This is a genomic window from Ginsengibacter sp., assembly GCF_057362405.1.
Map to the genome: position 1 here is coordinate 1 of NZ_JBMQQG010000055.1, position 57,671 is coordinate 57,671.

The 57,671-nt window shown below is 38.5% G+C and carries 50 protein-coding genes (1 of these 50 running past the window's edge); 39 read left to right on the forward strand and 11 right to left on the reverse strand.

Annotated elements, in window-relative coordinates; genetic code table 11:
- A partial coding sequence (locus ACO1O5_RS04600) for a Fe-S oxidoreductase (protein WP_486268665.1) occupies positions 1-882 on the reverse strand: 882 nt, incomplete at its 3' end.
- A gap of 87 nt (positions 883-969) precedes the next feature.
- Between ACO1O5_RS04600 and ACO1O5_RS04605 the strand changes: the two genes are divergently transcribed.
- Entirely contained in the window at positions 970-1,467 is a 498-nt protein-coding gene (locus ACO1O5_RS04605) for a phosphoribosyltransferase family protein (protein WP_486268666.1), read from the forward strand.
- Positions 1,468-1,649: 182 nt separating this feature from the next.
- Here the strand turns inward: ACO1O5_RS04605 and ACO1O5_RS04610 are convergent, their stop codons facing one another.
- Positions 1,650-2,666 carry a DUF2279 domain-containing protein gene (locus ACO1O5_RS04610; RefSeq protein WP_486268667.1) on the reverse strand — a complete coding sequence of 339 codons (1,017 nt, stop codon included), beginning with the start codon at positions 2,664-2,666 and terminating at the stop codon, positions 1,650-1,652.
- A gap of 77 nt (positions 2,667-2,743) precedes the next feature.
- Between ACO1O5_RS04610 and ACO1O5_RS04615 the strand changes: the two genes are divergently transcribed.
- Positions 2,744-4,465, forward strand: coding sequence for a phospho-sugar mutase (locus tag ACO1O5_RS04615; RefSeq protein WP_486268668.1), 1,722 nt, complete (start codon positions 2,744-2,746; stop codon positions 4,463-4,465).
- Positions 4,466-4,901: 436 nt separating this feature from the next.
- Here the strand turns inward: ACO1O5_RS04615 and ACO1O5_RS04620 are convergent, their stop codons facing one another.
- Positions 4,902-5,570 carry a hypothetical protein gene (locus ACO1O5_RS04620; RefSeq protein ID WP_486268669.1) on the reverse strand — a complete coding sequence of 223 codons (669 nt, stop codon included), beginning with the start codon at positions 5,568-5,570 and terminating at the stop codon, positions 4,902-4,904.
- A 19-nt stretch (positions 5,571-5,589) separates the two neighbouring features.
- Here ACO1O5_RS04620 and ACO1O5_RS04625 point away from each other — a divergent pair, with 19 nt between their 5' ends.
- Together ACO1O5_RS04625 and hpf are read left to right on the forward strand one after the other, a co-directional pair.
- The gene (locus ACO1O5_RS04625; protein ID WP_486268670.1) at positions 5,590-8,121 is read left to right on the forward strand and encodes a WD40/YVTN/BNR-like repeat-containing protein; all 2,532 of its coding nucleotides are present in this window, start codon (positions 5,590-5,592) and stop codon (positions 8,119-8,121) included.
- An 83-nt stretch (positions 8,122-8,204) separates the two neighbouring features.
- A complete protein-coding gene (gene hpf / locus ACO1O5_RS04630; RefSeq protein WP_486268671.1) occupies positions 8,205-8,495 on the forward strand; it encodes a ribosome hibernation-promoting factor, HPF/YfiA family in 291 nt (96 codons plus the stop codon).
- Between the two features lie 140 nt (positions 8,496-8,635).
- Here the strand turns inward: hpf and ACO1O5_RS04635 are convergent, their stop codons facing one another.
- Together ACO1O5_RS04635 and argS are read right to left on the reverse strand one after the other, a co-directional pair.
- Positions 8,636-9,886 carry a DEAD/DEAH box helicase gene (locus tag ACO1O5_RS04635; protein ID WP_486268672.1) on the reverse strand — a complete coding sequence of 417 codons (1,251 nt, stop codon included), beginning with the start codon at positions 9,884-9,886 and terminating at the stop codon, positions 8,636-8,638.
- Between the two features lie 289 nt (positions 9,887-10,175).
- Positions 10,176-11,966 (reverse strand): arginine--tRNA ligase, encoded by a 1,791-nt coding sequence (gene argS / locus ACO1O5_RS04640; protein WP_486268673.1) that lies wholly within the window; start codon positions 11,964-11,966, stop codon positions 10,176-10,178.
- 352 nt (positions 11,967-12,318) lie between these two features.
- Between argS and ACO1O5_RS04645 the strand changes: the two genes are divergently transcribed.
- Positions 12,319-12,471, forward strand: a complete 153-nt coding sequence (locus ACO1O5_RS04645; RefSeq protein WP_486268674.1) for a hypothetical protein — start codon at positions 12,319-12,321, stop codon at positions 12,469-12,471.
- A 15-nt stretch (positions 12,472-12,486) separates the two neighbouring features.
- On the opposite strand, the gene ACO1O5_RS04650 is transcribed toward ACO1O5_RS04645, so the two are convergent.
- Entirely contained in the window at positions 12,487-12,861 is a 375-nt protein-coding gene (locus tag ACO1O5_RS04650) for a hypothetical protein (RefSeq protein WP_486268675.1), read from the reverse strand.
- Between the two features lie 605 nt (positions 12,862-13,466).
- Here ACO1O5_RS04650 and ACO1O5_RS04655 point away from each other — a divergent pair.
- The gene (locus tag ACO1O5_RS04655; RefSeq protein ID WP_486268676.1) at positions 13,467-14,096 is read left to right on the forward strand and encodes a TMEM175 family protein; all 630 of its coding nucleotides are present in this window, start codon (positions 13,467-13,469) and stop codon (positions 14,094-14,096) included.
- Positions 14,097-14,808: 712 nt separating this feature from the next.
- Complete coding sequence (locus tag ACO1O5_RS04660) at positions 14,809-15,255, forward strand: DUF1569 domain-containing protein (protein WP_486268677.1); 447 nt, start codon at positions 14,809-14,811, stop codon at positions 15,253-15,255.
- A gap of 103 nt (positions 15,256-15,358) precedes the next feature.
- Here ACO1O5_RS04660 and ACO1O5_RS04665 read toward each other — a convergent pair whose 3' ends face one another.
- A complete protein-coding gene (locus tag ACO1O5_RS04665) occupies positions 15,359-15,577 on the reverse strand; it encodes a hypothetical protein (RefSeq protein ID WP_486268678.1) in 219 nt (72 codons plus the stop codon).
- A 308-nt stretch (positions 15,578-15,885) separates the two neighbouring features.
- Between ACO1O5_RS04665 and ACO1O5_RS04670 the strand changes: the two genes are divergently transcribed.
- From ACO1O5_RS04670 to ACO1O5_RS04755, 18 genes are all read left to right on the forward strand, one after another.
- Positions 15,886-17,511 (forward strand): ABC-F family ATP-binding cassette domain-containing protein, encoded by a 1,626-nt coding sequence (locus tag ACO1O5_RS04670; RefSeq protein WP_486268679.1) that lies wholly within the window; start codon positions 15,886-15,888, stop codon positions 17,509-17,511.
- A gap of 134 nt (positions 17,512-17,645) precedes the next feature.
- Positions 17,646-18,104 carry a hypothetical protein gene (locus ACO1O5_RS04675; protein ID WP_486268680.1) on the forward strand — a complete coding sequence of 153 codons (459 nt, stop codon included), beginning with the start codon at positions 17,646-17,648 and terminating at the stop codon, positions 18,102-18,104.
- 78 nt (positions 18,105-18,182) lie between these two features.
- A complete protein-coding gene (locus ACO1O5_RS04680; protein WP_486268681.1) occupies positions 18,183-18,680 on the forward strand; it encodes a GtrA family protein in 498 nt (165 codons plus the stop codon).
- Between the two features lie 226 nt (positions 18,681-18,906).
- Positions 18,907-20,832 carry a molecular chaperone DnaK gene (gene dnaK / locus ACO1O5_RS04685; protein ID WP_486268682.1) on the forward strand — a complete coding sequence of 642 codons (1,926 nt, stop codon included), beginning with the start codon at positions 18,907-18,909 and terminating at the stop codon, positions 20,830-20,832.
- Positions 20,833-20,973: 141 nt separating this feature from the next.
- A complete protein-coding gene (locus ACO1O5_RS04690) occupies positions 20,974-21,459 on the forward strand; it encodes a hypothetical protein (protein ID WP_486268683.1) in 486 nt (161 codons plus the stop codon).
- A gap of 119 nt (positions 21,460-21,578) precedes the next feature.
- A complete protein-coding gene (locus tag ACO1O5_RS04695; RefSeq protein ID WP_486268684.1) occupies positions 21,579-24,278 on the forward strand; it encodes a 4-alpha-glucanotransferase in 2,700 nt (899 codons plus the stop codon).
- A 58-nt stretch (positions 24,279-24,336) separates the two neighbouring features.
- Positions 24,337-24,768: an endonuclease domain-containing protein gene (locus ACO1O5_RS04700; RefSeq protein WP_486268685.1), complete on the forward strand. Its 432-nt coding sequence runs from the start codon at positions 24,337-24,339 to the stop codon at positions 24,766-24,768.
- A gap of 30 nt (positions 24,769-24,798) precedes the next feature.
- A complete protein-coding gene (locus ACO1O5_RS04705) occupies positions 24,799-25,848 on the forward strand; it encodes a dipeptide epimerase (protein WP_486268686.1) in 1,050 nt (349 codons plus the stop codon).
- Positions 25,849-26,094: 246 nt separating this feature from the next.
- The gene (gene hisG / locus ACO1O5_RS04710) at positions 26,095-26,949 is read left to right on the forward strand and encodes an ATP phosphoribosyltransferase (RefSeq protein ID WP_486268687.1); all 855 of its coding nucleotides are present in this window, start codon (positions 26,095-26,097) and stop codon (positions 26,947-26,949) included.
- Between the two features lie 9 nt (positions 26,950-26,958).
- Positions 26,959-28,257, forward strand: coding sequence for a histidinol dehydrogenase (gene hisD / locus ACO1O5_RS04715; RefSeq protein ID WP_486268688.1), 1,299 nt, complete (start codon positions 26,959-26,961; stop codon positions 28,255-28,257).
- Entirely contained in the window at positions 28,244-29,302 is a 1,059-nt protein-coding gene (hisC, locus tag ACO1O5_RS04720; RefSeq protein ID WP_486268689.1) for a histidinol-phosphate transaminase, read from the forward strand. Before hisD ends, hisC begins: the two co-directional genes overlap by 14 nt.
- Positions 29,295-30,437 (forward strand): bifunctional histidinol-phosphatase/imidazoleglycerol-phosphate dehydratase HisB, encoded by a 1,143-nt coding sequence (gene hisB / locus ACO1O5_RS04725; protein ID WP_486268690.1) that lies wholly within the window; start codon positions 29,295-29,297, stop codon positions 30,435-30,437. The genes hisC and hisB overlap by 8 nt, the downstream gene beginning before the upstream one ends.
- Positions 30,434-31,039, forward strand: a complete 606-nt coding sequence (hisH, locus tag ACO1O5_RS04730; protein WP_486268691.1) for an imidazole glycerol phosphate synthase subunit HisH — start codon at positions 30,434-30,436, stop codon at positions 31,037-31,039. Before hisB ends, hisH begins: the two co-directional genes overlap by 4 nt.
- On the forward strand, positions 31,040-31,765 hold the full coding sequence (gene hisA, locus ACO1O5_RS04735; RefSeq protein WP_486268692.1) for a 1-(5-phosphoribosyl)-5-[(5-phosphoribosylamino)methylideneamino]imidazole-4-carboxamide isomerase: 726 nt from the start codon (positions 31,040-31,042) through the stop codon (positions 31,763-31,765). It abuts the gene before it with no gap.
- Positions 31,765-32,523 (forward strand): imidazole glycerol phosphate synthase subunit HisF, encoded by a 759-nt coding sequence (gene hisF, locus ACO1O5_RS04740; protein ID WP_486268693.1) that lies wholly within the window; start codon positions 31,765-31,767, stop codon positions 32,521-32,523. The genes hisA and hisF overlap by 1 nt, the downstream gene beginning before the upstream one ends.
- A complete protein-coding gene (gene hisIE, locus ACO1O5_RS04745; RefSeq protein WP_486268694.1) occupies positions 32,520-33,143 on the forward strand; it encodes a bifunctional phosphoribosyl-AMP cyclohydrolase/phosphoribosyl-ATP diphosphatase HisIE in 624 nt (207 codons plus the stop codon). The genes hisF and hisIE overlap by 4 nt, the downstream gene beginning before the upstream one ends.
- Positions 33,144-33,330: 187 nt before the next feature.
- Positions 33,331-34,926 carry a sulfatase family protein gene (locus ACO1O5_RS04750; protein WP_486268695.1) on the forward strand — a complete coding sequence of 532 codons (1,596 nt, stop codon included), beginning with the start codon at positions 33,331-33,333 and terminating at the stop codon, positions 34,924-34,926.
- A gap of 107 nt (positions 34,927-35,033) precedes the next feature.
- Positions 35,034-35,987, forward strand: a complete 954-nt coding sequence (locus ACO1O5_RS04755) for a formylglycine-generating enzyme family protein (RefSeq protein WP_486268696.1) — start codon at positions 35,034-35,036, stop codon at positions 35,985-35,987.
- 36 nt (positions 35,988-36,023) lie between these two features.
- On the opposite strand, the gene ACO1O5_RS04760 is transcribed toward ACO1O5_RS04755, so the two are convergent.
- Positions 36,024-38,060, reverse strand: a complete 2,037-nt coding sequence (locus tag ACO1O5_RS04760; RefSeq protein ID WP_486268697.1) for a M13 family metallopeptidase — start codon at positions 38,058-38,060, stop codon at positions 36,024-36,026.
- Between the two features lie 164 nt (positions 38,061-38,224).
- On the opposite strand from ACO1O5_RS04760, the gene ACO1O5_RS04765 reads away from it, so the two are divergent.
- The 6 genes from ACO1O5_RS04765 to ACO1O5_RS04790 all read left to right on the forward strand — a co-directional run bounded on the left by ACO1O5_RS04765 (position 38,225) and on the right by ACO1O5_RS04790 (position 45,048).
- The gene (locus ACO1O5_RS04765; protein ID WP_486268698.1) at positions 38,225-38,806 is read left to right on the forward strand and encodes a TrmH family RNA methyltransferase; all 582 of its coding nucleotides are present in this window, start codon (positions 38,225-38,227) and stop codon (positions 38,804-38,806) included.
- A gap of 186 nt (positions 38,807-38,992) precedes the next feature.
- Positions 38,993-39,292: a co-chaperone GroES gene (locus ACO1O5_RS04770; protein WP_150412537.1), complete on the forward strand. Its 300-nt coding sequence runs from the start codon at positions 38,993-38,995 to the stop codon at positions 39,290-39,292.
- A 31-nt stretch (positions 39,293-39,323) separates the two neighbouring features.
- Positions 39,324-40,961: a chaperonin GroEL gene (groL, locus tag ACO1O5_RS04775; RefSeq protein ID WP_486268699.1), complete on the forward strand. Its 1,638-nt coding sequence runs from the start codon at positions 39,324-39,326 to the stop codon at positions 40,959-40,961.
- Positions 40,962-41,357: 396 nt separating this feature from the next.
- Positions 41,358-43,073, forward strand: a complete 1,716-nt coding sequence (locus tag ACO1O5_RS04780; RefSeq protein WP_486268700.1) for a GMC oxidoreductase — start codon at positions 41,358-41,360, stop codon at positions 43,071-43,073.
- Positions 43,074-43,201: 128 nt separating this feature from the next.
- On the forward strand, positions 43,202-43,774 hold the full coding sequence (locus ACO1O5_RS04785; RefSeq protein WP_486268701.1) for a dihydrofolate reductase family protein: 573 nt from the start codon (positions 43,202-43,204) through the stop codon (positions 43,772-43,774).
- Positions 43,775-44,127: 353 nt separating this feature from the next.
- The gene (locus tag ACO1O5_RS04790) at positions 44,128-45,048 is read left to right on the forward strand and encodes an alpha/beta hydrolase (RefSeq protein WP_486268702.1); all 921 of its coding nucleotides are present in this window, start codon (positions 44,128-44,130) and stop codon (positions 45,046-45,048) included.
- A 38-nt stretch (positions 45,049-45,086) separates the two neighbouring features.
- Here ACO1O5_RS04790 and ACO1O5_RS04795 read toward each other — a convergent pair whose 3' ends face one another.
- Both ACO1O5_RS04795 and ACO1O5_RS04800 read right to left on the reverse strand, forming a co-directional pair.
- Positions 45,087-46,202 carry an endonuclease/exonuclease/phosphatase family protein gene (locus tag ACO1O5_RS04795; RefSeq protein WP_486268703.1) on the reverse strand — a complete coding sequence of 372 codons (1,116 nt, stop codon included), beginning with the start codon at positions 46,200-46,202 and terminating at the stop codon, positions 45,087-45,089.
- Between the two features lie 154 nt (positions 46,203-46,356).
- Entirely contained in the window at positions 46,357-48,147 is a 1,791-nt protein-coding gene (locus ACO1O5_RS04800) for a chloride channel protein (protein WP_486268704.1), read from the reverse strand.
- Between the two features lie 355 nt (positions 48,148-48,502).
- On the opposite strand from ACO1O5_RS04800, the gene ACO1O5_RS04805 reads away from it, so the two are divergent.
- The 5 genes from ACO1O5_RS04805 (at position 48,503) to ACO1O5_RS04825 (ending at position 52,985) form a co-directional block, all read left to right on the forward strand.
- Entirely contained in the window at positions 48,503-49,876 is a 1,374-nt protein-coding gene (locus ACO1O5_RS04805; protein ID WP_486268705.1) for a chloride channel protein, read from the forward strand.
- 58 nt (positions 49,877-49,934) lie between these two features.
- Entirely contained in the window at positions 49,935-50,660 is a 726-nt protein-coding gene (locus ACO1O5_RS04810; RefSeq protein ID WP_486268706.1) for a DUF4197 domain-containing protein, read from the forward strand.
- 166 nt (positions 50,661-50,826) lie between these two features.
- Positions 50,827-51,024 carry a 50S ribosomal protein L35 gene (rpmI, locus tag ACO1O5_RS04815; protein ID WP_150416234.1) on the forward strand — a complete coding sequence of 66 codons (198 nt, stop codon included), beginning with the start codon at positions 50,827-50,829 and terminating at the stop codon, positions 51,022-51,024.
- Between the two features lie 100 nt (positions 51,025-51,124).
- Positions 51,125-51,469: a 50S ribosomal protein L20 gene (gene rplT, locus ACO1O5_RS04820; RefSeq protein ID WP_150416233.1), complete on the forward strand. Its 345-nt coding sequence runs from the start codon at positions 51,125-51,127 to the stop codon at positions 51,467-51,469.
- Between the two features lie 118 nt (positions 51,470-51,587).
- Positions 51,588-52,985 carry a type III PLP-dependent enzyme domain-containing protein gene (locus ACO1O5_RS04825; RefSeq protein ID WP_486268707.1) on the forward strand — a complete coding sequence of 466 codons (1,398 nt, stop codon included), beginning with the start codon at positions 51,588-51,590 and terminating at the stop codon, positions 52,983-52,985.
- Positions 52,986-53,039: 54 nt separating this feature from the next.
- Here the strand turns inward: ACO1O5_RS04825 and ACO1O5_RS04830 are convergent, their stop codons facing one another.
- The gene (locus ACO1O5_RS04830) at positions 53,040-53,465 is read right to left on the reverse strand and encodes an Hsp20/alpha crystallin family protein (protein WP_486268708.1); all 426 of its coding nucleotides are present in this window, start codon (positions 53,463-53,465) and stop codon (positions 53,040-53,042) included.
- Between the two features lie 190 nt (positions 53,466-53,655).
- Here ACO1O5_RS04830 and ACO1O5_RS04835 point away from each other — a divergent pair, with 190 nt between their 5' ends.
- The 3 genes from ACO1O5_RS04835 to ACO1O5_RS04845 form a co-directional block, all read left to right on the forward strand.
- Positions 53,656-54,069: a BrxA/BrxB family bacilliredoxin gene (locus ACO1O5_RS04835; RefSeq protein WP_486268709.1), complete on the forward strand. Its 414-nt coding sequence runs from the start codon at positions 53,656-53,658 to the stop codon at positions 54,067-54,069.
- Positions 54,070-54,182: 113 nt separating this feature from the next.
- A complete protein-coding gene (locus tag ACO1O5_RS04840; protein ID WP_486268710.1) occupies positions 54,183-55,514 on the forward strand; it encodes a prolipoprotein diacylglyceryl transferase in 1,332 nt (443 codons plus the stop codon).
- 268 nt (positions 55,515-55,782) lie between these two features.
- On the forward strand, positions 55,783-57,671 hold the 5' portion of the coding sequence (locus ACO1O5_RS04845) for an outer membrane beta-barrel protein (protein ID WP_486268711.1). It continues 577 nt past the right edge of the window; 1,889 of the gene's 2,466 nt are visible here — the first part of the coding sequence; it begins with the start codon at positions 55,783-55,785; its stop codon lies beyond the right edge, outside the window.

Sequence of the window (57,671 nt, forward strand, 5' to 3'; positions counted from 1 at the left end):
ATCGAAAATGTCTTTGGCACCGAACTTCGGCGTTTGCGCCTCAGCGTTAGCAGGCGCCAGTTCGGGTTTAAATATATATTGAACTTCCTTTTCCACGCTTTCCATATTCTCCATTTTACCTTTTGGCTCCAGTGGTTTATAATAAGCATTTGGAAAAGCCAGCAGGATGTGAAAATGTTTGCTGTAAGGCAAATAATTTAGAAATGCAAAAATGCCTGTAATGTGCAGCCACCAGCAGGTTCGCTCAATGCTAATTAAAGAAGAGGATGATAGATTTTGAAAAGAAGACGCGAATAATCCGGATAAAATAAAATTTCCATGATCAGCATAATGCGGGCTTCCTTGCAATTGTAAGGCACGGTCCGCGGAGTTCATCGTAAGGAATAAACTCATTAAAATAATTTCTGTAATTAAAATTACATTAGCATCCGTCCGTGGCCAGCCATCCAGGTCATGTTTAATAAAACGTTTTATTTTCAAAACATTTCTTCTTATTAAAAAAATAACACAAGCCAGTAATACACCAATAGCAAGTATTTCAAAAAAGTCAATTATGAATGTGTAAAAGCTGCCCAATGTATTTGCGAACATGCGATGGGTTCCAAATATACCATCGAGTACAATCTCCAAAACTTCTATATTGATAATGATGAAGCCTGCATAAATTACAAAATGTATTAGGCCAACAAGCGGGTACCGAAACATTTTCTTTTGACCCAGGGCAAGCAACAAAACGTTTTTCCACCGTTCTCTTGAATTGCCGGTTAAATCTTCATCATGTCCTAAATTAATATTGCTGTATATTTCCTTAACTTTTTTAGCAAACAATATAACGGCGGCAAGCGTTAACGGGATAAAAAGAATTTGCTGAATAATTTCCATACTGAAGATATGATGCTAAGGTAACGGATTGAATTGTTTTATTGTTCAAATGCAAAGGACTATTTATTTTCATAAAAAATATTAAATATGGCCACTGATAATTCGATTTTAAGTGCGGAGATTGCCGGGAAAAAGTTACAACGGATGGCATTTGAAATTGTGGAGAAAAACATCGGCGAGAAAGAGATCATTCTTGCCGGAATAAAAGGTAGCGGACTAATTATCGCTAATATCATTAAAGCAACTTTGCAGGAAGTTTTCAAAGGGAAAATTGTGGTGATCGAAATTGATATTGATAAAAAGAATCCAAAAAATATTTCTATTCCGAAAGAAAATGATTTTGATAACGCTGCAATAATTGTAACGGACGATGTGGCGAACACGGGTAAAACGTTGTTATATGCGATTAAGCCGTTTTTAGAATTCAATCCAAAAAAAATTCAGGTGTTGGTATTGGTTGAAAGAAGTTATAAACAATTTCCTGTCGCGCCTGATTATGTGGGTATGTCAGTCTCAACCGCAACCGATGAAAAAATTATTGTGGAAACTAACGGTACTGAAATTTTGGGAGCAAGACTGGTATAGAGAAAAAATGCGATGAGTTTAATTAGTGTCGAGTCAAGTTCATTTGGTCTTAATCAAGGTTCCCACAAAGCCACGGAGAACACTAAGAATATTGCTTTGTGATCTTAGCGTCTCTGTGGGAAAGGGCCATTTTAAAGTTAATACAACACCGGTGTTTATATGTGCGATCGGTGAGAAGCATTTTAGAAAACAAGCCAGTGCCCCTTAAAACTTCCGTTGGAATATTCCAAAGTTGGCGCCGGAAATTTAAATGCATCAAGCACAAAAAATAAAATCTTCAGCCCTTTCTTATTAGTCCTTATTTTCGAAAAATCAACATCGGGGGAAATGTACCACTGCCTGTAACGTTTGATATCATGCCGGTCAAAAGTTACATTGCCGTTAGCATCCAAAGCAACATTACTTCTTGCGCCAAACATACCCTCCGCTCCATAACCAAACGAAAAAGATAACCAGGGCGGAAGATTTGAATCGGGAAAAAACGACTTAATATTTGCGCTTAGCCAATAGCTCTGCGCATTATAATCTTTAATAAATCTTTCAATTTCTGTGCTGCCATAAATTGCATCGGCTCTCTTATTAAGATCCGGCTCGCCATAATTTTTCCTGTGAAAAGAGAATTTAAGTTTTATTCTTTGATCATCCAATGCCAACTCCTGTGCTATAAACATTCCGGAGCCAACAATATTTGCGGCGAAATCGCCGGGACTAAATCCATATTGCGAGGAAAAGCCGTCCAAGACTTCTATGATAGATTGGTAGGCAACGCCACTTAATCCTCCAATCCATATTCTTTCTTTTCTCCGTAAGCCCGCCCAGCGCCATGCTTCCATACTGGCACGACTCTCAGTGTATGCACTATAAGTATGCCCCACTTTATCAACCTGCAGCCATTCTGCATCATCGTTAAAAAAATGAAAACCTGATCTTGGATATTTTGCATACCATTCTGCATTAAGTCCAACGAGTAATGCTCCGTATGCAACTACGTTACTAACGGTAACAAGTCGCACTCTTTTTTTGTTGTAAGGATATATTGTATGTTGCTGAATTGAATCATTGAAATTCTCCAGCTTGTTTAAACTAATGTTAGGTTGGAAATTATATTGCGCAAACGTGCAATTGGCAGAAAGAAAAGAAGTAATAATTAAGCACAATAAAAGCCGTTGTTTCCTGTAGTTTTGCACAATACACATCATACAAAAATACGGTTATTGCTTATTGATAGTTTCCAAATAATCAAAAATGAATATCTTCAAATTGTAAAAAAAAAGAAATGGAACCAAAAACAGAAAGTAAAATTAAAGAGTGGCTAACGGGAGATTATGACGAGGCCACAAAAAATGAAATTCTCCGGCTGCAAAAAGAGGACCCTTCACAATTAGAAGATGCATTTTACAAAGATCTTGAATTTGGCACCGGCGGCCTCAGAGGAATTATGGGTGTTGGCACTAACAGGATGAATACTTATACAGTTGGAATGGCCACACAGGGTTATGCTAATTATTTGAAACAATGTTTTGGCGAAGTAAAAGTTGCAATCGCACACGACAGCCGTAACAACAGCCGGAAGTTCGCCGAAATTACGGCCAACATATTTGCAGCAAATGGTATTAAAGTGTTTTTATTTGAATCACTACGGCCCACGCCGGAGTTGAGTTTTGCTATAAGAACTTTGGGCTGCCAGGGGGGCGTTGTTTGCACAGCATCGCACAACCCCAAAGAATATAACGGCTATAAAGCCTATTGGGACGACGGCGCTCAAATGGTATCTCCCCATGATGAAAACGTAATTGCCGAAGTTGAAAAAATTAAAAGTCTTGATGATGTAAAATGGAAGGGCAACGAGGAAAATATCACCATCATAGGTAAAGATATGGATGATAAATATATTGAAATGGTGAAAGGCCTCAGTGTAAATCATGCGGCGTGTAAGGCGCAGCATGATCTTAAAATTGTTTACACTCCCATTCATGGTTCTGGTATCACGTTGGTGCCGCAGGCCCTGAAGGCATTTGGATTTGATAACGTACATATTGTAGCCGAGCAGGAAAACCCTGATGGCAATTTTCCAACAGTGGGTTATCCCAATCCTGAAGAAAAAGCAACCATGAGTATCGGGCTTAATAAAGCGAAAGAACTCGATGCGGATATATTGCTGGGCACCGACCCGGATGCAGATCGGGTAGGCGCCGGCGTTAGAAATGATAAGGACGAATGGATATTGTTGAATGGAAATCAGACCGCATTGATCGTTTTTAACTATCTTATTGAAGCAAGGAAAAACAGCGGACTTGCCAGGCCCAATGATATGGTGATAAAAACAATTGTTACTACTGACCTTATTGATGTAATTGCGAAACAAAGTAATATCACCTGTTACAATGTGCTTACCGGTTTTAAATGGATTGCTGCCATGATCAAAGAAAAGGAGGGTAAAGAAAATTATGTCGTTGGCGGTGAAGAAAGTTTTGGCCTGATGGTAGGAGACAAGGTTCGTGATAAAGATGCCGTTAGTGCCGTAGCAATGATATGCGAAGTAGCGGCGGTTGAAAAAGGGAAGGGTCAAACACTTTACAACAAATTAATTGAACTATATGTCAGGTACGGGTTTTATAAAGAGGACCTGATTTCCATTACTAAAAAGGGTATGAATGGCTCAAAAGAAATTGCGGATATGATGCAGGGTTATAGAGATAACCCGCCAACCGAAATTGCAGGAAGCCCCGTGGTTGAATTGTATGATTACGACAGCCAGGTAATGAAAAATTTGAAGACCGGAGAAAGTAAAAAAATCGATCTTCCTAAAAGTAATGTATTACAATTTATTACTGAAGACGGGAGTAAAATATCTGCGAGACCTAGCGGAACAGAACCAAAAATCAAATTTTACTTCGGTGTAAATATGTCCTTGAAAAGTGCAAGTGAATTTGACGCGGCCAACCAAAAACTTGAAGCAAAAATTAAGGAGATCATTTCTTCAATGAACCTTCAATAAAAAGCTGGTCGTCCTTTCAGATGAACTAATAAGTTGATTGTGGTTGATGATATTTTATGCAACAACGACTTCTCTTTTTCCAGGATTGTCGACCGTTTACTTATTAATTTTAGCCATTTAATAATTATTTTAGGCCGTTGCTTCTTCATCATAATTTGTAAACTGTTGAAAATAAGTAACTTAAAATTTTTGACATTTTTGGCAGCATTTTTGCTTTACTGGTACGTCAATATTCCTTGAAAGAGCGCGGATTCCAATGGACTTTGTTAAGACTCCCACTTTATTTTACACTATTGTTTTGAAAAACCTCTTCCAAAAAGGGCAGCATATTTTATAACATGCTGCCCTTTTTTCGTGGTAAATGTCCGGAGAATTTCCGCTTTTGAGAAAAGATAATGTCCTTTTAAAAAATTGAGCGTTGCGGCAGCTAAAAGACCTAATTCCCCGTTTGTCCGTCCCTTACTCTTACCTTCTTTTTGCCGCTATTCTTCTTTTCATATTCCAGTACTTCGGCCGGCTTGGCAATTTTTTTTGGCTCTTCCGAAACAACTTCGGTTTTTGGTGGGTTAAGCAAATGACCGCGATCGTATTTTTCGAGTTTTAGCACTCTTCCCGTGGTAGGATCGTAGTAGGTCCAGTCTCCATTTTTTACGCTGTATTGTTCAGCTCTCACAATTTTGTAGCTAATAATTTCATTATTGCCCTGCCCATAAACCGGAATTGTATCATAAGGCTGGTCTGGATTATATGCCCTCCAATTCTCTTCTCTCACCAGGTCGCCCAAAGGTGTATAATATTGGCAAAGGCCATCTTTTCCACCATATTTATAATTTTCAATGGCTATGAGATCGCTTTGCAATGTATATTTTCTCCAAAGGCCTTCTTTCTTATCATTAACAAAAATTCCTTCTTCTTCGTATCCCGGTTCTCCGCGTAATGGGTCTACATGAACTACCCATTTTCCCTGCTTTAACCCTTTGTTGTCGATGGCGTTCAATGTATCGCCATGCACAGATATTTTATAAGATTTGTATTGTGCGTAAGAGGTGGAACAAAAATGAAGAGCAATAAATAAAAATATAAGTTTGCTTGTTTTTAATATCATAGTTATTAAATTTTAAATGATGTTTTTCAATTTCAAATTTACCAAATTAAGCATTGCTTTCAGGCGACTGTCGTTACTGTTCGTATCAATTTTAACCTTTTCAAATATATATGCGCAAGTTCAGCCTACAAAAGCGTCTGAAAGATTGAACGGTTTATCGCAAAGAAAATTATTAGAAAATCAATCAATATTAAAAGATATTAAGTTTAGAAATATTGGCCCGTCCATAATGAGTGGCAGGGTAGTGGATGTAGATGTGAATCCGAATGATCCAACTGAGTTCTATGTGGCTTACGCAACGGGTGGCCTTTGGCATACTACTAATAACGGTCAAAGTTTTGTACCTGTTTTTGATCATGAAGAGGCAATTGGTATCGGGGATATTGCCGTGAACTGGCACGATGGCGAAATATGGGTAGGAACCGGTGAGGCCAATAGCAGCAGGTCTTCCTACTCGGGAATTGGTGTTTATAAAAGTGTTGACACGGGCAAAACCTGGCAATACCTTGGCCTTCCGGAGAGCGAACACATTGGAAAAATAATTCTTGATCCGCGAAATAAGAATACTGCATGGGTGGCTGTTATAGGTCATCTGTATTCAGCAAATAAAGAAAGGGGAGTTTACAAGACAACAGATGGTGGTAAAACATGGAAACAAATATTATATGTGGATGATAATACGGGAGCGATTGATATGGACATCAACCCAAAAAATACCGATGAATTATTTGCGTGTATGTGGCACCGTGAGAGAAGGGCATGGAATTTTGTGGAGAGCGGAAATACCTCTGCTATTTACAAAAGCATCGACGGCGGCGATACCTGGAAAAAAGTGACCGGTGAAAGAACTGGTTTCCCCCAGGACAATGGTACCGGAAGAATAGGTGTTGCTGTATATGCAGCTAACCCGCAAATAATATATGCAACGCTTGACAATCAAAATCACCGGCCTGATACGGCAACCAAAAAAGCAGATACGTCAAAATATATTACAGATGATTTTAAAAATATTACCAGGGAAAAGTTTTTATCATTGAACGATAAAAAACTCGATTCTTTTCTCATCAAAAATGATTTTGATGAGAAATATAATGATTCAACTGTAAAGGAAATGGTTCGCACCGGTAAAATAAAACCAACTGCTATCTATGATTATTTAAATGATGCCAATTCGGAATTGGTTAGCACACCGGTAATTGGATGCGAAGTCTATAGAAGCGATGACGGTGGTATCACTTGGGAAAAGGTAAACACAAAAGGACTTGATTTATACAATACCTATGGATATTATTTTGGTAAGGTTTCTGTTTCACCGGTTAATGATAAAAAAGTAATTATTAATGGATATAGTATCATGCTTAGCAATGACGGGGGTAAAACATTTAAAGTTGTTGATAAATCCAATACACACGGCGACTGGCACGGTGAATGGATCAATCCTTTGCGGGATAGCAACTGGGTTGCCGGTAATGATGGGGGATGCAATATCACCTATGATAACGGGCAACATTGGTTTAAAGCGAATACGCCACCGGTAGCACAATTTTATGCAATTGCTGTTGATGATGCCAAACCTTATAATGTTTATGGCGGCATCCAGGATAATGGTGTGTGGTATGGATCATCTGAGATAAAGGGCGACGAAAGCGCTGATAACGTTGAAGAGGAACAACCGGTTAATGAATGGAAAAACCTGGGCGGAGGAGACGGTATGCAGGTGCAGGTTGATACAAGAGATAATAAAACCGTTTACTTCGGCTCCCAGTTTGGCGAATATGCAAGGAAAGTAATTGATCAACGTGATGTCAAACGCATTCATCCCATGCCCGATATTGATGCTGAGAAGTTGCGCTATAACTGGCAAACTCCTATTTTATTAAGCAGTTTTAACCAGGATATTTTGTATATGGGAACTGATGTGTTTTACCGGAGCATGAATAAAGGAGACAAAATGGTTCCATTGGGTAAAGACCTTACTAACGGTAAAAAAGACGGAGACGTGCCTTACGGAACAATTGTAACGATCAGTGAATCGCCTTTAAGATTTGGGCTGATCTATGTGGGTACTGACGATGGAAATATACAGGTCACGAAGGATGGCGGCTACACCTGGACGTTAGTAAATGGTAAATTGCCCAAAAATTTATATGTGAGCCGTGTTGTTGCATCGTCGTTTAAAGAGGGAAGAGTATATGTAACCTTGAATGCCTATCGCAATGACAACTTTACCCCGTGGCTTTTTCTAAGTGAAGATTACGGGCAAACATGGAATCGAATAGGAAACAATTTGCCTTCGGGGCCTTTAAATGTTGTGAGAGAAGATCCGAAATACGAAGACATTTTATATGTTGGCAGTGACAATGGTTTATATGCATCGTTCAACAAAGGAGAAACATTCATGGCTTTCGGAAACAATCTTCCTTCGGTGCCTGTACACGACATTGCCATCCAAAAAGCAGCCAACGATATTGTGATCGGTACTCACGGTAGAAGTATTTATATCGCTTCGCTTGATGTGGTGCAAACATTATATAAAGATTCTGTAAAATAATTTATTTCCATAGCACGTTTTTTTAAACGGGTTACCTTTGGGCAATCAGTTCAACTTTTTGATTATTATTTTAAATAAAAACCATGAAAATAAACCTGCAGTCCCTGCATTTTAAGGCCAGTGATCAACTGAAAGATTTTGTCGAAGAAAAAGTAGGAAAGCTTTCCCATTTTGATGATTCAATTATCAGTGCCGATGTTACCTTGTTCACGGATGACGGAAATAATACCGATAACAAATTTTGCGAGATCCGATTAAGCGTTCCCGGTTATGATGATTTTGTAAAGAAGAATGGTGAGAGTTATGAAGCGGCAACCTCAGATGCCGTTGATACACTTCAAAAGATTTTGAGACGAAAAAAGGATCGTGCCTGACTTATTTTCTAAATAAAATAACGCCTATATTTCTATAAGGCGTTATTAATATAATTTCAGAAATTAGTATTCTTATTCAATTCTTATCCATCTTCTTTGCCATCCTGAGCTTGTCGAAGGGTGGGGTTGGAGTGAGGCCTTTACCTTCCACGTCCCTGCGACCAGCTTCTTGTTCTTCTGAAGCCACTATGTGAGGCGGGCTTGTTGCGCACCATTGGATTTTTTTGAACCACCGGTGTTTGCACAAACTGCATATTACTTGCATAGGGATGATCATCAACAACCGGTATTTCCAGTTTTATCAGTTTATGGATGTCGCGCAAAAATTCCCTTTCTTCCATGTCGCAAAATGATAATGCCGTTCCGGATGCACCCGCTCTACCGGTACGGCCTATACGATGCACATACGTCTCTGGAATATTGGGTAATTCAAAATTAATTACGTGGCTCAGATCATCTACATCAATACCTCGGGCTGCAATATCAGTGGCCACTAACACCCGTATTTTGCCGGTTTTAAAATCATTTAAAGCATTCTGCCTGGCAGCCTGCGTTTTATTTCCATGAATAACGCCGGAACTGATTCGTGCACGATAGAGATCTTTTCCAATCTTGTCAGCACTATGCTTTGTTCTCGTAAACACCAGGGCACTTTGTATTTTATTATCTTTTAAAAGATGGATCAGTAACTGGCGTTTGTCATTCTTTTCAACAAGATAAATTGCCTGTTCAATCTTTTCTACTGTTGAAGAAACCGGAGTCACTTCAACCCTTACCGGGTTAGTTAATATCGACGCTGAAAGTTTTGATATTTCCGGCGGCATCGTTGCAGAAAAAAACAATGTCTGCCTTTTTACAGGAAGCTTTGCAATTATTTTTTTAACGTCATTAATGAAACCCATGTCAAGCATACGATCTGCTTCATCCAGCACGAACATCTTGATATGCTGAAGATTTACGAATCGTTGCGAAATAAGATCCAGTAATCTTCCTGGTGTGGCAATTAATATATCAACACCCCTGCGTAATTGATTCGTTTGATGATATTGGGAAACGCCTCCAAAGATAACGGTGTGCCTGAGGCCTGTATGTTTTCCATAAGCAGCAAAACTTTCGTCTATCTGTATGGCCAACTCACGCGTGGGCGTAAGTATAAGCGCTTTTATAGTATCATTGGCAACTTCATGATTTTTCTGCAAAAATAAATTTTGCAGTATGGGTATGGCAAATGCTGCCGTTTTACCCGTGCCTGTTTGAGCGCAACCCAACAGGTCTTTTCCCTTGAGCACATCGGGGATGGCTTGTTCCTGTATTGGAGTAGGCGAAGTATAACCTTCTGCTTCGAGCGCCTTTAAAATAGGTGCAATTAAATGCAATTCTTGAAAATTCAATTCTAAAAATTTTAATGTTAATGATAACTTCCGCGAACCTTAATTGATTTATGAAAGCCGGATACGAATATGCTCAAAACCTATGACTTGATGAGCTTTTACCGTTTTGGAAGATTATCCAGTCTGCTAAGTAGGAGTATATAATAAGGCGCAAATATACATCTTATTGGCATATAAACGAAGTTTTCGGGAAGTTGTTGTGTTTAGGAGGCGGAAGGTAGCAGATACAAGGTAACAGCCAGCGGGCCGTTGTTCTTGCTACTTACGACTCAATACTTGCTACCGCTCCCTACATTCTCTCGGGAACTTTAATACCCAACAACTGCAGAGCGCTTTTTATAACGGTTGCCGTCATTACGGCTATGTGTAAACGAAGAATTTTCTTTTCGTCACTCTCTGCATTGGCAACTGAATGCTCCACATAAAATGAATTGAATGTTTTAGCGAGGTGAAACGCATAATTAGCTATAACCGAAGGATTCAATTCTATCGCCGCCTGCTCAACCACGTTCGAATATTTCTCCAGGAAAATTAAAAGTTGCCTTTCAAGTGGAAGCAGTTTTTCCATTGGCGATTGCCCATTGACGATTGCCGCGGACGGTTCCCCAATCTTCCTTAAAATTGATTGAATTCTTGCATACGTATATTGAACAAAGGGCCCTGTAAATCCATGAAAATCGATACTTTCTTCAGGATTAAAAATCATTCTTTTCTTTGGATCAACGCGAAGCAGGTAAAATTTCATAGCGCCCAGGCCAAGTATTTCGTACAGTTCCTTCAATTCATCTTCGGTAAAATCTTTTACTTTTCCAAGTTCTTCTGTATGATGTTTCGCAGTGGCAATCATTTCATCAATTAAATCATCTGCATCAACAACGGTTCCTTCGCGGCTTTTCATTTTACCCGTAGTAAGTTCTACCATTCCATAACTTAGGTGAAGAATATTGTCCGCGAACGGCATGCCCAACTTCCTGCAAATTTCCTTCAACACTTTCATGTGATAAATTTGCTCGTCGCCGATTACATAGATGCTTTCATCTAAATGGTATTGCTCAAACTTTTCTTTTACCAGGCCAATGTCCTGCGTTATATAAACAGAAGTGCCATCGCCCCGTAATAAAAGTTTTTCATCAAGACCTGCATCGCTAAGATCTATCCAAACACTTCCATCTTCTTTTTTATAAAACGAACCATCTTCCAAACCTTTTTGTACAAATTCTTTTCCGAGAATATAAGTTTGACTTTCATAAAAGGTCTGGTCAAAATCGCTGCCTATTCTTTTATACGTTTCATCAAAACCCTTGTAAACCCAACCATTCATTTTGTTCCAAAGTTCAATAACCTGCGGCTTTCCATGTTCCCAATCCAGTAACATCTGTTGGGTCTTTTTCATTATCGGGGCTTCCTTCTCCGCTTCCTTTTCCGGCTTGCCCTCATCTACTAATTCTTTAACTTCCTTTTTATATTCATCATTAAATTTCACATAATAATCTCCCACAAAATGATCGCCCTTTGTGTGTGTTGATTCCGGCGTGGCGCCGTTTGCAAATTCCTCCCACGCAATCATGCTCTTGCAAATATGTATACCGCGATCGTTAACGATGCTTGATTTATACACTTCGTATCCATTTGCTTTTAAAATTTCGGCAACACTCCATCCTAAAAAGTTATTTCTTAAATGCCCAAGATGCAACGGCTTATTGGTGTTGGGCGACGAGTATTCAACCATCACTTTCCTTTTGTTCAACGGTTTTTTGCCAAAACAAACATCGTTGTAATTTTTTGCCAGGAAAGTTTGCAGCGCCTCTTCTGAAATGTTTAGGTTTAGAAATGCTTTTATAACATTATAACCTGAAAATAAACCAGGATTATTTTTTAAAAGATTGTCTCCCAGGTTTTTTGCCAAAACATCCGGAGCCAGCTTTAAATTTTTTACCAAAGCAAAAAGAACAATGGAATAGTCTCCTTCAAATTCCGGCTTGGTTTCGTTTATCTGGAAATCCTTTTCAGAAAAACGTTGCCCGTATAATTCCTGCAGGCTTTTAATTACCGCCGTTTGTATTAAATGTGTAAACGCCATGTTATAAAAATGAAGTGCAAAATTAACTTTTGTTACTCATTGTCCGGGCCATGAATTAAAAGGATTGTCGAATAGGGTAGAACAGACGCAGATAGAAATCGCTATGCGTTTTTTTTGCCGGCCTCATAAAAAAAGACTTGCCGGCATGCAAGGCGGGATTAGAAAATTTGAATGTATGGATGTAAGCTTCCCTGTTTTTCGTACCAATCAAAGGTATAAAAATTCATTAGGTTTTTAGTTTTATAGGGTATGGATTATAATCGTTAATCCAAGGCCGTGTCTCTCTTCCGAGCTTTGAAGCTTAGCAGGACACGGCCGGCGGGGCTGAAGGAAAGTTGCTTATCTTAGTTTAATGGCTTTAAGAACTACCGTAGATGCTATAGAAGGAACTTACCTTATTACTTTTACATTTCAGCATTGGCTTCCTCTCTACACCGCAGTGTCTTGCAACAGCACAAGACATGGAGTAGAGACATGGCGGGGAAATGAAACTTTAACGACATGATTTACGCGAAGATTTTCATTCTCCTCTCAGTTCCGTTTCTATGATGTCATCGTGCAGTTCTACTGCTTTTGTGTAAAGAGTTGAAAGAATTTTTATATTCTCATCATCATAATAACTTATGTCTGCATAAGTGTTTAAAGGCGGCTCGTTGTTTAGTATACACAATTTATCTATGAGGTCAGTAATCTTAATAACTTCCCGTTCTGTAAATAAACACAATACCGCAAGCAGGCTGATTCGGTCTAAATCACCTTCGCCTGAGGGCGGTCCGTCGTATTCGTAATCCATAATTTCTTCATCAAGAAAATTATTATCATGGTATATTTTTTCCAGCAATACGTTCGATTCCTGGGCAAAGCTATGTATACGGAGTACCGCTTTGTCTTTCATCGCAAATAATATTTGGGAACTATATGGGTTGGGACAAATCTATATATAAAAAAGTAATTAGGGGTTTTTTAATCGGATGCCTGTGGGGGACTCTTTATCGTATTTATTAATATTAGTTTGCTCCTTGTCAGTCCAGGTATATAAAAAAGTTGCCTGGTGCAACAACGTAGGAAAGGGTTCGTGGGCAAGCAATCTTGTGTCTGCTTACCGCATATCCCTGGCTAATTTTCAGTGTGATGGTTTTAAATAACATTAATAATCACATTCAGTTTTTCGCAATCTAGTACCTGCTTGTGGCAAAGCCTCATCTTTCGTAATGCTATCAGCAGGCCTGGGCTGATTTTCATTAATCAACTTTTGTATATAACTTCAAACATAGTTTTTAAGACCGGCGGGTATTAAGTGGGCTAACGTTGCTGGCTAAACGATATAAATCCCAGAGCTATTGGATTCCGGCACACCAGCCGTACCGGTGTGCGCCATTGTAACAAAGACACTTAAAACGAAAATATTTTTTATACAAGCATAAAACTAGCAGCATAATTTTCAGTAAAAATTGCGAACAACGCGATTGGCCTTTAATAGCCAAACAATAAAAAATAAAGATGGAAAATCCTAACTACCGACTGGAGGCCTTCTCCGATGCTGTGTTTGCCATAGCACTCACGCTATTGATCATCGAAATTAAAATACCGGCGGTGGAAAGTGTACATACTAACAAAGAATTATGGTATGCATTTGCTCAACACTGGCCATCCTGGCTTGCATTTTTCGTAAGTTTTATTACGATTTTAATTTCATGGGTATCTCATAATCACATTTTTAAATTAATCGGAAAATCGACAAATAAACTTATATATGCAAACGCATTATTACTCTTATCCATTGTTACCATGCCATTTTTTACAGCTGCGTTAGCAGAGTATATTAAAACAGATCAGGCAGGCCCTGCCGTCACTTTATACTGCGGTTTTTCTATTCTCCTTACTATTTCATGGATTGCCACTCAACATGCTACTCTATATCCGGCATCATTATTTAAGCCGTCGGTTGACCTTAAAAAAGTAAAAAGAGTATTTAACTATACAAGATTGGGATTAGTCCTGGATATCATTACTTTTTTATTATCGTTTTGGTTTCCGATTACTGCTTTTGTTATTGTTGCTTTATTGTATGTAGTGTGGTTGGTTATCGGCATAAGTCTTAAAGAGGAAAAAATGATAAATCGAAAGTGACAATATTTTTGAATGAACGCCCCGGTTAATCCAGGCATATAAAAAAGAGCCTGACACCAGTTGTCCAGGCATGTAGAAAAGCTGCCTGGCGCAATGTAGATAAGGTTTTGTGGGCGGGCAATCTTGTGCCTGCATACTGCCGATCCTTGACTTTTATAAAGCTCTGAGCGATAGGCGGGCTGAGTTTTAAGCGGTCTGGAGGAGTTTGACAAATCTAAAAACCATTTGATAAACAAATACAGCCTGGCGAAACGAGCTTTTATAAATTAAATGCCGGGATAATGATTTCGTATTAAATATCGTTTACCAAACACCGTTATGGTGCATGCATAAAATTTCCTTTAGCAGGAAACTCATCACCTGCATTCTTGCAGGATCGGTAATTGGTGCATCTGCTATTCGAATAAGTATTTACGTACTTTGGAGCGTGGGGGACTAAAGGTACCTTTCCATCATTCCCTACTTCGCAGTTGGCGCCGCCGTTGTGTACGCTTTAATTCGGATGGGCAAAGATATTTCACCGGCGGTTGAAAATGCCAATGAATGAACTCGATCTTCCGTTTAACAGTTTTCATCTTCGGATGTATTCCGGTATTTTTTTAGTTACTTTATGAAACCTCCTGCCGGGGAGTTTTATGGAACAGAAGCCTTGTTTAAGAACGACTTGGGAAATTGGTTTTCATTAGGTCAACTTGTTTAAATATTTGTATGTATGAAGACAATATTTGAGAATAGAACAAAAGCTGAATTAATAAAAAGAATTGATTCACTTAAAGAAAATGCTCAATCGCAATGGGGCAAAATGAATGCCTACCAAATGGTAAAACATTGCAGACTTTGGGAAGAAATGATGCAAAGTAAAACTAACCTGAGACGAGCTTTTATTGGAAGAATTTTTGGGAGAGTTGCCTTGAAGTCCGTTTTAGGAAATGAAAATCCATTGAAACGAAGCACGCCGACAATACCCTCACTTATTATAAAAGAACATGCCGGAGATTTTGAAGCCGAAAAGAAACTTTGGATTTCAAATATTGAAAAGTATTCAGGTTTTGATAACGATAATTTTCAGCATGTATTTTTTGGAAAGATGACAAAAGAACAAATCGGGCAAATGGTGTATAAACATATTGACCATCATCTGAGACAATTTAATGCCTGAGGCAAATCAAATGAAATCAACATACCGCTAAAAAAAGACTCACCGCAACGCCGGCACAGTAAGTTACCCTTCTGTTGTTCGCGTCCCGGTCAACCGCAAGTATTTATTCCATCTCAATAAAATCGTGGTAGGTAATATTTAATCTTTCAGCCAGGTCAGCAATAACTTCTTCTATTTTTTCATCCTGGTAAAACCAGGTTTGTTTACATGATAAGGCTTTACCCCAAATCATTCCAACCCAGCGCCCCCCGACATTTTCATAAAAATACAGCACTGTCGCCAGCCTTTCCTGCTCTTCGTTTCTAAGAATAAACTTTCTCAATTATTACAATTTTGTATTACCTGTCTGATGAAACCTGGTTGAAACTGGCTCGTCGAAAAGCAAAAAAAAAGTGAGTCGGGTATAGGCCGAACTCGCTAAATTTTATTAAGTATAACAAGCCCTTGCGAAAATAATAGGTGATATTTTAAAAAAACTGATCAAAGTCATGGCCCGCGATGATTGAAAACATTTTCTATCAATTAGAAGGAGGTAAGCCAGGGAACGGGGGGAAATTAATTTGGTTTCATTATAATCTTTTTCCAAAAAATTAAATTCTTACTTTTGCGCCTTCAAAAAAAAGGAGCAGCATGATAAGTGTAAATAATGTAACACTGGCTTATGGTAAAAGGGTTTTGTTTGATGAAGTGAACCTCAATTTCGTAAAAGGAAATTGTTATGGAATTATTGGCGCCAACGGAGCAGGCAAATCGACGTTAATAAAAATTATAAGTGGTGAAATTGAGCCGAATAAAGGAACAGTAAACATAACTCCGGGCGAACGTATGGCTGTGCTAAGGCAGGACCAATTTGAATTTGACGAGGTTACTGTCTTAAATACCGTCTTGATGGGTCATAAGAAAATGTGGAACGTGATGCAGGAGAAGGATGCCATCTATATGAAGGAAGATTTTAATGAAGAAGACGGGATGAAGGCCGGGCACCTTGAGGCTGAATTCGGTGAAATGGGCGGATACACGGCAGAAAGTGATGCGGCTACATTATTAAATCAATTAGGAGTAGCGGATGAATTGCACCAGATGCTGATGAAAGATATTGGTGCCAACATTAAAGTGAGGGTTTTATTGGCGCAGGCACTTTTTGGAAATCCTGATATCTTATTATTAGATGAACCCACCAATAACCTTGACGTGGAAACTATTTCCTGGCTGGAGAATTTTTTGGCAGATTACGAAAATATAGTCTTAGTAGTAAGTCATGACCGTCACTTTTTAGATGCCGTGTGTACCCACGTGGCAGACGTTGACAAACAAAAAATAAAAATCTACACCGGTAACTATACTTTCTGGTACGAGAGTAGTCAACTGGCGGCACGGCAGGCCACTGATAAGAATAAGAAGATGGAAGAGAAGAAGAAGGATCTGCTTGAATTCATTGCCCGGTTTAGCGCCAACGCATCAAAGAGTAAGCAGGCAACTTCCCGTAAGAAGGCGTTGGACAAACTGGTGTTTGAAGATATTACACCGAGTAATCGAAAATACCCGGGCATTATATTTAAGCCTGAACGGGATCCGGGTAACCAGATTCTGAATGTACAGAAACTCACGAAAAGCATTGATGGCAGAACGCTCTTCAGCAATCTTAATTTTGATATTGTGAAAGGACAGAAGATTGCGTTTTTAAGCAGGGATCCTGTTGCGCTTACTTCTTTCTTTGAAATTATTAATAAAAGGATGACGGCCGATAGCGGAAGGTTTGAATGGGGAACCACGATCACCACAGCCTATCTTCCTAATGATAATACAGAATTTTTTACGGGTAATCTTACTTTAATGGACTGGTTGCGTCAATATGTTCCGGAACATTACACAGACGTAGACGAAGATTTTTTAAGGGGGTTTTTAGGCAAGATGCTTTTTAGCGGCGATGAGATAAAAAAGAAAACCAATGTACTTAGCGGTGGTGAAAAAGTGAGATGTATGATTAGCAGGATGATGTTGCAAAACCCCAATGTGGTCATTTTGGATGAGCCCACCAACCACCTGGATTTGGAAAGCATTACCGCGTTTAATGACGGCATGATTAATTTCCCCGGAATTGTTTTGATGACAACGCATGACCACCAGTTTATGGAAACGGTTGCCAACAGAATTATAGAAATAACTCCCAAAGGCACCATTGACAGGCTTTGCACCTACGACGAATACCTTGCAGATGACCGGATAAAAACCCTTCACCAGGAATTATACAACTGATGAAAAACCTGCGAACTTTTTAAATCTCTTAAAAGTTAAAATCAAACGAACATTGCGATATTTGAAAAATGAATTGTAATTATTAAATATTTTTGTCACATTAAATTCAATCAACAGCATTTTAAATCAACAGTATGAAAAAAACATCCCTATTATTTGCCATTATTTTTATGTCCGCGGCCGGGCTCAAAGCTCAAACTTATGAAACAGCGGTTGGAGCTAAGTTTTACACAGGAAATGGTTCGTTAGGAGGAATCAATATAAGACATTCCACCTCTGAGCATACGGCATTAGAAGGTTCATTACTTTTCTTTAGCGGAGGCCTTGGTATAGAAGGACTATATCAATACCAGGGGCCTATAGAAGGGGCAGAGGGTTTGCAATATTTTGTAGGAGGTGGAGGCATGCTCGGTTTTGGCACCAATCATAATAGTGAAACCTTTTTTGCTTTGCGCCTTACAGGAGGTGTAGATTATAAATTTGCCGATGCACCTCTTTCGGTGAGTCTTGCTTTTGATCCATTTTTCTACCTCGCGCCGGCATCAGGCTCTAATCTTGCTTTGGGCATTGGATTACGTTATGTAATTAAATAATCGTTTTCTTTATAATAAAAAATTCCCGGTCAACTTTTGATTGGGAATTTTTTGCTTTAAATTCATCCTTTCAACTGAATGCAGAAAAAAATAATTTCCCTTATTGACTTTTTTTATCCTCCCTTTAAGGGATTTATGCCTTTGCAAACGTTCCGTTATGCAGCTTGTGGTGGCGGAAATACTTTGCTCGACATCGCTCTTTTTTATATTAGCTTTAATTATATACTTCACCAGAAGATTCTTGATCTTGGCTTTATTGCGCTGAAACCATATAATGCTGCATTAGGCATGGCATTTTGTATTACTTTCCCATTAGGATTTTTATTGAATAAATATATAGTTTTTAATTCGTCGTACCTGCGCAGCCATGTGCAATTATTTCGTTATGTATTAATAGTGGCAGCCAATCTCTTTCTTAATTATGCCATTATTAATGTGTTGGTTCAATACATGCATTTTTATCCGACTATTGCCAAAGTATTTGCAACCGGGATAATTGTTGCGTTCAGCTATCTTTCTCAAAAGCACTTCACTTTCAAGACGAGTAATACAGTAGTTGGGCCGATTGATGAATAAATTTTAATCATTAGTCATTAGAAATTGGTCACTTTAGAATATCCGGTTATTAATGAAAAACTCCTGATTTAAAACAATTCACTATTTGCTCATTGAACATTGACTTATTGACGCTCATAGGTACTTTTCATCTCAAAAGACTCTTCAAAAAAGACCCTGCCATTTTTGCATATTTGTTTCGTTGGCATAAACATTGTCAATATGTTATCAATAAAAAAACAAGATCATGGCAAAAATTATAGGTATTGACTTAGGAACAACTAACAGTTGTGTTGCAGTTATGGAGGGTAATGAGCCCGTTGTAATTGCCAACGATGAAGGTCGTCGCACAACCCCAAGTGTGGTTGCTTTCTTAAAAAACGGGGAACGTAAAGTTGGGGATCCTGCTAAAAGGCAGGCCATTACTAATCCTCATAACACTATCATGAGTGTGAAGCGCTTTATGGGACATAAGTGGGACGAGGTAACTACGGAAGCGGGGCACTGGAGTTATAAAGTTGTGAAAGGTGAAAATAATACAGTTCGTATTGACATAGATGGCAGACATTATACGCCGCAGGAAATTTCCGCAATGATTCTTCAGAAGATGAAAAAAACAGCTGAAGATTATTTGGGTCAGGAAATTACTGAAGCAGTAATTACAGTACCTGCCTATTTTAATGATGCGCAAAGACAGGCTACGAAAGAAGCCGGTGAAATTGCAGGGTTGAAAGTTCGCCGTATTATCAACGAACCAACGGCAGCAGCACTTGCATACGGTTTGGATAAAAAAAGTATTGATCAAAAGATTGCGGTGTTTGACCTTGGCGGTGGTACGTTCGATATTTCAATTCTTGAATTGGGTGATGGTGTTTTTGAAGTAAAGTCTACTAACGGTGATACACATCTTGGTGGAGATGACTTCGATAAGATCATCATGGATTGGCTTGCTGCAGAATTTAAGAAAGATGAGGCAATCGATTTGCATAAAGACCCGATGAGCTGGCAGCGTCTAAAAGAAGCTGCTGAGAAAGCAAAGATTGAATTATCATCTTCAAGTGAAACAGAAATTAACCTTCCGTATATAACAGCAGTTGATGGCGTTCCAAAGCATTTGGTAAAGAAACTTACCCGTGCGCAATTTGAAAAACTTTCTGATGATTTATTTTCAAGGTGTTTGAAACCTTGTGAAGCTGCTATTAAAGATGCAGGATTAAGTGTATCAGATATTAATGAAGTGATATTGGTTGGTGGTTCTACCCGTATTCCTAAAGTACAGGAAATGGTAGAAAAATTCTTTGGAAGAAAACCGAATAAGGGAGTTAACCCCGATGAAGTGGTTGCCATAGGTGCAGCTATACAAGGAGGTGTTTTAACAGGCGAAGTAAAAGATGTTCTGTTATTAGATGTTACTCCACTTTCTTTGGGTATTGAAACAATGGGTGGTGTAATGACAAGGTTGATTGAAAGTAATACTACCATTCCAACCAAGAAGACGGAAACATTTTCAACGGCAAGTGATAACCAGCCAGGTGTACAAATACATGTATTGCAAGGTGAAAGGCCAATGGCTAATCAAAATAAAAGCCTTGGTACATTTAACCTCGATGGTATTCCCCCGGCACCTAGAGGGGTTCCGCAGGTTGAAGTAACTTTTGATATTGATGCTAACGGTATTCTAAACGTTTCTGCAAAAGATAAAGGAACCGGTAAGAGCCACAACATCCGCATTGAAGCTGGCAGCGGCTTAAGTAAAGAAGAAATTGAAAAGATGAAGAATGAAGCTAAAGCCAATGAAGCAACGGATAAGGCAGCGAGGGAAAAAGTAGATAAAATAAACCAGGCCGATAGTTTGATTTTCCAGACGGAAAAACAAATGAAGGAATACGGCGATAAAATTCCGGCTGATAAAAAAGCGCCTATTGAAGCAGCATTGGCTAAATTAAAAGAAGCACATAAATCACAGGATGTAAGTGCGATCGACACAGCGGTAAATGAAATGAACACAGCATGGACTCCCGCCAGTGAAGAAATGTATAAGGCTACACAACAGGCCGGTGCTAACGGTAATGGAAACACTACAGACACACAGCCAAATGAGGGCCAGCAGGAACATGCACATGCCGGGGCAGAAGATAATGTTACCGACGCAGAGTTTGAAGAGGTAAAATAATATTTCTTAAGATATATCATCATGAAAAAAGAGGCCGCAACTTTTGCGACCTCTTTTTTTTGTTTACATCAATTAAAAATTACATTTGCACAATAAGGCCAACCTTAAAAACCATATTCTTAATCTGTAAGTAGAGTGTTCATGAATCAAAAGTTTTTAAATCTTTTTGTCCCGGATATCCTTTCAATTTTTATTTCTTTACAGGATGGCTATGCGCTTTCGTTTGTAAGGCCGGTACCGGAAAACAGGAAACAGGAAATGACTCCCGGCTATTTAAAAGCATCGGTGTTTGTCAATATGTCTACAAGTGATTTTGCTGCAGCCACCGGCACAAAACTCAACTTCTTCCAAAAAATATATTTCAATGCCTTAAAGAGGCATTTACAGCGCGACCTCAAAAAGAATCCAGATCTTTTAATGACCAATTATGTAGACCAAAAGACAGGAAAGTTTAAGCTTGATGCACTATGGTTTGTGATTGGCATTTTTATAGGACCATTGGGCGGACTACTTTCTTATTATTCGCATCAGCAAAAAAATGGCCCTAATAAGAAGGACAAGACGACTTCGGCCTGGATCGGATTTGGAGTATTTATTTTATGGTTTGGCTTCTTAACTTTATTTTAAACGTTTGACTTTACGATAATAATGAAACCAATTTTTGATTTTCTTGTATTGGCGTAATGTGTATATTTTACATTGCAGAATAAACTTATTAAATTGTTTCTCTTTAACACTGATTATTAATGACGATTCATTTCTATTTAAGATATTATACTCATCCCGGACAAACTCTTTTTATTTCGGGCAATAACGATTTCCTGGGGAATGATGAAACTGCCAAGGCGGTAGAAATGTCCTACTATAATAATGATTTCTGGCACGTCGAAATTGAATTCCCGAAAGGTTTCGATGATACTGTTCTTTATAAATACTTTTTAAAAGATAAAGATGGTTCAGAAATTTTTGATGGAGAAGAAAACCGGGCCATCGACTTATCTCTTATTAATGCTCCGGCCATTGCGGTGTACGATATGTGGAATGGTGCCAATAATCTTGGGAACGTTTTCTTTACAAGAGCATTCAATAGAGTGCTACTGGCAAATGTTACCAAAATTAAAACCCCGGCTGTAAAAAAATATACACACGAATTCCGGGTGAAAGCACCTTTGCTGCGGCCTGGCGAAATCATTTGTATGTGCGGTTCAACGGAAAGTTTAAGAAACTGGAGTTCTGAAGATCCTATTTTGCTTGGGCCAAAAAACGATTGGTTTGTAGCCCGCGTATCACTAACTGGTGACGATTGGCCCGCCACTTATAAATATGGAATTTATAACATCGAACATAAAAAAATAGTAAGATTTGAAGACGGCGAAAACAGGCTTGTTCAGAAAAATGACCCAGGGGTTGACAAGGTAATCGTGCATGATGGTTTTGTTAATTGCCCGGTTACCTACTGGAAAGGTGCCGGAGTTGCGATACCGGTTTTTAGTCTCAGGTCTAAGAAAAGCTTTGGCGTGGGAGAATTTACCGATATCCCATTACTGGTAGATTGGGCTAAACAAACAGGCTTGCAATTAATACAGCTGCTTCCTATAAACGATACCACTTCAACACACACTGCCGCCGATTCTTATCCTTATGGCGCTATCTCTGCATTCGCGATACATCCGTTGTATATCAATTTAGAAAAAGTTGCCGGTAAAGAATATGCCAATGTTATAAAGCCTCTCAAGAAAAAGCAAAAGCAATTAAATGAACTAGCGGTTTTTGATTATGAGAAGGTGATGAAATTTAAATGGTCTGCCTTAAAAGAGTTATACCGGGCATCTAAAGATGCCTTTAAAAATGATCTTGACTATTTTGAATTTTTTGAGTTGAACCGCCACTGGCTGGTACCTTATGCAGCCTTTTCTTATTTACGGGATAAAAACAAAACTTCCGATTTTAATGAATGGAAAAACCATAAAACATATAATGAATCTGATATTCAAAAATTAGTTGCGCCATCAAAATCTCATTATGATGGCATCGCATTTTTTTATTTTGTGCAATACCATCTTCATTTACAATTGAAGGCTGCGGTAGATTATGCACATAAAAATAAAATTGTTTTAAAAGGTGATATCCCTATTGGCATCCATCGTTATGGTTGTGATGCCTGGACGAATCCATCGCTATATAATATGAACGAACAATCCGGCGCACCACCGGATGATTTTGCCGTTAAAGGGCAGAACTGGGGATTTCCGACATACAACTGGGACAAAATGCAGGAAGATGGATTTCAATGGTGGCGGCTTCGGTTCGATCAAATGAGCAATTATTTTGATGCTTTTCGTATCGATCATATTCTTGGATTTTTTAGAATATGGAGTATTCCGTTGCACGCGGTTGAAGGTATCATGGGGAGATTTGCTCCCGCAATTCCTGTTGATATTTCAGAATTTCAAAATAACAATATTTGGTTTAATCATGATCGCTATTGCAAACCTTATATAACGGATGAAATTCTTGGTTGGACATTTCATGAAAACGCTGAGTTTGTAAAAGAGAGCTTTTTGGATAATTCCGCTTCAGGTCAATATAATTTGAAGGAAGAATTTAACACGCAAAAAAAAGTTGAGAATTATTTTAATGATAATAAAATCGAAAAAGGAAATATTATTAAGCAGGGACTTTTTGATTTGATAAGTAATATCGTTCTTATTGAAGAAGAAAATTCCAATGGTCAAAAATTTCATTTCAGGTTTGGCATAGCCAATACCACTTCGTTTCAACACCTCGAATATAATACGAGAGAACGCTTACACGAATTATACATCAATTATTTTTACAGGCGACAGGATTGGTTTTGGAAAAAAGAAGCTTTAAAAAAATTACCGCAGTTGAAACGAAGCACCAATATGCTTGTTTGCGGCGAAGACCTGGGGATGGTGCCGGCTTGTGTTCCTGAGTTGATGAAAGACCTGGCTATCTTAAGTCTTGAAATTGAGCGGATGCCAAAGGATTCAGGTAAAGATTTCTTTCACCCAAATGATTCTCCTTATATGGCTGTTGTTACACCTTCAACACACGATATGAGTACCATACGTGGATGGTGGGAAGAGGACCGAAGCAAGACGCAACGGTTTTATAATTACATGTTGGGCCATTATGGCGAAGCGCCTTTTTTCTGTGAGCCCTGGATAAACAAAGAAATTGTTTTGCAAAATCTATATTCTCCGGCTATGTGGAGCATCTTTCTCCTGCAGGATTTAATGGGAATTAATGGAAAAATAAGAAGAGATAATCCGCATGATGAAAGAATTAATATCCCTTCCGATCCCAATCATTACTGGGGTTACCGGATACATCTTAATCTTGAAGATCTGTTGAAAGAAAAAGAGTTTAATGAAGAAATTAAAAAATATGTAAAGGAGAGTGGAAGAACCTCTAACCCCTAAAGGGGAATAAGGTCTTTACCAAAAAGGCCTCGGGATAGTAATAAATATTGAGTAAAAAGTGGAGACAATTTCAAATTCTAAAAATGATGAATCTCTTCGGGGAAGGGGCAAAACCATGTTTTATGAAAGTTCTCCCATAATTTTTGCCAATGCAAAAAAAATGAGAAATGAACCAACTCCGTCGGAGATAATTTTTTGGAGCTTACTTAAGCAACATTTTCCTGAGTTTAGATTTAGAAGGCAGCATCCTATATCAGATTATATTGCGGATTTTTATTGTCATAAATTAAGACTTGTAATAGAAATAGACGGAAGCGTGCATAACTCCCCGGAAGCAAAAAATAATGATAAAGTAAGAGATCAATACATGCAATCACTTAAGTTGAAAGTATTAAGATTTTCAAATGAAGAGGTTTGCAAACAAAGTGAAATAGCAATGAAAAAGCTTAAGCTCGAAATTGAATCAATCATAGTAACCGAAAATCCATAAATTCTCAACGATTGAGAAAAAAATACAACTTTGAATCCGAATAAACGTGTTCCCCTTCAGGGGCTAGGGGTAAAATATAAATCGATAAATCTTCCCTTCCTTTATCCTTTCACTATTTCAAAAGGAACCAAAACACATCAGCCATCTTTATTGGTAGAACTTGAATATTTTGGAATAAAAGGCTATGGTGAAGCACCGGCAATTCCTTATTACAATATTTCAGTTGATAAAATGATTGAAGATATTGAGAACAAACGCGGGCTTATTGAAAAATTTGCGTTTACCCATCCCGATAGATACTGGCACTATTTGCATCATCTCCTTCCGCAAGATCCATTTTTAGTTTGTGCTCTTGATATGGCCGGTTGGGATATTTATGGGAAGATGAATAAAAAGCAGCTTCACGATTTATGGAAATTGGACATTTCAAAAAATCCGCTGACGGATTATACAATCGGCATTGATAGTATTGAAAAAATGGTGATGAAGATGAATGAAAAACCATGGCCGGTTTATAAAATAAAACTCGGTACGGATAACGACGTACAAATAATAAGTGAATTAAGAAAACATACTTCATCTGTTTTTAGAATTGATGCAAATGCTGCGTGGAAGCAGGATGAAGCGTTAGAAAAAATAAAAGCGTTTAAAGATTTGAATGTTGAATTTGTTGAGCAACCGTTGGCTAAAGATGATTGGGAAGGAATGAAATTTTTGTTTGAGCACTCACCGCTACCGTTAATTGCAGATGAGAGTTGTGTATTCGAAAATGATGTTGAAAAATGTCACAATCATTTCCATGGTATCAATATTAAACTCACCAAGTGCAGCGGAATTACGCCCGCACTTCGCATGATTTCCAAAGCCCGTGAACTTGGCCTGAAAGTTATGGTCGGTAGCATGAATGAAAGCTCTGTCGGCACGGCAGCTATTGCTCAATTGCTTCCCCTCATCGATTATGTGGATATGGATGGGCCTCTGTTATTGGCGGAAGATGTGGGCAATGGAGTTGCATTTGATGAAGGAAAAATTCTTTATAGTAACTTCAGTGGTATTGGTGTCGCCATGGCGCCTTTTTGAACATATCGATTAGCGGTGGTACCTGTCCCCTTCCAGCAGGAGAAGGGGTTTGGGATGAGACTCCAAAACTTTTTTTGTTATAATAAAATTTCATCCTTTACTTTGTGCCCTCAATGGCAAAAAAAAATCACATACACCATCATCATTTTTTATCGAAAGGTAAGCTGTGTTGATTGGTATGTAATGAAACATATTTTCAAAAAAAGGCTTACTGCGAAGTGAGCCTTTTTTAATTTAAAAACTGGAATGATGCTAAAAATTGCAATACAAAAATCGGGACGCCTGTATGATCACTCTTTGCAACTTTTAAAAGAATGTGGTATCGAGATTAACAATGGGAACAGGCAACTGAAAGCCGTCGCTTTTAATTTCCCGGTTGAAATTTATTTTCTCCGCGATGATGATATCCCGCAGTATGTATATGACGGTGTTGCCGACGTGGGATTTGTTGGCGAGAATGTCGTCTATGAAAAAGACAAGGAAATTAAAGTTGTGAGCAAATTAGGTTTTGGCCGGTGTCGGTTAAGCATAGCCGTTACAAAAAATATGAACTATACAAGTGTAACTGATCTTCAAAATTTAAAAATTGCAACATCATATACCGTGCTTTTGCAAAAGTTTTTGAATGATAAAAAGGTCAATGCTGAAATTCATGAAATAAGCGGATCTGTTGAAATAGCTCCTGGTATTGGGCTTGCCGATGCTATTTGTGATTTGGTGAGCAGTGGAAGTACTTTGTTTACAAATGGATTAAAGGAAGTGGAAGTTATACTTCAATCTGAAGCAGTCCTGGTTGCCAATAAAAATTTATCTGCAGAGAACGAAGAAATTCTTTCCAAGTTATTGATGCGTATCAAGGCTGTAAAGGCATCAAGGAATAATAAATATATCATGTTGAATGCTCCTAATGACCAATTAGGCAATATAAGTGCTGTGTTGCCCGGTATGAAAAGTCCTACTATTGTTCCCCTTGCAGAAAGCGGCTGGAGCAGTGTGCAGAGTGTGGTTAATGAAAGCGACTTTTGGGACATTATTGAAAAATTAAAATCATTTGGTGCGGAAGGAATACTGGTAGTGCCCATAGAAAAGATGATACTTTAAAGAAAAAAAATGAACACATTAATTATAAACCCTTCTCCATTGCAATGGCCTGATTTAATTAAAAGGCCGGTTATTGATTCTAAGAACCTGGAGGAGACTGTAATATCAATTATAAATACCGTCAGGCAAAATGGAGATGATGCGGTAAAAAATTATTCTACCCAATTTCATGGTTTCGCCCCGGATAATCTTTGGGTGAGTAAGGATGAAATTAAAGAGGCTTCGAAATCTATAAGCAAAGAATTAAAAGAAGCCATTCTGCTCGCAAAAAAGAATATTGAAAAATTTCATGAAAGCCAGGTTGATAAAATTAAAAAAGTTATCACAACTAACGGTGTTACCTGCTGGCGAAAAAGCGTGCCCATCGAAAGTGTAGGGTTATATATTCCCGGAGGAAGCGCTCCTTTATTTTCTACGCTTTTAATGCTCGCGATACCTGCAAAAATTGCCCGGTGTAAGAACATACTAGTTACGACGCCGGTGCAGAGTGATGGAAAAGTAAACGATGCAATTTTATACATTGCTGATATTTTATCAATAAATAAAATTTATAAAAGTGGCGGAGCCCAGGCCATTGCTGCCTTAGCTTACGGAACTCAAACGGTTAAAAAAGTCGACAAGATTTTTGGACCGGGAAATCAATATGTGACCTGCGCAAAAAAATTAGTGAGTGTTGACGGCACCGCTATCGATATGCTTGCAGGGCCGAGTGAACTTGCTGTTTATGCAGATGAAACTTGTGTTCCCGACTACGTTGCCGCTGATCTGCTAAGCCAGGCTGAACATGGCGCCGACAGCCAGGTAATACTGGTAGCTACGAATAAGAAAATTATTGACGATGTGATCACTAAAATTCATGAGCAATTACCGCTACTGCCAAGAAAGGATATTGTAGAACAGAGTTTCCTAAACCGAAAATTTCTTGTCATAGAAAAGGAAGCTGAAGCGTTCGATTTTCTTAATGAATATGCACCGGAGCATTTGATAATAGCGTCGAAGAAAGCTGAAGAGCTTGCTGAATTTGTAACAAATGCGGGCAGCGTTTTTCTTGGCAACCTTTCTCCTGAAAGTGCCGGTGACTATGCTTCAGGTACCAATCACTCACTACCGACTAACGGTACGGCCAGGGCACAAGCCGGTGTATCAGTAGACAGTTTTGTGAAGAAAATTACATTTCAAAAAATTAATAAAAAAGGAATAAAAAATATTGGTGGCGCTATTGAGAGAATGGCTGAAGCTGAAGGGTTGCAGGCGCATAAAAATGCCGTTAGTATTCGTTTGAAAAAAATCAGTAATGAAAAAATTTGATCTTGATAGTCTTGTAAGGGAGAATATAAAAATCCTTCAACCATATTCCTCAGCCCGAACGGAATATTCAGGTAATGCCTCTATTTTTTTGGATGCTAACGAAAACAGTTACGGTTCACCGTTAGAGGAGAATTATAACCGATACCCGGATCCGTTACAGTGGAAATTGAAACAGGATCTTTCTAAGATAAAAGGAATTCCTCCTCAAAATATTTTTATTGGCAATGGCAGTGATGAAGTAATTGATCTTGCATTCCGCATTTTCTGTGAGCCCGGTAAGAGTAATGTTATTACCTGCCCGCCTACCTATGGCATGTATAAAGTCTGCGCTAATATTAATGATGTAAAGGTTAAGCAGGTGATCCTTACACAGGAATTTCAACTTGATGTTGACAGGATTTTAGAATCGATAGATAATAATACCAGGCTGCTTTTTTTATGTTCCCCCAATAACCCAACTGGCAATAATCTAAGCAGGATGGATATCGAATTGCTCATTAATAATTTCCCCGGCATTGTAATTATTGATGAGGCCTATATTAATTATTCAAAGCAAAAGACATTCCTGCAGGAACTAACGGAGTATGAAAATTTAATTGTGATGCAAACTTTATCGAAAGCATGGGGCCTCGCAGCCTTAAGGCTTGGGATAGCTTTTGCTTCAGAGAAAATAATAGATCTTTTTAATAAAGTAAAACCGCCCTATAATATTAATCTTGCGTCGCAACAATTAGGAGTTAAAGCTTTGTCGGGAATAGAACAAGTAAATGAAAATATTAAAATTACAGTTGCTGAAAGAGGTCTTTTAGAAGAACAATTGAGGCAATTCAGTTTTATTCAAAAAATTTATCCTTCAGATGCGAATTTTATTTTAATAAAAACAGATAATGCTGATGAGTTATATCACTACCTAACTGCAGAAAAAATTATCGTGCGAAACCGCAGTAAAGAACCATTGTGTGAGAATTGTATAAGGGTTACCGTGGGAACACCCGATGAAAATAAAATATTAATTGATACATTAAAAAGATACCGGAATGACTAAACGAATATTGTTTATTGATCGGGACGGAACACTGATAAAAGAGGCGCCGCCTACTTACCAGTTAGATGCTTTTGCCAAGCTCGAATTTTATCCTTTCGTGTTTGAATATCTTACCAAAATTGTTGAAGAGATGGATTTCGAGTTGGTGATGGTAACTAACCAGGATGGATTGGGCACACCGTCTTTTCCTGAAGAATCCTTTTGGCCAATTCAAAATTTTGTTGTTAGGACGTTAGAAAATGAAGGCATTATTTTTTCGGATATATGCATTGACAGAACATTTCCTTATGAGAACAAGCCTACACGAAAACCTGGTATTGGCATGTTGACGAAATATTTTGATGCCGATAAATACGATTTGAAAAATTCTTTTGTAATTGGCGACCGGCTAACGGATGTGAAACTGGCGGAAAATTTAGGATGTAAAGCTTTCTGGCTAAATAATCACGATGCATTGGGATCCGGAGAACTTAGCGAGAATGACAAGGAACTTGCTCATGTAATAGCAGTAGAAACGCAAAACTGGAAGGATATTTATGAATATTTAAAGTTGCCGCCGCGAAAGATTACGCACTCAAGAAATACGAATGAAACTAAGATTGAAATAGAACTTAATCTTGATGGAACAGGTAGTTCAAAAATCGAAACGGGGTTAGGATTTTTTAATCATATGTTAGATCAGCTCGCAAAGCATTCCGGGATAAACCTATCGGTAATGTGTAAAGGCGATTTACATATCGATGAGCACCATACCATAGAAGACGTTGCCATTGCATTGGGAGAATCATTTTTATTGGCGCTTGGCAATAAACGTGGAATTGAAAGATATGGATTTTTACTTCCGATGGATGATTGCCTGGCGCAGGTAGCTATTGACTTTGGTGGCAGAAGTTGGTTAGTTTGGGGAGCAGAATTTAAGCGGGAAAAGATAGGCGAAATGCCGACAGAAATGTTTTATCATTTCTTCAAATCCTTCAGCGACGCTGCAAAATGTAATTTGAATATAAAAGCTGAAGGCACCAACGAACATCATAAAATAGAATCTATTTTCAAAGCATTTGCCAAATCGATAAAAATAGCAGTTAGAAGAGATGTAAACAATAATTCGTTGCCCACAACAAAAGGTATATTATGAAAGTGGCCATTGTAAAATATAATGCGGGAAACGTACAAAGTGTGCTATATGCCTTACAACGGTTAGGCTTAAACGCAGTTGTAACGGACGATGCAGAAGAGATCAGGAGCGCCGATAAAGTAATTTTCCCCGGGGTAGGGCATGCAGGTTCAGCAATGGAATATTTGCGAAATAAAAATATGGATCATCTAATTCTGTCTTTAACACAACCCGTCTTGGGAATATGCCTTGGTCTGCAGTTGATGTGTAATGTAAGCGAAGAAGCCAACACCCAATGCCTTGGTATATTCGACGTAAATGTCAAAAAATTTGACAATATGGTTGCAAAGAACGGTGCATCGTTAAAAATTCCGCATATGGGGTGGAACACGATTTATAATCTGCAATCACCGTTGTTTACTGGTGTGAAGGAAAATGCATTTGTATATTTTGTGCACAGTTATTATGCGGAACTTTCTTCCCAAACTATTGCCACGGCTGATTATATAGTGCCTTTTGGTGCGGCTATGCATAAGGATAATTTTTACGGCGTTCAGTTTCACAGCGAAAAATCTGCTGATGTGGGAATACAGATTATTTCAAATTTTTTAAAATCAGCGTAGATGGAATTAATTCCGGCGATAGATATAATGGATGGAAAATGCGTACGGTTGTCAAAAGGCGATTTCACCAAGAAAACTATTTACGGTGACAATCCTTTGGAGATTGCGGAGGGCTTTGAAGCAGCGGGTATAAAGAGACTGCATATTGTTGATCTTGATGGTGCGAATGGAAAAAGCCTGGCTAATATTTCGGTACTCAAAAATATTGCCGGACATACGAATCTCACGATTGATTTTGGCGGCGGGTTAAAAACCACGGAAGCCATAAATGAGGTTTTTGATGCAGGGGCATCGATGGTAAGTTTAGGGAGTGTAATTATCAAATCTCCCCAACTATTTGCTAGGTGGATAGCTGCATTTGGCCCGCATAAATTTTTGCCGGGAGCGGATGTGTTGGAGAAGAAAATCAAGATTCACGGCTGGAAAGAAAACACAGGTGTTGACATTTTTGATTTTATCGAAAACCTGGTTCAATTAAATATTGACAAAATATTTTGCACCGACATTTCTAAAGATGGCATGATGCAGGGACCGTCAGTAGATTTGTATAAAGAAATAATGCAACAATTTCCATCGTTACAACTTATTGCCAGCGGCGGAATATCTTGTTATGAAGATTTGTTTACTTTACGGGATGCAGGCTGCAGTGGTGCTATAATTGGTAAGGCATTTTATGAAGGCAAAATTTCACTGGAACAAATTAAAGATTTTATAAAAAATAAGTGATGCTGGCAAAACGAATTATTCCATGTCTTGATATCGATAACGGCAGAACTGTTAAAGGAATCAATTTTGTCAATATCCAGGATGCAGGCGACCCGGCGGAACTCGCTATGTACTACTCACGGCAAGGGGCAGACGAATTGGTTTTTCTTGATATTACGGCTACTGTTGAAAAAAGAAAAACATTGGTGGAACTTGTAAAAAAGGTGGCTGCTCAAATTAATATTCCATTTACGGTTGGAGGCGGAATCACTTCAGTTGAAAATGCTTTTGAGCTATTGCAAAATGGAGCTGATAAGATTTCAGTGAATTCTGCAGCTTTTAGAAGCCCTGCTTTAATTAAAGAAATGGCTGATGAATTTGGCAGCCAATGCGTGGTATTGGCAATCGATACAAAAAAAGAAGCTAACGGCGAATGGTATGTATATTTAAATGGTGGACGGATTAAGACAGACCTTGCCGCCATTGATTGGGCAAAGCAGGCGGTTGATTTAGGAGCAGGCGAGATTCTTCTAACCTCGATGAACAATGATGGCACTAAGAATGGATTTGCTTCCGACATCACTTCATTATTTGCAAAAGAAATTCCGGTTCCTATTATTGCCTCAGGAGGTGCGGGTAATATGCAACATTTCGCAGACGTATTTAAAAACGATAATGCAGATGCTGCGCTTGCTGCCACGGTGTTTCATTATAAAGAAATTGAAATACCGGTGTTGAAACAATTTTTATCCGATAAAAAAATTAATGTAAGATTATGACCAGAAATTATGCAGACATGGTTAAGCGCCTTGATTTTTCGAAATCCCCGAATGGCATTATGCCGGTAGTAATCCAGGACGCTTCTACCAACGTGGTTTTAATGCTTGGCTACATGAACCAGGAAGCATTGCTCGAAACCATAGAATCGAAGTTGGTAACTTTCTTTAGCAGAAGCAAACAGCGTTTATGGGTAAAGGGCGAGACCAGCAAAAACTTTTTACATTTTGTTGATATGAAAACAGATTGTGATTTTGATACATTGCTTATAAAGGCCAAACCTGATGGCCCCGTTTGCCATACCGGCGCCGAAACCTGTTTTAATGAAGATAATGCCTCTGATGATTTTTTAAAGACACTTGAAAAAATTATTTTAGGAAGAAAAAAATATCCCGTTTCGGGATCATACACATCCACGTTATTTAAGAAAGGATTAAACTCTATTGCACAAAAAGTGGGAGAGGAAGCGGTAGAATTAGTTATTGAAGCAAAGGACAATCATAAAAAATTATTCCTTAACGAGGCAGCCGATTTAATGTTTCACTATCTTGTTTTGCTTCGCGAAAAAAATGTAGAACTGGATGAAGTTTTGGATATCCTGAAAGAAAGACATCAAAAATAAAATACCACGGTTGATCTATGCGCAAGATTTTTGTTGAAAAAATAACGAATTCCAATTCTACTGTGCGTTAACATTTCTCCCATTTTAGAATTTTATCAATAAATTACAACTGGTAATATTCTTACTGGTATTAATATAACGATTTGCTGTAACGGCAATTGATTCCGTTCATTGTAAAATTTAAATCATGGGAAAAAAAGATCATCCTATTTCACGTAAAACTGCATTAAAAAGATTAGGGGGATTAACGTTAGGATTACCTTTTGCTCAATCGGCAATCGGAAATATTTCTTTTGAAAATACGAAACAAATTAAACGATTATTGAGGAAAAATAATTTCAAAGGAAAACCTAATATACTTTGGATTACAACAGAGGGAGTACCCGTAAACGCTTTAGGTTGTTACGGAAGCCAGATAGCACCAACACCAAATATTGACAGGATTGCAAAAGGAGGTATGTTATTTAAGAATTCATTTTGCAATAATGCATTATGTGCGCCCAGCCGGGCAACATTACTAACCGGCAAATTTGATCATCTTAATGGGATGTTATCCAATTATGATTTTGCTTCTAATGGTGAACCCGCCAGCACATTTGATCCTAAGCAGGAAAATGTTGCACGCATATTAAAAGACAATGGTTATAATACTGCTATCGTTGGCAAGTGGCATCTGCCTGCAAATCCCGGTGAAGTGGGTTTCGATAATTTTATTTATAAAGAAGGCGCCGGCGGGCCCTATTATAAATCTACAGGCTATAAGCAAAACGCTTCATTTGGAAGCACTAAAATTGAGGATAAAACTTACGAAGGTTATGGCACTGATATTTTCACGAGTATGGCTATCAACTGGATGAAAGATTTTAAGAGTATGGGAAAGCCCTTCTTTATGGCAATGCAGTTTTTTAATGATCACCGCCCATTTGATCCACCACACAAATACGAACACATTTATGATGATCACCGTTTTGCCGAACCCGGAACATTTTGGGATGATTACAAAACACGTTCTTCAGCGGCAAAAATTGCTCACATGTCTGTAGAAGATATGCCTGATTTCAATGCGCCCGAAGACTTGTCACCAAGGCAACGTAAGCAATGGAATTACCAGACTTATATGCGTCATTTTTTTGGAACGTTGAAATCGCAGGATGATAATGTTGGATTGATACTTGACTTTCTTGATAAGGCCGGGTTGGCCGATAACACCATAGTTGTCTTCACCGGTGATCACGGTTTTTTCTTAGGCGATCATGGATGGTTTGACAAAAGATTTATGTATGAACAGGCATTGAGGGTTCCCTGGATGATCCGTTATCCCGGGGTTATAAAACCGGGCAGTACAACCGACTCATGGGTTCAAAGTATTGATAATGCGCCCACGATACTTGATATGGCGGGCATTTCAGTTCCGGATGATATGCAGGGAAAAAGCCTTGTGCCGATTTTTCAAAACAATACTCCGGGAGATTGGAAGAAATCTATGTACTATCATTATTATGAGTTCCAGGCGCCACATTGGGTACTTCCTCATTATGGTGTTAGAACAGAAAGATATAAATTGATGAGCTTTTATACCATCAACGAATGGGAGATGTATGATTTAGAAAAAGATCCGGACGAGATGGATAATCTTATAGATGAACAATTAGGTTACAAAGTAAGACCAGGATATGAAGATCAATTGAAAGATTTATTGCAGCAACTAACGGAGTTAAAGAAATATTATAAAGATGATACGGGATTGCCCGTCAATTTCAGGGCTAAAAATGCATTTAATTAATTTCCGACGAAGGCACAAAGAACACAAAGAGAAAACTCCGTGATCTTTGTGCCTTTGTGGGATACTCTTCAACGTTAGTTAAATAAAAATTCCAATGCTGATAAAAAATGGAAAAAGAAAACATCAAATCCTGCTGCGCTGCATCGAGAGATAAATCTTCAACAAATATTGAACAGGTAATTGTTGGAAATTCCAATGATGTTTCTCTTGACAATATGATCAAGTTGCCGGGAGGAAAATTTTTGATGGGTACAAATGATAAGGATGGTTTTTCTTCGGATGGGGAAGGTCCCGTTAGGGAAATTACTTTAGATCCTTTTTATATTGATGCAACCACTGTTACCAATAGTCAATTTTCTGAATTTATTAATGCAACCGGTTATATAACGGAGGCAGAACGTTATGGATGGTCATTTGTTTTCTTTGGATTGCTTTCGGAAGAAGTTAAGCGTACTGATTACCAGGTTGCAGCGCAAACGCCGTGGTGGTGTGCAATTCAAGGCGCAACATGGAATCAAGCCGAAGGGACGGGTTCTGATATAAATGTAAGAATGGATCACCCTGTAGTGCATGTTTCATGGAATGATGCGATGGCTTATTGTAATTGGGCGAATAAAAGATTGCCGACAGAAGCAGAGTGGGAGTATGCAGCAAGAGGAGGATTGATTCAAAAAAAATTCCCATGGGGTGATGAATTGATGCAGGACAGTGAGCATCATTGTAATATCTGGCAAGGCACTTTTCCGGATTATAATAGTGTAGAAGATGGTTATCTCGGTACGGCACCTGCTAAAAGTTTTAAGCCAAATAATTTTGGTTTATATAATATGGCTGGTAATATTTGGGAATGGTGTAGTGATTGGTTTAGCAGCGATTTTCATCAATCAGGCCCACGAATAAATCCTAAAGGGCCACCACATGGTGAAGGTAAAGTAATGCGAGGTGGTTCTTTTCTATGTCATCATTCGTACTGCAATCGCTATAGAGTTGCAGCGCGGTCGTCAAACACGATTGATAGTTCAACTTCCAATATAGGCTTTCGTTGCGTTAAAAATGCCTGATTTAGTTATTAATGGCGTTTACTCAAATACGTTATATTACCATATTCTTACTCTCAACGAATCGGGCACGTACATTTTATCCCCAGGCTTAATGCCAAAAGCTGTATAGAATTCATTAATATTTACAAATGGTCCGTTGACCCTGTATTTTGCCGGGGCATGTTCATCTGTCATCAATTGCGTTTTCAGGCTTTCATCTCTGTCTTCAAATAGCCAGCTTAAAGAGTATCCCAGGAAGAATCGTTGCATGGGGGAGAGGCCGGCAATTGTGTCATTTTTTTTATAAGCATCCGTTTTTTTAAATGCCGTAATTCCTATTTCCAAACCGCCGAGGTCAGCAATGTTTTCGCCCTGTGTATTGTTCCCATTAATGTGGGTGCCGGGTAGGGGTTCGAACTCGTTAAACTGCTTAATAATTACAGCGGCCCTTTTTGCAAATTCAATAGAATCATTTTTTGTCCACCAGTTGTGAAGATTCCCTTTTTCATCATACAACTTACCCTGGTCATCGAATCCGTGGGTTATTTCGTGTCCAATATAAGATGCACCGACATATCCCCACATTGCGGCGTCGTCCAGTTCGGCATCATCATAACCCGGAACGATAAACGCAGCAGCGGGAAAAACGATTTCGTTGTTAGCGTCGCTGTAGTAAGCGTTGTAAGTTTGTGGATACATGTCCCACTCATCTCTATCCACCGGCTTTCCTAACTTATTCATTTCGTAATTATGCCACCATTTTCCGGCGTTGATTAGATTTTGTACATAACTGTCTTTACTTATTTCCATTCCTGAAAAATCTTTCCACTTATCCGGGAACCCAATTTTCTTTTTGATAGCAGCAAGTTTTATAAGAGCCTTTTGTTTGGTACTGTCACTCATCCAGGTGAGGTTTTGTATCCTTTCTTTAAAAGCCTCTCTTATTCCTTCTGCCATTTTTATATAACGTTGTTTAGCAGAATCATTGAAGTATTGTTTAACATACAACTGCCCGAGCAATTCTCCCATTACGCCTTCTTCGCTGCTGATCGCTCTTTTCCACCTCGGCTTACGCTGCTGCACGCCACTTAATAATTTATTGAAATTGAAATCTTCAATACCAAATTCATCAGGCAATGCGCCGGCATATTGATCAATTACATTATATTTTAAATATGCCTTTAAAGTAGCAAGAGGCGTCGACTTTAATGTAACGTCAAGTGACCGGAAAAATTCAGGCTGACCAACAATTACTGAATCAATTTTTTTTACCCCTACCGAAACGAGAAATTTGTTCCAATCAACAGCCGGGTATTTTCGCGACAGATCACTAATGGCTACTTTATTATAATTCTTATTTGGATCTCTAAGGTCCTCAAGCTTGCGGGAAGCGCCGGCCAATTTTGTTTCAAATATTATTATAGAAGCGGCATCTTTAGTCGCTTCTATGGAGTTCGTTCCTGCCAGTTCCAGGTCTTTAGCGATATGTTTCACATATTCGTTCCTGATATTTACTGTTGAGGAATCTGTCTTAAAATAATAGTCCCTGTCGGGAAGTCCCAGTCCGCCTTGAGCCAATTTGAAGCTTTCAACATCACTGTTTTTATCATCCCTCGAAACATAATCTTTAAAAACGGTTTCAATTCCAATGTTATTTAAATCTTCAACAACATTTATGAAAGTGCTGAGGTTTGTAACATCATTGATCTTATCAAACCATGGTTGCAGCTTTGCAGTCCCTTCTTTTTCTATTGCCGTGCTGTCCATTGCGGCTTTCCAAAAGTCGCCGATCATTTGTGAAGCGCTTCCCTTTTCGCCGGGATTTTTTGCGACAGAATCGCTGATATTCCTTAGCCTTTCCTGATTTTCTTCGTTTACGACATAAGCAATTCCCCATCCTCTCTCATCGGCAGGAATTGGATTTCTCTTGATCCAGCCGCCATTAGCATATTCAAAAAAATCTTCTGCGGGTTTTACAAGCGTATCGAGGTTCGAAGCGAGCACATCAGGTTTTGTTACAACCGTCTCTTTTTTATTATTACATGAAAAAATGGCAAAATATACTACAGTAAAAAGGAAGATCTTTCTGAGCATTTAAATAAGTTTAATTATAAAAGTAAAACAGTAACGAACGGCAAAAAATAAATTTCTATGGATGGCAATTAAGCCTGGAACAAAACAGTCAAAAATGATTATCTAATGGCAGACAAGTTATGCGAAATTCATTGATTTAATTACCTTTCGGTATTTACTTAAATATGACACCTGAACGATACAAACGCCTCACCACCGTTCTTAGCCATCGCCAACCCGATCTTACGGTCGTTTTGGAGAATGTATTTGATCCCCATAACATTTCTGCGGTTATGCGCACCTGTGATGCTGTGGGAATCCAGGATGTATTTATTTTAAATAACCGCATTCCTCCTCACAAGAAATGGGGTTACAGGAGTTCTTCAACAGCGGCAGAATGGCTGACCATCCACCAGTTTACCGAAGCGGAAGAATGTTTTGAAGAAATTCGAAAACGATATAATAAAATTTATACAACTCATTTAAGTGACGGGGCGGCTGACTTGTATTCTCTCAATCTTACCGAATCGGTGGCGCTTGTTTTTGGCAACGAGACATTCGGTGTTAGTGAAGACATACGCCGATTTTCTGATGGTGACTTTATTATCCCGCAAGTGGGCATTATTAAATCGCTGAATATTTCCGTAGCGTGTGCAGTCACCTTGTACGAGGCGTTCAGGCAGAAAAATGCCAGCGGCCATTATTTATATTCCCGCTTGCCCCAAACTCAGTTAGATGCGATCAATGCTGCCTGGGGAATCAAATAGGCCTTCCCATTCTTAAGCTTCAAATTTCAATATTGGGCCCTCGTTATGAAATTTTGGCTGATTCTTTGCCTTAAGTTCTGCCATGGTTTGTTTCGAATATGACAACAAAACTGATTAAAGGCTTTGGTATGATTATTCGTGTACATTTGCATCCCAACAAAAAAAAATCAATAAAATTTTACTATTATGGCAAAAGACAATTTTGAACTCTTTGATGACAGAGTTCTTGTTAAACCCAACGCAGCTGAAACAAAAACTGCTGGTGGTATTATAATCCCCGATACAGCAAAAGAAAAACCCCAGAAGGGTACTGTTGTTGCTGTTGGCAAAGGAAAATATGCTGAGCAAACAGGTCAGTTGATTCCCCTGCACATTAAAGCCGGCGATACAGTAATGTATGGCAAATACGGTGGAACAGAAATTACGATTGATGGAGCTGACTATTTAATTATGAGAGCTTCTGATATTTTAATGAAAGTGAAGTAAACCCATTTTTTAAACTTTAATCATTAATAAAATGTCAAAACAAATATTTTTTGAAATTGAAGCCCGCAATAAAATGAAGAAGGGCGTAGATACTTTGGCGAATGCCGTCAAAGTAACTCTTGGTCCTAAAGGCCGTAACGTTGTTATTGAAAAGAAATTCGGTGCACCGGTTGTAACCAAAGATGGTGTAACGGTTGCCAAAGAAATTGAACTGGAAGATCCCATTGAAAACATGGGAGCTCAAATGGTAAAAGAAGTTGCTTCCAAAACTGCTGATATTGCAGGCGATGGCACTACTACAGCTACAGTTCTTGCACAATCGATCATCAGTGAAGGTTTGAAGAATGTTGCCGCAGGCGCTAATCCAATGGATTTGAAGCGTGGTATCGACAAAGCTGTTATAGCTGTTGTTGCTCATTTGAAAAAACAATCAGTAGCCGTTGGCGATAACATTAGCAAAATTGAGCAGGTAGCATCTATTTCTGCCAACAATGACGAATCAATTGGTAAATTGATCGCACAGGCTATGACACAAGTTGGTAAAGAAGGCGTTATCACTGTTGAAGAAGCTAAAGGTACTGACACAACTGTTGAAGTTGTTGAAGGTATGCAATTCGACAGGGGATATGTTTCTCCCTATTTTGTAACCAACAGCGAAAAAATGGAAGCTGAATTACAAAATCCTTACATCCTGATTTATGATAAGAAGGTATCTACTATGAAAGATATCCTTCATATTCTTGAAAAAGTGGCACAGGCTGGTCGCCCGCTTTTAATAATTTCTGAAGACCTCGAAGGTGAAGCTTTGGCAACATTGGTTGTAAATAAATTACGTGGTACTTTGAAAGTAGCCGCTGTAAAAGCTCCCGGCTTTGGCGATCGCAGAAAAGAAATGTTACAGGATTTGGCAGTTCTTACAAAAGGAATTGTAATAAGCGAAGAACAAGGTTACAAACTGGAAAATGCTGACCTGACTTATCTTGGTGAAGCAACTTCAGTTACTATCGATAAAGACAACACAACTATCGTTGGCGGTAAAGGTGCCAAGAAAGATATCCAGGCACGTGTTAACCAGATCAAAGCACAGATTGAAACAACAACATCTGACTACGACAAAGAAAAATTACAGGAACGTCTTGCTAAATTAAGCGGTGGTGTTGCTGTATTATATGTTGGCGCAGCTACAGAAGTTGAAATGAAGGAAAAGAAAGATCGTGTTGATGATGCACTTCATGCAACAAGAGCTGCTGTTGAAGAAGGTATTGTACCAGGCGGTGGTGTTGCTTACATTCGTGCTATTGAGAGCCTTAACAAGCTTACAGGTGAAAATGAAGATGAAACTACCGGTATCCAGATTGTGAAACGGGCTGTTGAAGAACCTCTTCGCCAGATCGTTATAAACAGTGGAATTGAAGGCAGCATCGTTGTACAAAAGATTAAAGAAGGCAAAGGTGATTTTGGTTTCAATGCACGTACGGAAGTTTACGAAAAACTTTTGGCAGCAGGCGTAATTGATCCTACAAAAGTTACCCGTATTGCATTAGAAAATGCAGCGTCAATTGCAGGCATGTTATTAACTACCGAATGTGTAATTTCTGACAAACCTGAAAAAGACAAACCAGCAATGCCTCCAATGGGCGGCGGTGGAATGGGTGACATGGGATATTAATTCTATGTACGATGTACAATGTTTGATGTACAATGTAAAAAATACAATCCCTTTGCAGCAATGCAAAGGGATTTTTATTTGGGGCTATCATCGTTGATATCTTTAATCAGCTTTTGATCGGGCTGTTCGCTGCAAGTCCGGCACAAAGCCAGGCTACAAAACCGTCACCAGGCTTTTCGCTACCATCCCGCAGCCAATCAGCAATAAGTCTTTAGTGAGCAATAGAGATTAAACGGTAAAATCTATCAACTAATTAATCCGGAATCAATATTTGGTTTAATAGCGTATTGTTTAGGTAAATTGAATGAGGTAAATTATTGCTAAATGATTGTTGAAGACGTTGGGTTTGTATATTAGCAGAATATTCTTTTTTCGGAGAAAATAAACACTAATAAATTGCCGCCAGATTCACTTTATATTAATTTAAAAGGAAAAGCGCTAAACACATTCGATGCCATTGTTATAGGTAGCGGAATCAGCGGCGGTTGGGCCGCAAAGGAGTTATGCGAGCAAGGCTTAAAAACGTTGTTGCTGGAACGTGGAAGAAATGTGGTTCATTTGAAAGATTACCCAACGGCAACAAAAGGTCCGTGGGAATTTTCTCATCGATTAAAAATGCCTTTAAGCATCACAAAAGAAAATCCGGTTGTTAGCAGATGCTATGCCTTTAGTGAGGCCACGCAGCAGTTCTTTGTAAAAGATACAGAACATCCCTACATACAGGAAAAGCCATTCGATTGGATACGGGGTTACCAGGTGGGCGGCAAGAGTTTGCTGTGGGCAAGGCAAACACAACGGTGGAGCAAGTATGACTTTGAAGGCCCTGCCCGTGATGGTTTTGCAACGGACTGGCCTATACGTTATGATGATTTGGCTCCGTGGTATGCGTATGTTGAAAAATTTGCCGGCATTAGTGGCAACCTCGACGGAATAGACACGTTACCCGACGGTGAATTTCTGCCACCGTGGGAAATGAATTGCGTTGAGAAAGATATCAGTGCCAAGATAATGGCAAACTATAAAGACCGTTTCGTTGTGCAGGGCCGATGCGCTCATTTAACACAACCAAAAGAAATTCATATTCAGCAGAACCGCAACCAATGCCAGGCAAGGAGTAAGTGTGAGAGGGGATGCCCATTTGGCGGTTATTTCAGTTCTAATTCATCCACCATTCCGTGGGCGCTGAAAACAGGTAATTTATCTTTAAGGCCCGATACTGTTGTCCATTCAATTATATATGATGATGCGAAAGGGAAAGCAATTGGCGTGAATGTAATGGATGCCATCACAAAAGAAACCACTCAATTTTTTGCAAAGATCATTTTCGTAAATGCGGCCTGCCTGAATACTAATTTACTTTTACTCAATTCAACTTCTCATCGCTTTCCCAACGGCTTTGGAAACGACAATGGGTTATTGGGAAAATACATTGCCTTTCAAAACTACCGGGGAACTGTAAACGCTGGATACGATGGACCCCCGGATAAATATTACTATGGGCGAAGACCTACGCAGCCCATGATGCCTAATTTTAGAAATGTTCATAAACAGGAAACTGATTTTCTTCGTGGTTACATGGTATTTTTTGGGGCAGGCAGGGGATACGGTTATGCAGATGGATTGGGTGAAGCTTTTAAAGATGCGTTGTCTGAAGCCGGCGGCTGGTATGTAAGCGTGATGATGCAGGGAGAAACGATTCCTAAAGAATCCAATCATGTAAGATTAAGTGCCGATAAGAAAGATGCATGGGATATGCCGCAATTGATTACTTCTGTTGATTACGACGATAATGATGTGAAAAGTATGAATGATTTCTTTAGCGTTGCTACAGAGATGTTTGAAAAAGCCGGTTGTAAGAATATTCGGCAAAATGATAGCAATCAAGCGCCCGGTCTTGATATTCATGAAATGGGCGGCTGCAGAATGGGGAAGGATCCTAAAACTTCGTTACTCGATAAATGGAATGCGTTTCATAACTGCAACAACGTGTTTGTAACAGACGGCGCTTGCATGACGTCAACCAGTACGCAAAATCCTTCACTCACCTTTATGGCGTTAACCGCAAGAGCTGCTAATCATGCTGCAGATGAATTAAAGAAGGGAAATATTTAGATGCGGTATCATTGCATCGCAACTAATTATTGGTTTGCAATTGCAGTGAACAAATGGGAAGCTATTCATATTTATAAGATCATCCGTTTCTTTATTAATTATTATTTTTAAAAAGCAAAAAATAAGATATGAGAAAGATTGTGTTATTTATGCATGTGTCGCTCGATGGTTTTGTTGGAGGACCTAACGGCGAAATGGATTGGATTACGGTTGATGAAGAAATTTTTGATTTTGTTGGTACAAGAACAAATGAAGCAACTACAGCTTTGTATGGAAGAGTAACTTATCAAATGATGGAAAGTTATTGGCCAACTGCCGCCGAAAAGCCCGACGCATCAAAACACGACATTGAACATTCTGCCTGGTACAAAAAAGTTCATAAAGTTATATTATCAAAAACGATGGAAGGTGCCAATTTGCACAATACAAAAATTATAAGTGATGATGTACCAAACGAAATTGTGAAACTTAAAAAGCGGGAAGGTAAGGACATTATAATTTTTGGAAGCCCTTCTGCTGCACATACTCTCATGAAGGAAAACTTAATTGATGATTACTGGCTTTTTGTAAATCCGATTCTGTTAGGAGACGGAATTTCATTATTTAAAAATATTCAAAACAGAATCAAACTTAAACTTGTTAAAAATAATCAGTTCACGTCGGGTGTCGTTTGCCTTCATTATGAAAAAGCGTCCGACTAATTCAAACCCTCGTCTCAAGGAATGATTTTATTTTCTACTTCTGTATGCAAACGAAAGTTGGGTCGAATTTTTAATTCCATGTACCATTTTCTGCGATTGATATTAACACCGGGGAAAGTTTTGCTTTGTCTATGTTCATTTTCAGCGCTGGCCTTTAAAAGAGCCGGATATTAATTGTATTTCTTATTTTATTAATGTCACAATTTTTTATCGAGGAATTAAAAATTCAGAGGCTATCTTGGGACATCTTTCTTCCAAGGGTTTTTTTCAGCCTTGCATTGGAAATGGCGTTGTAAAGATTACCTAAGAATAAAAAAAATATCCGAAATTGTATGTATTAGCGAATTGATTATATGAAAAAAATATTTCTAATTTCATTGCTTATAATTTGTTTTATGCAGGAAATGTATGCACAACAAACCATTCCGTTATATGACGGTAGCATTCCTAACAGTAAACCATACACGACAAAAGAAGTATGGGAACCACAGGATAATGGAGATACTATTGTGCACTTTACTTCAAAGCCAACGCTAACTATCTTTTTGCCTGACAAATCAATAGCCACCGGCGCCGGCGTTGTCATTTGTCCTGGCGGAGGATATTGGGTTACTTCAATCGTGAAAGAAGGCTTTGCCGTTGCCAGGAGATTTAATGAAATGGGAATTGCTGCATTCGTTCTAAAATACCGTATGCCAAACGACTCTTCAATGTTGGATAAAAAAATCGGACCATTGCAGGATGCACAAAGAGCAATTCAATTAGTGCGTATGCACGCAGAAGAGTGGAACGTAGATCCGGCTAAAACTGGCATTATGGGATTCTCTGCCGGGGGACACTTGGCTTCAACCGCAGCTACGCATTTTCAGCATAGTTACATTGAGAATCCAAACAACATCATTCTTCGACCTGACTTTGCAATATTAATTTACCCGGTAATTAGTTTCCAGGATAAGATAGGTCACATAGGCTCGAGGGACCAGCTCATTGGGAAAAATCCGCCTCAAAATTTGATTGATTCTTTCTCAAACGAAATGCAGGTGACTGCACAGACACCGCCCACTTTTCTGGTCCACGCTACTGATGATAACACTGTGCCGGTAATGAACAGTATTGCATTTTATGAAGCGCTGTTAAAATATAAAACACCTGCTGAGATGCATATATATAAGGCAGGCGGACATGGCTTTGGTATGCATAATCCTACCAATAAGGGCGACTGGATGGCGCTATGCGAAAACTGGATGGATAGCATGGGTTGGCTTGCGAAATAGCGGGCCTGATTTATTCACTTATACCTCACCGTTAGATATCAATATTGCAGGTCTGCTTCTACAGGATAATGATCTGAATAGGGTACTTTTATGCGTTGGAACTGAGTTACGGTAAATTGTTTATCGGCCAAAATGTAATCAATTCTTAAGGTGGGAGAAATATAACGAAATGTGCGGCCAATGAAAAAGCCCTTTTGTAAAAAGGCATCCTGTAAATTTCCTTTTATTTTAAAATAGGTGCTGGAATTGGGAACATCATTAAAATCACCACAGATAAAAGATGGATAGGGGCTCTCTTTAATTTTTTGGCTCACAAGCACTGCCTGCCTGTAACGGGACACATATCCGCGTTTTAATTTTGAAACGATCGTTCGCGAATCACGGAATCCGCTTTCATGCCCATGTTTCATTCTGCTTAAGCTTTCATATTCTTTTTCCTGGAAATGGACAGATTGCAAATGCGTGGCAAATATTCTGAAAGTTTTTTGTTCAACTTTTATGTCACTATAAAGTAAGTGTTCACTCATGGTGGAATCTTTATTGAAACTATAATTTGCTGAGGCGATGATGGGATATCGTGAGAATATTGCGATACCGGATTCGCTTTCATTTTTTATTGATTCTGTGGCAACAAAATAATGATAGGAATATCCCATATTTGTTAAGCTGGCAATATTGGGTTCAATATTGCCAGGCGTAATCCGGTCATAAAATTCTTCAAAACAGAGTACGTCAGCATTCTGGTCTTTTATTAAATCCATCATTAGGGCCTGATAATATTTCTCATTGTTTCCATTGCTACTACCTTCACCCCAGCCGGAAAGATTCCATTGAAAAACGCGTAAAGTGTTAGCTTTTTTTCCAGGAGAAAATTTTGCAGGAAAATGAAAAGCAAATGCAGCAAAAATTTGTTGGATTCCCAATAATAAAAAGATTAACGAAACCCACCCCCACTTCGGTTTTAAGAAGAACCATAATATAATAAAGAATACAAGCGCAAAAAATATTAGTGGGAAAACAAGGCCGGGTAATGCTAAAAACCAGTCCTCACCAGTATTTGCAAATGGCGAAAGGCATGTGATTAAGTAAGCAATAATCACAATTGTATTTAGTAAAATTAAAATGGATCTAAAAAGCGATCTTCTGCCTGCCATAAATCATTTTTAAAGTATTTTTTCGAATCGGAATAATATATTTTAATATTTATGAATTTAAACAGGGAACTTTTTAATACCGGCAAAAACTTTTTCCAATTTCTTTATGGTATTTTTTCCCGAACCAGTTGCCAATGAATCATCATGTAGGTTGTTATTCATTCTCGTGCCTCTTTAAAATATGCCGGTATTTGTTGAAGATGCTGTTTTTTGTAACGAATCCCAGGTAGATATTGTTCGGTCCGGTTACAGGCAAAATGCGGAAATCAAGGCTATCCATAATTTGCATCACTTCAAACATTGAGGTATTTATATTAACAATTTTATCTGGTGGCTGAGCAATATCTTTTATCAATCGATTGTGATCTTCGGGTTTGTTGCTCACAAGTAATTCCAATAACTGATCACTGAAAATAATGCCCGTTAATTCGCCCTCGTATGTAACAACCGGGAAAATATTTTTGGTTGTATGAATAATGTCCGAGCTCCTGCTGCGTGGCGTTTCATCGGGCCTTAATATTACAAAGTCCTTCTCTATAAGGTATTTCAATTTCAGTCTTCTAAGCACATTGTGCTCCTTGTTTTCGGTTGATACCAAATTACCCTGTTCTGCCAATCCTTTTGTATAAATGGAATATTTCAGATTGCCTTTGTTGATAAAATAAGAAATGGCGGCCACTATCATCAGGGGCACCATCAGGGCATATCCTCCCGTAATTTCGGCAGCGAGAAAAATGCCGGTTAACGGAGCATGCATTACGCCACTTAATGAAGCGGCCATTCCTGCGATAATAAAATTGGTAACGTTTAGGTTAACCATGCCCGTTTGATTGAGGCCAAAGGCAAAGACAAAACCAATTAAACCACCCACGACCATACTTGGCCCAAACATACCACCATTACCGCCGCTGCCTAAGGTAATAATGCACGCCAATGATTTGCCTATCACAGTTAATGCGCCAAATGCCAGCAGCACCCATGCGATGTTTTGGTATTTTGAGAAGAAGCTATTAGTAAGTAATGTTTGATAGTTGCCATCTAATAATTTCTGAATAGTAATATAACCCTCGCCATATAATGTAGGTATTAAAGCAATCATAATTCCCAACGTTATGCCTCCAATAAAAACTCGTCCGAACCTGTTTTTTATTTTGGCGAAAACGTCAGACAAATAAGTATTCAACCGGCTAAAGAATACGGAGTAAACGCCTACGATAATGCCGAATACAATGTAATACCAAAAGGCGTTCAAAACCCAATCTCCCCGCGTAACAAACACAAAAAGTGGTTCTTTATAGATAAGTTGTGAAACAACTGAAGAAAATGCCGATGCAATGAGTAAAGGGATAAAAGCGGGAATAGAAAATTCTGGCATAATTACTTCGATGGCAAAGATCATCCCTGCTACGGGACTATTGAAGGCCCCCGAAATTCCCGCCGCTGCGCCACAAGCCAGCAAGAGGGAAGTATCGCGATAGTTCAATCCAAAAAAACGCCCTATGTTGGAACCTATCGATGCGCCGCTTGAAACAGAAGGGGCCTCCAGCCCGGCAGATCCACCCAGCCCCACAGTAAGGGCGCTACTTATGACCTGGCTATAAATATTATGAAAATCAAGTTTACTGGAATTGTGAGAAATATTATACAATATCGGAGCAATGCCATGTTGAAACTTGCTGCGACGGATAAATGTGCGTATATATATTACTGTTAGTAATATGCCAATGAGCGGGAAGAAAAAATAGAGATAATATTTATACTCCCAGTGTAAATCGTTTTGAAGAAAGGTAGCTACAGAATGTGTGAGTTCTTTTAAAACAGAAGCAGCAATTCCCCCCATAATACCTACTACCGCAGCAGCAATAATTAAAAAATTTGAATTGGAGATTCTAAGTTTGCGCCATTGATTTATTCTTTCTATATACCTTAAAAACTTTTCGTACATTTTAGCAGCAGATACTTTTTTTATTAAATTTTCGCGAAGGTAATTACAAATAAGTGCAGATGAAAAAATACAATGTTATCGGAAGTGTAAATAAACAGTCGATGAATTGTCGTAGTAATGCGACAAATTGGGAGGTTATATAAAAGCAAATCTCAAACCTGCACTTTTTTTATTGGGAAATCAGTAAAGGCTTCGGCATACAAATTGGTTTGATGTATGTGAATTGAGGGAATTTATTTAATAATTATCTATTGTAGTATCGCCTGTTATTAATTGACGCATGCGTATTTACTTTTTAATAGTATCTTGACGGAAATTTTATTTCAACCTAAAAAAGATCGGAAACTAAAAATTAATGGCAATCCTAAAAATCAGAAGAATTTTAAAAAGAACATTTGACAGGATAAAGAATGAAAAAATAAAACAAAATATTCTACAGGCGCTTCCGTTTTGGGTGGCGTCACTCATAACGGGCCTGGTATCCGTATTCTACTCCAAAGTATTTGCATATTTAGAAGGCAAAAATCTAAATATCTTTCACCAGCATTCCTGGTTAATCTTTATTGTAACTCCGGTTTGTTTTTTGCTTGCGTTTTGGGTAGTGAAGTTTTTTGCGCCGCACGCCCGTGGAAGCGGTATCCCGGAAATTATGGCGGCTATTGAACTCGCAACTCCACGAGATGACAAGAAAGTAACCAAACTATTAAGCCTGAAAGTTTTTTTTGTAAAGGGCATTTCGAGTTTTTTAATGATACTTGGCGGCGGCCTTATAGGAAAGGAGGGACCAACTATACAAATTGCCGGAGCTATTTTTAGAAAAATTAATGAGTGGCTGCCATCGTGGTGGCCCAAAATTTCCAAGCGTAATATGATTATGACTGGTGCGGCAGCGGGACTCGCCGCGGCATTTAATACACCACTCGGAGGAATCGTATTCGCAGTAGAAGAACTTACCAAGACGCATATTAGTTATTTTAAGACTGCTTTATTTACAGCTGTAATTATAGCAGGGTTAACAGCACAGGGCTTGTTAGGCCCCTACTTGTATCTCGGCTATCCGGACGTTACCGGCCTTTCGAAATTCATATTTCTTCCATTGATATTAGTTGCGGTGTCGGCGGGTTTGTTGGGCAGCACCATGTCGAAAATTATCCTGATTATTATTCGGTGGAAACAAAAATTTAAATTTCATTATCAGCACATATTGTATGTTTTAGCTTGCGCTGTGATAATTGCTGCGATCGCATTTTTTTTCGATCCGCGTGTACTCGGGTCTGGCAAGGAAATTATGACCACTTCTCTGTTCAGCACCGACAAAAATGTAGAGTGGTATACTGCAATATATAGAATTGTGGGTACTATCCTTAGTTTTACAACCGGTGCTGCCGGAGGAATCTTCGCACCATCATTAGGTGCCGGAGCTGGTGTTGGCTCACTCATAGCGGGATGGTTAGAGGTGTCAGCAAATAATGCCAACCTGCTCATATTATGTGGCATGGTGGGTTTTCTTACAGGGGTTACCCGCACCCCGTTTACATCTGCAATCTTAGTACTTGAAATGACTGACCGGCACAACGTAATATTCCATCTGATGATTGCAGGGCTCATCGCCAGCCTCGTTTCAATGTTTGTTGATAAACACTCGCTGTATGATCATTTGAAGGTTCAGAACATGCATGATCTTTACCATGAAGACGATGATAAAAAGCGGCCGCCGGTTACAAAATAAGAGTTTACCGGGCTCATACAATGTCTTTATAATGTAATTCATAATTCAAAAAATATTTATGAAAAAAATATCTCTTTTTAGTGTCGTTATTTTCTCCTGTTTAACCGGCTGTGATACAGCAAAAAATATTTTAAATAGTATGGGAAGTGGCAGCCTCACTAACGATGAAGTAGTTCAAGGCTTGAAAGAAGCGTTAAAAATAGGAACAGATTCTTCAACTCGTATTTTAAGTGTAACAGACGGATTTTATAAGGATATAGCTGTAAAAATATTGATGCCACCTGAAGCGCAAAAAGTTGAAAAAACGTTACGCGATGTAGGTTTTGGAAGCGTTGTCGATAAATCAGTATTATCCATGAACAGGGCTGCTGAAGATGCTTCCAAATATGTTGGAAATATTTTTTTGAATGCCATAAAACAAATGACTATTCAGGATGCCTTTGGAATTTTAAGGGGCGGAGATTTTGCCGCCACCGATTATTTAAAGCAAAAAACCACCCCTGAACTGATCACCGCTTTCACTCCTGTTATCTCCAAATCGTTGAATAATACAAATGCCACCAAATATTGGAAAGACGTATTTTCTATTTATAACCAGTTCAGTACAAATCCTGTAAATACTGATCTTACCGCTTATGTAACTCAAAAAACATTGGATGGCCTGTTTTATCATATTGGGCTGGAAGAACAAAAAATCAGGAAAGATCCTGCCGCCCGCGTTACAGATATCCTAAAGAAAGTGTTTGCCAGCCAAAACCAGCAGGCCAACACCGGCATAAAGTGACGTTAATTACCTTGCATTTTTTCAAAATAAAATCCTACATTTGCACCCCGTTAAGCATTTTATGTTTTGGCCTAACAGGGTTTCTTAAAACATATTGCCCACATGGCTCCATAAGTTCCCGTCCGTTCGGGACGCCGGCGAGGGTGTAAAATAAAATAGTAAAAAAATGCCAAAGGTTAAAACCAACTCCAGCGCCAAAAAGCGCTTTAAAGTAACCGGTACCGGTGAAATTACATTTCAAAAGGCTTACAAGCGCCACATCTTAACAAAAAAAACGACCAAGCGTAAACGCAGTTTACGCAAGAAAGGTATGGTGAGCGATGCCAACCGTCCATTTGTGATGCGCCTACTTCGAATGAAATAAAGCTCATCTTCGAAAGAAGAAAATCTAAAACAATTAAATCAATAAAAATTTTAGCCGGGCGAATTCCTGAATCTAAGATTTAAAAATAAAAATATTAATTATGCCACGTTCAGTAAATGCAGTAGCATCAAGAGCAAGAAGAAAAAGGATTCTTAAAGCAGCCAAAGGTTACTATGGCAAAAGAAAAAATGTTTATACGGTTGCTAAGAATGTAATGGAAAAAGGTATGACCTACAGTTATGTGGGCCGTAAGCTTAAGAAGCGTGAGTACAGGACTTTATGGATTGCCCGTATTAACGCTGCTGTAAGAGCAGAAGGAATGACCTACAGCCAATTCATTCACAAACTGTCAGAAAAAAATATCGACCTTAACAGGAAGATACTTGCAGATATGGCAATGAACGAACCTGAGAGTTTTAAAAATCTTATTCTTTCAGTAAAATAATAACGCAACTACTTGTTTTAAAGCCGCCCCGATTTTTTTGGGACGGCTTTTTTTTATTTAAAGAATATATCATTCAATTACATTTGTAAAAATTTTAAAGAAAACATAATATAAATTAATGAATAATAGTTACCTCGAGTTAGTTAATCAAACCTTCAATTTCCCCCAGCAAGATTTTAACTTAAAAGATGACTACCTGCAATACAACGACGTAGACGTAAAAGCATTAATCGACAAATATGGAACTCCTTTAAAATTTACTTACCTGCCCAAGATCGGGCAGCAGATAAGCAAAGCAAAGAAAATGTTTGCGCATGCTTTTAAAAAACATAAATACGAAGGCCAGTATTTTTATTGTTATTGCACCAAAAGTTCTCACTTCTCCTTTATCGTTGAAGAAGCCCTTAAGAGTAATATTCATCTCGAAACATCTTACGCATACGATATAGAGATCATCAATAAATTGTATGAGGCAAAGAAAATCAACAAAGATATTTTTATCATCTGCAATGGGTTTAAACAAAAGCCATACATCAGCCGCATCGCAAGATTGCTTAACACCGGCTTTAAAAATGTTATTCCTATTCTTGATAATAAAGATGAATTAAAGGCTTATCGCAAATCAGTAAGAGTGCCTTTCAAAATTGGGATAAGGGTAGCCGCAGAAGAAGAGCCTACATTCCCATTTTATACGTCCCGGCTGGGTATGCGCAGCCGCGACATTCTTGAATTTTATGTAGATGAAATTGAAGGCAATGAGCATAGATTCGAGTTAAAAATGCTGCATATCTTTTTAAACAAAGGAATAAAGGATGACATTTATTACTGGAGTGAACTCAACAAAATTATTAACCTGTATTGCCAGCTGCGAAAAATTTGTCCTGAGCTTGATTCCATCAATATAGGCGGCGGTTTTCCGATAAAACACTCACTAGGCTTTGAATATGATTACCAGTTTATGATTAACGAGATTGTAAGAAATATAAAGGTTGGATGTAAACGAAGCAAGGTTCCCATGCCAAATATTTACACCGAATTTGGAAGCTTTACAGTTGGAGAAAGCATGGCGCATATTTACAGCGTTGAAAAAGAAAAAAAGCAAAATGACCGGGAAACCTGGTACATGATAGATTCATCATTTATTACAACGCTACCCGATACATGGGGCATTGGCGAGAAATTTTTAATGTTGCCCATAAACAAATGGAATAGCGAATATCAGCGTGTAACCCTTGGCGGTATAACCTGCGATAGCCATGATTACTATGATTCCGAAGAGCATATAAACGAAGTTTTTTTGCCAAAGATTGATAACGGAGAACCTTTATATGTTGGCTTTTTTCACACAGGTGCTTACCAGGACCAGATAAGTGGATACGGAGGTATAAAGCATTGCCTCATTCCTTCGCCAAAATATATAGTTCTCGAGCGAGATAAAAATGGGAAATTAATTGATTGGGTATATGCGAAAGAACAGAGCGCTCAAAGCATGCTTAAGATACTCGGCTACAAATAAAAAACCTCCCCGAAAACGGGAAGGTTTAACCAATCAACGTTTATTCAATAAAACTTAGTTAACCGCAATTTGTTTTGCTTCAACTTTAACTTCTTCTTTTTTAGGGATACTTAATAAAAGCAATCCGTTTTCATACTTAGCGGCGATGTTATCTGCAACAACTTTATCATCTAAAGTGAAAGATCTTTTGAATGGTTGCAATGTGAATTCTCTTTTAACCTGCTTTTTGTTTTCATCCTTAACTTCTTCTTTTTTCTCAAAAGAAACAGTAAGTATGTTCTTGTCAACTGTTATTTTAAAATCTTCCTTGTTTCTTCCCGGTACATTAAATTCCAATTCAAAATTGTCTTTTGTTTCAGAAATGTTTACGGGCGGAAAATTGAATCCGTTGCTTTGAACCGCAGGAGTTTCATTTAACAGGTTATCAAAGAAACTATCCAAGGATTTCAATGATGGCTGGTTGAATTTTACGTATGTCATATATTTAATTTTTAATTTCTCCTGTAAGATCAAATTAAGTACCACTTGAGTTTTTGTGTCAATTGTAAATATTTTATAAGACACTATGGCGCATAAAGATTTATTGCACGACAAAATTTCACAAACGTTTATAAAAACAATGATTTATTAATATCTAACTACTGTAAATTTGCACTCTAAAATTTTCAAAATGTATCCTGAGCAAATTGTAAAACCTATGAAAGCAGTGTTGACTGATAAAGGGTTTACCGAATTGACAACCAATGAGGAAGTAGATAGAGCCATTAGTGAGGAAGGCACAACTTTGGTCGTTATCAATTCTGTATGCGGTTGCTCGGCAGGTACAGCGAGACCAGGTGTATTGCATGCTGTAGAAATCAGTTCAAAAAAGCCTGACCGCTTGACTACCAGTTTTGCAGGTTTTGATATCGAAGCTGTTAATCATATTCGCGAACACTTACTTCCTTACCCTCCTTCTTCTCCATCTATTGCATTATTTAAAAACGGGAAACTCGTTCATTTTATAGAGAGGCATAGTATTGAAGGAAGATCAGCGCAAATGATTGCAAATAATCTTACCGCTGCCTTTGAAGAATATTGTTGAATTAAAATTTTTGATTTTGTTTCTTAGTAACCGTAGATTTTTCATCATTCTATCCCTTATCTTACCAGGTATAATAAACCACGCAACTCATTTTTCTAAACTAAAAGGCTGATATGTATCCAAATTTATACTATGCTATTAACGATTGGTTTGGATGGAAAATCAATGCCTTTAAAATTTTTTACACCTTCGGAATTTTTGTTGCATTGGCTTTTATTGCTGCCGCTTACTTTCTAACGGTTGAGCTTAAACGTAAAGAAAAACAGGGTCTCCTGCAACCACGCGAAGAAAGCATTACGGCAGGCAAGCCCGCTTCTTTTTTGGATCTTATAATAAATGGACTGGTAGGTTTTATTTTTGGATATAAATTAATTGGAGTTTTTATCGCGAGCCGTTCGCAAAACATCGATATACAGGATTATATTTTTTCTTCGTCGGGCAGTTGGGCTGGCGGAATAATATTAGCTGCTGTTTTAGTGTATTTTAAATATCGCGAAAAAAGCAAACAGAAACTTGTAACACCGGAAAAACGTATTATAAGAGTTTGGCCGCACGATAGGGTAGGCGATATGGTTATATTTGCTTTGGTATTTGGAATTATTGGCGCCAAACTTTTCGATAACCTTGAAAACTGGGACAGGTTCATACAAAACCCAATTGGCAATTTAATTTCACCAAGCGGACTTACTTTTTATGGCGGCCTCATTTGTGCTGCTATTGCTATTTGCGCTTATGCCTCAAAAAAGGGTATTAGTATTTTGCATCTTACGGATGCAGCAGCGCCGGCGCTTATGATCGCCTATGCTATTGGCCGTATCGGTTGCCAGGTTGCCGGCGATGGTGACTGGGGCATTTATAATAGTGCCTATATAAGCGACGTACCGGGACATGTAGTAGCCGCAACACCACAAGAGTTTAATGCTAAATTGCAACAAAACGCCGCTTATTTTTTAAATGGATCAGTAACCGACCCTTCAGGCAATACAGTAAATGTTACTGACCGGCATGCAGAGTCTCTCGATAAAGTTCCCCATAAAAGTTTTAAAGGTCCGTCGTTCTTGCCCAAATGGATGTTTGCATTCACCTATCCACACAATGTAAATGAAGACGGGATCTTGCTAAATGATTGTGAGGGCCGGTATTGCCGTGCTTTGCCACAGCCGGTATTTCCCACACCTTTTTACGAAACGCTTACTTGCTCATTGCTATTTCTGTTTCTCTGGTTAATCCGAAGGCGAATAAAAATTCCCGGGGCTATGTTTTGCATTTATCTTATCCTTAATGGAATTGAAAGATTTTCAGTTGAGACAATTCGCGTAAACACGACCTATTCAATATTTGGGATTCATCCCACTCAGGCGGAATTGATCTCTGCTGCGCTTGTTGCCACTGGGTTAATTGGAATAATAATCTTCAAACGGCGATTTGCTTCCCGAACAGTTTAGGTTGCATTACCAGGTGCCTGGTCTAATATTCAATATTGATTTGTAGAAGTTAATTGATTGATCTTACTTAGAATTGCCAGAACATTTCCTCTCACGAATTCTACATTGCTGCGGTAACAATCGAATGTTGTTAAGCGTATTACTTCTTTCAAGCGGTACCGGTCATAAAAGAATATTGCCTTCCAAGTATAATTATGTACTATGCTAAACAAAGTACTTAGTTTTGTGATGTAATATTCTAAACATAGTATTTTAAAATATTTTGAACATGACCAGATTAACTCTAACTATTACCTTCCTGATAGTTTTCTCAACGATTGCCTTAGCCCAGCCTCCCGAAGGAAGTATTTCAGGAAAAGTAATTGACGGCGGAGATCAAAAAATCATTGACGCAGCCACAATTTCACTTTATAAAATAAAAGATTCATCCCTGGTTAAAATAAACCTCGCAGATAAATCAGGTAATTTCCTGTTTGAACATGTTCCCTTCGGAACTTATTATTTATTGGCCACCTCTACTGGCCACAGGCAGACGTATAGTTCTACCGTAAGAGTTAACAGTGCTTCGCCGACTAAGGCTGGTGTTTTGCAACTGGCAACTATTGCAAAGACACTTGCAGACGTAAGTGTTACCGCATCAATAAAAAAGCCGTTTATTGAAAGAAAGATTGACCGGACAGTAATTAATGTGGACGCAGTTATATCCAACGCCGGTACCACTGCCCTGGAAGTGCTGGAAAAATCTCCTGGAGTTACAGTTGATAAAGACGGTAACATCAGCCTTAAAGGAAAACAAGGTGTTACAATAATGATGGATGGCAGGCCATCCTACCTGAGTGGAGAACAGTTGACCAATCTTTTGAAAAATATGCCGTCTTCAGCAATTGACCAGATTGAAATTATGACGAACCCATCCGCAAAATATGATGCTGCCGGCAATTCAGGTATCATAAATATTAAGACGAAGAAGAATAAGTTAAAGGGCTTAAACGGAAGCATCACAGCCGGAATAACCCAGGCAAAATACACACGCACGAGTAACAGCATCAATTTAAATTATCGCAAGGGCAAAATAAATGCATTTGCCAATATTGATTATTCGTATTGGAAAGGCTGGCAGGACCTTTCCATCTATCGCAAGTTCCGGGATACACTCAGTAAGCAAGTGCAAACTATTTTCAACCAGGAAACCATAATGCAACACAGCTCAACCTGGCAAAATATTAAAGTTGGATTAGATTTTTATGCAAATAAAAAAACGACCGCGGGAATAGTTTTTTCCGGATTTCTTAATCCTGGTGATAACAACGGGTTAAACAAAACTCTACTGGAAGATTCACAGCAATCTATTGATTCCATCCTCATTGCTGATAACACTCAAAAAAGTAAATCTAACAATGTGTCGTTAAATGTAAATCTTCGTCACAAGTTTGATACAACAGGCAAAGAGTATTCCATTGATCTTGATTACCTGAATTACTATCAAAACAGGAACCAGTTTTTAACGAACCAGTTCCTCGATCCCATGTATAACCCTACCATGCCGCAAAGTGAATTGAAAGGTACATTGCCTTCCAACATAAACATATATGCAGCAAAAACAGATTTCACTTTTCCTCTAAAGAAATCTGCAAAAATTGAAGCGGGCTTAAAAAGCAGTTATGTTACTACCGATAATGATGCCCTGTACCAAAATAATACGTCCTCTGGTTATGTTACTGATGAGGGCAAAACAAATCATTTTATTTATAAAGAAAACATCAATGCTGCATATATCAACTATAGCAGGCAGATTAAAAAATTTGGAATCCAGGCAGGGCTTCGTGCTGAAAACACCAATGCCTACGGGCACCAGGTTGGCGATTCGACAAGGGCGGATTCTACATTCAATAAAAATTATGTAAATCTTTTTCCAACAGTTTATGTGAGTTATGAAGCCAATAAGAAAAATACATTTGCGATAAACTATGGTCGCAGAATTGACCGTCCAAATTACCAGGATCTTAATCCTTTCTATTATTTCCTGGACGCTTACACTTACCAGGTGGGCAATACATTGCTGCAGCCACAGTTTACTGATAATATTGAATTGTCACATACTTATAATAATTTTTTAACCACGACGATTAACTACAGTCATACAAAAAATGTATTTAC

What these genes read in the sequence shown, in the direction of transcription:
- ACO1O5_RS04605 (WP_486268666.1), top strand. Translation starts at nt 970, where the DNA reads ATGGCCACTGATAATTCGATTTTAAGTGCGGAGATTGCCGGGAAAAAG.
- ACO1O5_RS04610 (WP_486268667.1), bottom strand. Translation starts at nt 2,666, where the DNA reads ATGATGTGTATTGTGCAAAACTACAGGAAACAACGGCTTTTATTGTGC.
- ACO1O5_RS04615 (WP_486268668.1), top strand. Translation starts at nt 2,744, where the DNA reads ATGGAACCAAAAACAGAAAGTAAAATTAAAGAGTGGCTAACGGGAGAT.
- ACO1O5_RS04620 (WP_486268669.1), bottom strand. Translation starts at nt 5,570, where the DNA reads ATGATATTAAAAACAAGCAAACTTATATTTTTATTTATTGCTCTTCAT.
- ACO1O5_RS04625 (WP_486268670.1), top strand. Translation starts at nt 5,590, where the DNA reads ATGTTTTTCAATTTCAAATTTACCAAATTAAGCATTGCTTTCAGGCGA.
- hpf (WP_486268671.1), top strand. Translation starts at nt 8,205, where the DNA reads ATGAAAATAAACCTGCAGTCCCTGCATTTTAAGGCCAGTGATCAACTG.
- argS (WP_486268673.1), bottom strand. Translation starts at nt 11,966, where the DNA reads ATGGCGTTTACACATTTAATACAAACGGCGGTAATTAAAAGCCTGCAG.
- ACO1O5_RS04645 (WP_486268674.1), top strand. Translation starts at nt 12,319, where the DNA reads ATGGCTTTAAGAACTACCGTAGATGCTATAGAAGGAACTTACCTTATT.
- ACO1O5_RS04650 (WP_486268675.1), bottom strand. Translation starts at nt 12,861, where the DNA reads ATGAAAGACAAAGCGGTACTCCGTATACATAGCTTTGCCCAGGAATCG.
- ACO1O5_RS04655 (WP_486268676.1), top strand. Translation starts at nt 13,467, where the DNA reads ATGGAAAATCCTAACTACCGACTGGAGGCCTTCTCCGATGCTGTGTTT.
- ACO1O5_RS04660 (WP_486268677.1), top strand. Translation starts at nt 14,809, where the DNA reads ATGAAGACAATATTTGAGAATAGAACAAAAGCTGAATTAATAAAAAGA.
- ACO1O5_RS04670 (WP_486268679.1), top strand. Translation starts at nt 15,886, where the DNA reads ATGATAAGTGTAAATAATGTAACACTGGCTTATGGTAAAAGGGTTTTG.
- ACO1O5_RS04675 (WP_486268680.1), top strand. Translation starts at nt 17,646, where the DNA reads ATGAAAAAAACATCCCTATTATTTGCCATTATTTTTATGTCCGCGGCC.
- ACO1O5_RS04680 (WP_486268681.1), top strand. Translation starts at nt 18,183, where the DNA reads ATGCAGAAAAAAATAATTTCCCTTATTGACTTTTTTTATCCTCCCTTT.
- dnaK (WP_486268682.1), top strand. Translation starts at nt 18,907, where the DNA reads ATGGCAAAAATTATAGGTATTGACTTAGGAACAACTAACAGTTGTGTT.
- ACO1O5_RS04690 (WP_486268683.1), top strand. Translation starts at nt 20,974, where the DNA reads ATGAATCAAAAGTTTTTAAATCTTTTTGTCCCGGATATCCTTTCAATT.
- ACO1O5_RS04695 (WP_486268684.1), top strand. Translation starts at nt 21,579, where the DNA reads ATGACGATTCATTTCTATTTAAGATATTATACTCATCCCGGACAAACT.
- hisG (WP_486268687.1), top strand. Translation starts at nt 26,095, where the DNA reads ATGATGCTAAAAATTGCAATACAAAAATCGGGACGCCTGTATGATCAC.
- hisD (WP_486268688.1), top strand. Translation starts at nt 26,959, where the DNA reads ATGAACACATTAATTATAAACCCTTCTCCATTGCAATGGCCTGATTTA.
- hisC (WP_486268689.1), top strand. Translation starts at nt 28,244, where the DNA reads ATGAAAAAATTTGATCTTGATAGTCTTGTAAGGGAGAATATAAAAATC.
- hisB (WP_486268690.1), top strand. Translation starts at nt 29,295, where the DNA reads ATGACTAAACGAATATTGTTTATTGATCGGGACGGAACACTGATAAAA.
- hisH (WP_486268691.1), top strand. Translation starts at nt 30,434, where the DNA reads ATGAAAGTGGCCATTGTAAAATATAATGCGGGAAACGTACAAAGTGTG.
- hisA (WP_486268692.1), top strand. Translation starts at nt 31,040, where the DNA reads ATGGAATTAATTCCGGCGATAGATATAATGGATGGAAAATGCGTACGG.
- hisF (WP_486268693.1), top strand. Translation starts at nt 31,765, where the DNA reads ATGCTGGCAAAACGAATTATTCCATGTCTTGATATCGATAACGGCAGA.
- hisIE (WP_486268694.1), top strand. Translation starts at nt 32,520, where the DNA reads ATGACCAGAAATTATGCAGACATGGTTAAGCGCCTTGATTTTTCGAAA.
- ACO1O5_RS04750 (WP_486268695.1), top strand. Translation starts at nt 33,331, where the DNA reads ATGGGAAAAAAAGATCATCCTATTTCACGTAAAACTGCATTAAAAAGA.
- ACO1O5_RS04755 (WP_486268696.1), top strand. Translation starts at nt 35,034, where the DNA reads ATGGAAAAAGAAAACATCAAATCCTGCTGCGCTGCATCGAGAGATAAA.
- ACO1O5_RS04760 (WP_486268697.1), bottom strand. Translation starts at nt 38,060, where the DNA reads ATGCTCAGAAAGATCTTCCTTTTTACTGTAGTATATTTTGCCATTTTT.
- ACO1O5_RS04765 (WP_486268698.1), top strand. Translation starts at nt 38,225, where the DNA reads ATGACACCTGAACGATACAAACGCCTCACCACCGTTCTTAGCCATCGC.
- ACO1O5_RS04770 (WP_150412537.1), top strand. Translation starts at nt 38,993, where the DNA reads ATGGCAAAAGACAATTTTGAACTCTTTGATGACAGAGTTCTTGTTAAA.
- groL (WP_486268699.1), top strand. Translation starts at nt 39,324, where the DNA reads ATGTCAAAACAAATATTTTTTGAAATTGAAGCCCGCAATAAAATGAAG.
- ACO1O5_RS04785 (WP_486268701.1), top strand. Translation starts at nt 43,202, where the DNA reads ATGAGAAAGATTGTGTTATTTATGCATGTGTCGCTCGATGGTTTTGTT.
- ACO1O5_RS04790 (WP_486268702.1), top strand. Translation starts at nt 44,128, where the DNA reads ATGAAAAAAATATTTCTAATTTCATTGCTTATAATTTGTTTTATGCAG.
- ACO1O5_RS04795 (WP_486268703.1), bottom strand. Translation starts at nt 46,202, where the DNA reads ATGGCAGGCAGAAGATCGCTTTTTAGATCCATTTTAATTTTACTAAAT.
- ACO1O5_RS04800 (WP_486268704.1), bottom strand. Translation starts at nt 48,147, where the DNA reads ATGTACGAAAAGTTTTTAAGGTATATAGAAAGAATAAATCAATGGCGC.
- ACO1O5_RS04805 (WP_486268705.1), top strand. Translation starts at nt 48,503, where the DNA reads ATGGCAATCCTAAAAATCAGAAGAATTTTAAAAAGAACATTTGACAGG.
- ACO1O5_RS04810 (WP_486268706.1), top strand. Translation starts at nt 49,935, where the DNA reads ATGAAAAAAATATCTCTTTTTAGTGTCGTTATTTTCTCCTGTTTAACC.
- rpmI (WP_150416234.1), top strand. Translation starts at nt 50,827, where the DNA reads ATGCCAAAGGTTAAAACCAACTCCAGCGCCAAAAAGCGCTTTAAAGTA.
- rplT (WP_150416233.1), top strand. Translation starts at nt 51,125, where the DNA reads ATGCCACGTTCAGTAAATGCAGTAGCATCAAGAGCAAGAAGAAAAAGG.
- ACO1O5_RS04825 (WP_486268707.1), top strand. Translation starts at nt 51,588, where the DNA reads ATGAATAATAGTTACCTCGAGTTAGTTAATCAAACCTTCAATTTCCCC.
- ACO1O5_RS04830 (WP_486268708.1), bottom strand. Translation starts at nt 53,465, where the DNA reads ATGACATACGTAAAATTCAACCAGCCATCATTGAAATCCTTGGATAGT.
- ACO1O5_RS04835 (WP_486268709.1), top strand. Translation starts at nt 53,656, where the DNA reads ATGTATCCTGAGCAAATTGTAAAACCTATGAAAGCAGTGTTGACTGAT.
- ACO1O5_RS04840 (WP_486268710.1), top strand. Translation starts at nt 54,183, where the DNA reads ATGTATCCAAATTTATACTATGCTATTAACGATTGGTTTGGATGGAAA.